The 57,671-nt window shown below is 72.3% G+C and carries 48 protein-coding genes (1 of these 48 running past the window's edge); 31 read left to right on the top strand and 17 right to left on the bottom strand.

Translation table 11 applies throughout. The annotated features are described in order from the left end of the window. The 9 genes from ACWEK3_RS31125 to ACWEK3_RS31085 all read left to right on the top strand — a co-directional run. Nucleotides 1-1,283, top strand: partial view of a HAMP domain-containing protein gene (locus tag ACWEK3_RS31125; protein WP_450539995.1) — the end only. 4,225 nt of this gene lie to the left of the window's left edge; the window shows 1,283 of its 5,508 coding nt (coding positions 4,226-5,508); its start codon lies beyond the left edge, outside the window; it ends in the stop codon at nt 1,281-1,283. Nucleotides 1,284-1,574: 291 nt separating this feature from the next. After that, on the top strand, nt 1,575-2,255 hold the full coding sequence (locus ACWEK3_RS31120; RefSeq protein ID WP_450539993.1) for a response regulator: 681 nt from the start codon (nt 1,575-1,577) through the stop codon (nt 2,253-2,255). A 176-nt stretch (nt 2,256-2,431) separates the two neighbouring features. Then, the gene (locus ACWEK3_RS31115) at nt 2,432-5,185 is read left to right on the top strand and encodes a DNA translocase FtsK (RefSeq protein ID WP_453251116.1); all 2,754 of its coding nucleotides are present in this window, start codon (nt 2,432-2,434) and stop codon (nt 5,183-5,185) included. 279 nt (nt 5,186-5,464) lie between these two features. Next, nucleotides 5,465-6,307 (top strand): helix-turn-helix domain-containing protein, encoded by an 843-nt coding sequence (locus ACWEK3_RS31110; protein ID WP_450539990.1) that lies wholly within the window; start codon nt 5,465-5,467, stop codon nt 6,305-6,307. 116 nt (nt 6,308-6,423) lie between these two features. Continuing rightward, a complete protein-coding gene (gene rimO, locus ACWEK3_RS31105) occupies nt 6,424-7,896 on the top strand; it encodes a 30S ribosomal protein S12 methylthiotransferase RimO (RefSeq protein WP_450539988.1) in 1,473 nt (490 codons plus the stop codon). Continuing rightward, nucleotides 7,893-8,729, top strand: coding sequence for a CDP-diacylglycerol--glycerol-3-phosphate 3-phosphatidyltransferase (gene pgsA, locus ACWEK3_RS31100; RefSeq protein WP_450539986.1), 837 nt, complete (start codon nt 7,893-7,895; stop codon nt 8,727-8,729). Before rimO ends, pgsA begins: the two co-directional genes overlap by 4 nt. Beyond that, the gene (locus ACWEK3_RS31095) at nt 8,726-9,271 is read left to right on the top strand and encodes a CinA family protein (RefSeq protein WP_450539985.1); all 546 of its coding nucleotides are present in this window, start codon (nt 8,726-8,728) and stop codon (nt 9,269-9,271) included. The genes pgsA and ACWEK3_RS31095 overlap by 4 nt, the downstream gene beginning before the upstream one ends. 109 nt (nt 9,272-9,380) lie before the next feature. Then, entirely contained in the window at nt 9,381-9,758 is a 378-nt protein-coding gene (locus ACWEK3_RS31090; RefSeq protein ID WP_450539982.1) for a helix-turn-helix domain-containing protein, read from the top strand. Between the two features lie 212 nt (nt 9,759-9,970). Next, on the top strand, nt 9,971-10,369 hold the full coding sequence (locus ACWEK3_RS31085; RefSeq protein ID WP_450539980.1) for a hypothetical protein: 399 nt from the start codon (nt 9,971-9,973) through the stop codon (nt 10,367-10,369). Nucleotides 10,370-10,402: 33 nt separating this feature from the next. Here ACWEK3_RS31085 and ACWEK3_RS31080 read toward each other — a convergent pair whose 3' ends face one another. Then, nucleotides 10,403-11,248: an Fpg/Nei family DNA glycosylase gene (locus ACWEK3_RS31080; protein ID WP_453251115.1), complete on the bottom strand. Its 846-nt coding sequence runs from the start codon at nt 11,246-11,248 to the stop codon at nt 10,403-10,405. A 53-nt stretch (nt 11,249-11,301) separates the two neighbouring features. Further along, entirely contained in the window at nt 11,302-16,248 is a 4,947-nt protein-coding gene (locus ACWEK3_RS31075) for an ATP-dependent helicase (protein ID WP_453251114.1), read from the bottom strand. 113 nt (nt 16,249-16,361) lie between these two features. Here ACWEK3_RS31075 and ACWEK3_RS31070 point away from each other — a divergent pair, with 113 nt between their 5' ends. The 3 genes from ACWEK3_RS31070 to ACWEK3_RS31060 are packed head-to-tail and all read left to right on the top strand — an operon-like array spanning nt 16,362 to nt 18,279. Beyond that, a complete protein-coding gene (locus tag ACWEK3_RS31070; protein ID WP_450539975.1) occupies nt 16,362-17,327 on the top strand; it encodes an AraC family transcriptional regulator in 966 nt (321 codons plus the stop codon). Continuing rightward, nucleotides 17,228-17,974, top strand: coding sequence for an AzlC family ABC transporter permease (locus tag ACWEK3_RS31065; protein ID WP_361415170.1), 747 nt, complete (start codon nt 17,228-17,230; stop codon nt 17,972-17,974). Before ACWEK3_RS31070 ends, ACWEK3_RS31065 begins: the two co-directional genes overlap by 100 nt. After that, entirely contained in the window at nt 17,971-18,279 is a 309-nt protein-coding gene (locus tag ACWEK3_RS31060) for an AzlD domain-containing protein (RefSeq protein WP_100570754.1), read from the top strand. The genes ACWEK3_RS31065 and ACWEK3_RS31060 overlap by 4 nt, the downstream gene beginning before the upstream one ends. A gap of 33 nt (nt 18,280-18,312) precedes the next feature. Here the strand turns inward: ACWEK3_RS31060 and ACWEK3_RS31055 are convergent, their stop codons facing one another. Further along, nucleotides 18,313-19,257: a hypothetical protein gene (locus ACWEK3_RS31055; RefSeq protein WP_453251113.1), complete on the bottom strand. Its 945-nt coding sequence runs from the start codon at nt 19,255-19,257 to the stop codon at nt 18,313-18,315. An 80-nt stretch (nt 19,258-19,337) separates the two neighbouring features. On the opposite strand from ACWEK3_RS31055, the gene ACWEK3_RS31050 reads away from it, so the two are divergent. From ACWEK3_RS31050 to recX, 4 genes are all read left to right on the top strand, one after another. Further along, entirely contained in the window at nt 19,338-19,532 is a 195-nt protein-coding gene (locus tag ACWEK3_RS31050; protein WP_225075952.1) for a DUF3046 domain-containing protein, read from the top strand. 60 nt (nt 19,533-19,592) lie between these two features. Next, a complete protein-coding gene (locus ACWEK3_RS31045) occupies nt 19,593-20,819 on the top strand; it encodes an AI-2E family transporter (protein WP_450539970.1) in 1,227 nt (408 codons plus the stop codon). A gap of 302 nt (nt 20,820-21,121) precedes the next feature. Further along, complete coding sequence (gene recA, locus ACWEK3_RS31040; protein WP_384433278.1) at nt 21,122-22,237, top strand: recombinase RecA; 1,116 nt, start codon at nt 21,122-21,124, stop codon at nt 22,235-22,237. Between the two features lie 3 nt (nt 22,238-22,240). After that, nucleotides 22,241-23,080 carry a recombination regulator RecX gene (gene recX / locus ACWEK3_RS31035; protein WP_450539968.1) on the top strand — a complete coding sequence of 280 codons (840 nt, stop codon included), beginning with the start codon at nt 22,241-22,243 and terminating at the stop codon, nt 23,078-23,080. Nucleotides 23,081-23,340: 260 nt separating this feature from the next. Here the strand turns inward: recX and ACWEK3_RS31030 are convergent, their stop codons facing one another. From ACWEK3_RS31030 to ACWEK3_RS30995, 8 genes are all read right to left on the bottom strand, one after another. Further along, entirely contained in the window at nt 23,341-23,754 is a 414-nt protein-coding gene (locus tag ACWEK3_RS31030) for a rhodanese-like domain-containing protein (RefSeq protein WP_453251112.1), read from the bottom strand. Next, nucleotides 23,751-24,326, bottom strand: coding sequence for a cysteine dioxygenase (locus ACWEK3_RS31025; RefSeq protein WP_453251111.1), 576 nt, complete (start codon nt 24,324-24,326; stop codon nt 23,751-23,753). The genes ACWEK3_RS31030 and ACWEK3_RS31025 overlap by 4 nt, the downstream gene beginning before the upstream one ends. Nucleotides 24,327-24,437: 111 nt before the next feature. Further along, on the bottom strand, nt 24,438-24,509 hold the full coding sequence (locus tag ACWEK3_RS31020; RefSeq protein WP_324838480.1) for a putative leader peptide: 72 nt from the start codon (nt 24,507-24,509) through the stop codon (nt 24,438-24,440). Between the two features lie 104 nt (nt 24,510-24,613). Then, complete coding sequence (locus tag ACWEK3_RS31015; RefSeq protein ID WP_453251110.1) at nt 24,614-26,215, bottom strand: FAD-dependent monooxygenase; 1,602 nt, start codon at nt 26,213-26,215, stop codon at nt 24,614-24,616. A gap of 176 nt (nt 26,216-26,391) precedes the next feature. Continuing rightward, complete coding sequence (locus tag ACWEK3_RS31010; protein WP_390874596.1) at nt 26,392-27,276, bottom strand: amino acid ABC transporter permease; 885 nt, start codon at nt 27,274-27,276, stop codon at nt 26,392-26,394. After that, a complete protein-coding gene (locus ACWEK3_RS31005; RefSeq protein ID WP_361415190.1) occupies nt 27,273-27,938 on the bottom strand; it encodes an amino acid ABC transporter permease in 666 nt (221 codons plus the stop codon). Before ACWEK3_RS31005 ends, ACWEK3_RS31010 begins: the two co-directional genes overlap by 4 nt. A gap of 75 nt (nt 27,939-28,013) precedes the next feature. Then, nucleotides 28,014-28,853: a glutamate ABC transporter substrate-binding protein gene (locus ACWEK3_RS31000; RefSeq protein WP_453251109.1), complete on the bottom strand. Its 840-nt coding sequence runs from the start codon at nt 28,851-28,853 to the stop codon at nt 28,014-28,016. Between the two features lie 98 nt (nt 28,854-28,951). Continuing rightward, the gene (locus ACWEK3_RS30995) at nt 28,952-29,728 is read right to left on the bottom strand and encodes an amino acid ABC transporter ATP-binding protein (protein WP_361415194.1); all 777 of its coding nucleotides are present in this window, start codon (nt 29,726-29,728) and stop codon (nt 28,952-28,954) included. A gap of 284 nt (nt 29,729-30,012) precedes the next feature. Between ACWEK3_RS30995 and ACWEK3_RS30990 the strand changes: the two genes are divergently transcribed. After that, entirely contained in the window at nt 30,013-30,699 is a 687-nt protein-coding gene (locus tag ACWEK3_RS30990; protein WP_361415196.1) for a response regulator transcription factor, read from the top strand. 9 nt (nt 30,700-30,708) lie between these two features. Next, nucleotides 30,709-32,124 (top strand): sensor histidine kinase, encoded by a 1,416-nt coding sequence (locus tag ACWEK3_RS30985; protein ID WP_450539955.1) that lies wholly within the window; start codon nt 30,709-30,711, stop codon nt 32,122-32,124. Here ACWEK3_RS30985 and ACWEK3_RS30980 read toward each other — a convergent pair. Then, on the bottom strand, nt 32,114-33,112 hold the full coding sequence (locus ACWEK3_RS30980; protein WP_450539953.1) for a TAXI family TRAP transporter solute-binding subunit: 999 nt from the start codon (nt 33,110-33,112) through the stop codon (nt 32,114-32,116). The genes ACWEK3_RS30985 and ACWEK3_RS30980 overlap by 11 nt on opposite strands. Before the next feature lie 95 nt (nt 33,113-33,207). Between ACWEK3_RS30980 and ACWEK3_RS30975 the strand changes: the two genes are divergently transcribed. Beyond that, nucleotides 33,208-33,612 carry a pyrophosphohydrolase domain-containing protein gene (locus tag ACWEK3_RS30975; protein WP_390727353.1) on the top strand — a complete coding sequence of 135 codons (405 nt, stop codon included), beginning with the start codon at nt 33,208-33,210 and terminating at the stop codon, nt 33,610-33,612. On the opposite strand, the gene ACWEK3_RS30970 is transcribed toward ACWEK3_RS30975, so the two are convergent. Next, on the bottom strand, nt 33,549-34,832 hold the full coding sequence (locus ACWEK3_RS30970) for a glycosyltransferase family 87 protein (RefSeq protein WP_453251108.1): 1,284 nt from the start codon (nt 34,830-34,832) through the stop codon (nt 33,549-33,551). The genes ACWEK3_RS30975 and ACWEK3_RS30970 overlap by 64 nt on opposite strands. A 203-nt stretch (nt 34,833-35,035) precedes the next feature. Here ACWEK3_RS30970 and miaB point away from each other — a divergent pair, with 203 nt between their 5' ends. Both miaB and ACWEK3_RS30960 read left to right on the top strand, forming a co-directional pair. Beyond that, complete coding sequence (gene miaB / locus ACWEK3_RS30965) at nt 35,036-36,565, top strand: tRNA (N6-isopentenyl adenosine(37)-C2)-methylthiotransferase MiaB (RefSeq protein WP_361415206.1); 1,530 nt, start codon at nt 35,036-35,038, stop codon at nt 36,563-36,565. 58 nt (nt 36,566-36,623) lie between these two features. Further along, nucleotides 36,624-37,337, top strand: coding sequence for a class III extradiol dioxygenase subunit B-like domain-containing protein (locus ACWEK3_RS30960; protein WP_453251107.1), 714 nt, complete (start codon nt 36,624-36,626; stop codon nt 37,335-37,337). Between the two features lie 67 nt (nt 37,338-37,404). On the opposite strand, the gene ACWEK3_RS30955 is transcribed toward ACWEK3_RS30960, so the two are convergent. Continuing rightward, nucleotides 37,405-37,737, bottom strand: a complete 333-nt coding sequence (locus tag ACWEK3_RS30955) for an antitoxin (protein ID WP_361415210.1) — start codon at nt 37,735-37,737, stop codon at nt 37,405-37,407. A 186-nt stretch (nt 37,738-37,923) separates the two neighbouring features. Between ACWEK3_RS30955 and miaA the strand changes: the two genes are divergently transcribed. The 6 genes from miaA (at nt 37,924) to hflX (ending at nt 46,310) form a co-directional block, all read left to right on the top strand. After that, entirely contained in the window at nt 37,924-38,862 is a 939-nt protein-coding gene (gene miaA / locus ACWEK3_RS30950; protein WP_450539947.1) for a tRNA (adenosine(37)-N6)-dimethylallyltransferase MiaA, read from the top strand. 108 nt (nt 38,863-38,970) lie between these two features. Continuing rightward, nucleotides 38,971-39,468, top strand: coding sequence for a hypothetical protein (locus ACWEK3_RS30945; protein ID WP_450539999.1), 498 nt, complete (start codon nt 38,971-38,973; stop codon nt 39,466-39,468). 144 nt (nt 39,469-39,612) lie between these two features. Continuing rightward, nucleotides 39,613-40,482, top strand: a complete 870-nt coding sequence (gene dapF, locus ACWEK3_RS30940) for a diaminopimelate epimerase (RefSeq protein WP_453251106.1) — start codon at nt 39,613-39,615, stop codon at nt 40,480-40,482. A gap of 298 nt (nt 40,483-40,780) precedes the next feature. Further along, nucleotides 40,781-43,006 (top strand): RelA/SpoT family protein, encoded by a 2,226-nt coding sequence (locus tag ACWEK3_RS30935; RefSeq protein WP_450539943.1) that lies wholly within the window; start codon nt 40,781-40,783, stop codon nt 43,004-43,006. Nucleotides 43,007-43,118: 112 nt separating this feature from the next. Further along, nucleotides 43,119-44,597, top strand: coding sequence for a M1 family metallopeptidase (locus tag ACWEK3_RS30930; RefSeq protein WP_450539941.1), 1,479 nt, complete (start codon nt 43,119-43,121; stop codon nt 44,595-44,597). Nucleotides 44,598-44,798: 201 nt separating this feature from the next. Continuing rightward, nucleotides 44,799-46,310, top strand: coding sequence for a GTPase HflX (hflX, locus tag ACWEK3_RS30925; protein WP_361415220.1), 1,512 nt, complete (start codon nt 44,799-44,801; stop codon nt 46,308-46,310). 75 nt (nt 46,311-46,385) lie between these two features. Here the strand turns inward: hflX and ACWEK3_RS30920 are convergent, their stop codons facing one another. From ACWEK3_RS30920 to ACWEK3_RS30910, 3 genes are all read right to left on the bottom strand, one after another. After that, a complete protein-coding gene (locus ACWEK3_RS30920; protein WP_450539938.1) occupies nt 46,386-47,603 on the bottom strand; it encodes a trypsin-like serine peptidase in 1,218 nt (405 codons plus the stop codon). A 204-nt stretch (nt 47,604-47,807) separates the two neighbouring features. Continuing rightward, nucleotides 47,808-49,046, bottom strand: coding sequence for a trypsin-like serine peptidase (locus tag ACWEK3_RS30915; protein WP_450539936.1), 1,239 nt, complete (start codon nt 49,044-49,046; stop codon nt 47,808-47,810). A gap of 217 nt (nt 49,047-49,263) precedes the next feature. Next, nucleotides 49,264-50,301, bottom strand: coding sequence for a MerR family transcriptional regulator (locus tag ACWEK3_RS30910; RefSeq protein WP_450539935.1), 1,038 nt, complete (start codon nt 50,299-50,301; stop codon nt 49,264-49,266). Between the two features lie 444 nt (nt 50,302-50,745). On the opposite strand from ACWEK3_RS30910, the gene ACWEK3_RS30905 reads away from it, so the two are divergent. The 4 genes from ACWEK3_RS30905 to ACWEK3_RS30890 all read left to right on the top strand — a co-directional run bounded on the left by ACWEK3_RS30905 (nt 50,746) and on the right by ACWEK3_RS30890 (nt 57,577). Next, entirely contained in the window at nt 50,746-52,344 is a 1,599-nt protein-coding gene (locus ACWEK3_RS30905; protein ID WP_453251105.1) for a diaminobutyrate--2-oxoglutarate transaminase family protein, read from the top strand. Between the two features lie 374 nt (nt 52,345-52,718). Further along, a complete protein-coding gene (locus ACWEK3_RS30900) occupies nt 52,719-54,647 on the top strand; it encodes an IucA/IucC family protein (RefSeq protein ID WP_450539931.1) in 1,929 nt (642 codons plus the stop codon). A 70-nt stretch (nt 54,648-54,717) separates the two neighbouring features. Continuing rightward, on the top strand, nt 54,718-55,458 hold the full coding sequence (locus tag ACWEK3_RS30895) for a GNAT family N-acetyltransferase (RefSeq protein ID WP_453251104.1): 741 nt from the start codon (nt 54,718-54,720) through the stop codon (nt 55,456-55,458). Nucleotides 55,459-55,603: 145 nt separating this feature from the next. Further along, nucleotides 55,604-57,577, top strand: a complete 1,974-nt coding sequence (locus tag ACWEK3_RS30890) for an ATP-dependent DNA helicase (protein ID WP_453251103.1) — start codon at nt 55,604-55,606, stop codon at nt 57,575-57,577. Nucleotides 57,578-57,671 lie beyond the last annotated feature (94 nt).

Here is a 57,671-nt window from a genome sequence, read left to right as displayed (position 1 = left end):
GCTCCGACCTGCTCCAGCTCATCAACGACATCCTGGACCTGTCGAAGGTCGAGGCGGGCAAGATGGACGTCTCCCCGACGCGCATCGCGCTCGTCCAGCTCATCGACTACGTGGAGGCCACCTTCCGCCCGCTGACCGCGGAGAAGGGCCTCGACCTGTCCGTACGGGTGTCGCCGGAGCTGCCCGCGACCCTGCACACCGACGAGCAGCGGCTGCTCCAGGTACTGCGCAACCTGCTGTCCAACGCGGTGAAGTTCACCGACTCCGGATCGGTGGAGCTGGTCATCCGTCCCGCCCGGGACGACGTTCCGCAGCCGATCCGCGAGCAGTTGCTGGAAGCCGGCTCGCTGGCCGACCCGGACGCGGGCCTGATCGCCTTCTCCGTCACCGACACCGGAATCGGCATCGCGGCCAGCAAGATGCGGGTGATCTTCGAGGCGTTCAAGCAGGCCGACGGCACCACCAGCCGCAAGTACGGCGGTACCGGACTCGGGTTGTCCATCTCGCGGGAGATCGCGCAACTGCTCGGCGGTGAGATCCACGCCCAGAGCGAGCCGGGCCGCGGCTCGACGTTCACCCTGTACCTGCCGCTGTACCCGGGGGAGCTGCCCCCGCAGGGCTACCAGCAGCCCGGCTCCGTGCTGGACGCCGGCGAACTGGTCGCCGCCCCCGAGCCGGATCCGTCCGGGCAGGCCGCCGCGCACGTCGAGACGCCGGCGGAGGTGAAGTCGTACCAGGAGACGCAGCACGGCCCCGCCGCGCTCTTCCGGCGCCGCCGCAAGGCCCTGCCCACCGCCGACCACAGGCCGGCGCGGCACGGGCGGCCGTTCCAGGACCAGTGGGTGGTGGCGTCGTCGGGCCCGGCGGAGCCGGAGACCGTCCCGCAGGGGCACCGTGACATCCGGTTCGGCGGCGAGAAGGTGCTCATCGTCGACGACGACATCCGCAACGTCTTCGCCCTGACCAGCGTCCTGGAGCAGCACGGCCTGTCCGTGCTGTACGCCGAGAACGGCCGTGAGGGCATCGAGGTGCTGGAGCAGCACGACGATGTGGCGGTCGTCCTGATGGACATCATGATGCCCGAGATGGACGGTTATGCGACGACCACGGCGATCCGGCGGATGCCGCAGTTCGCCGGGCTGCCGATCATCGCGCTGACCGCGAAGGCGATGAAGGGCGACCGGGAGAAGGCGATCGAGTCGGGCGCCTCCGACTACGTGACCAAGCCCGTGGACCCCGATCACTTGCTGAGCGTGATGGGGCAATGGATGAGCGGGGAGTGACGGCGGACCGGTGACCGGAACGTTCGGAGGGCGTGGGACGTTGTCGACTCGGAGGCCCGGAAGCCGTGTAGAAGTGCGGAATCCGGGGAACCTTCTGGTCTCCCGCGGCGTTTCCGCCAGGTGCACAGTGACATCACGGTGACAGGGTGTGGCGACGGGCGGGGTGCGGCTACGATGACCGGCACAAGGACGGGCGGCGCAAGGGAGTCGTCCCCTGGGGCGGCACCCGCCGGTGCCTCCCCGGTTCCTGCGGACAGGGGCGGCCCCAAGCCGGGGCGAGGAGGGCGGGCCATGGTGCAGAAGGCCAAGATCCTCCTGGTCGATGACCGGCCGGAGAATCTGCTGGCGCTGGAGGCCATCCTCTCTGCGCTCGATCAGACGCTGGTGCGGGCATCGTCCGGGGAGGAAGCGCTCAAAGCGCTGCTCACGGACGACTTCGCGGTCATTCTGCTGGACGTCCAGATGCCGGGCATGGATGGCTTCGAGACGGCCGCGCACATCAAGCGGCGGGAGAGGACCCGGGACATCCCGATCATCTTCCTCACCGCGATCAACCACGGCCCCCACCACACCTTCCGCGGCTACGCGGCGGGTGCGGTGGACTACATCTCCAAGCCGTTCGACCCTTGGGTGCTGCGCGCGAAGGTCTCGGTCTTCGTGGACCTGTACATGAAGAACTGCCAGCTGAAGGAGCAGGCGGCCCTGCTGCGGCTCCAGTTGGAGGGTGGCGGCAAAGGCGCGGTGGGCGACGGCAAGGAGTCGGTCGGTCTGCTCGCCGAACTCTCCGCCCGCCTCGCGGCCGTCGAGGAGCAGGCGGAGGCCCTGTCCAAGCAGTTGGACGACGAGTCCGCCGACGCGGCGGCGGTGGCCACGGCAGCCCACCTGGAGCGCAAGCTGACGGGTCTGCGACGCGCGCTGGACGCGCTGGAGCCGGGCACGGGGAGCACATCCTCGGTGCCTTCGCAGGGCTGAGTCCGAATCCGGAGCGCGGGCCCGGCCCGCGCGGCGAGCGGCGGGATCGGGCCATGCTCCCCGTGACGTACAGCTCTTGAGGGCGTGTCAGCGCGGCTCCTCTCCGGACCCGACACGAACGGGTGAAGCAACGGGCGCACGTGTCCACTGTCGTCTCCACCGGTAACCTCACACCCATGGCCTCACGTCCCTCCGCAGCCAAGAAGCAGCCCGCGAAGAAGGCCGCCGCTTCCGGGGCGGCTCCGGCGAGGAAGGCCGCCGCGAAGAAGTCCCCCGCCAGGAAGGCCCCCGCCAAAAAGGCCGCGGGCAAACCCGCGGCCCGGCCGGCGCCCAGTCCGACGGGGGGCGTGTACCGGGTGGTGCGCGCCCTCTGGCTCGGGCTCGCGCACGCCGTCGGCGCCGTCTTCCGCGGAGTGGGGCAGGGCGCCAAGAACCTCCACCCCGCGCACCGCAAGGACGGCATCGCCCTGCTGCTGCTCGCCGTCGCTCTGATCGTCGCCGCCGGTACCTGGGCCGATCTGCGCGGGCCCGTCGGCGACCTGGTCGAGATCCTGGTGACCGGTGCCTTCGGCCGGCTGGACCTGCTGGTGCCGATCCTGATCGCGGTCATCGCCGTCCGCTTCATCCGGCATCCCGAGAAGCCCGACGCCAACGGACGGATCGTCATCGGACTGTCCGCCCTGGTGATCGGCGTGCTGGGGCAGGTCCACATGGCCTGCGGCTCGCCCGCCCGCAGCGACGGCATGCAGGCGATAAGGGACGCCGGCGGGCTCATCGGCTGGGGCGCGGCGACCCCGCTGACCTACGCGGTGGGCGAGGTCCTCGCCGTACCGCTGCTCGTGCTGCTCACGGTCTTCGGCCTGCTGGTCGTCACCGCGACCCCGGTCAACGCCATCCCGCAGCGGCTGCGGCTGCTCGGGGTGCGGCTCGGCATCGTGCACGACCCGGAGGCCGACGAGTACAGCGACGACGACGCGCGCTACGAGGAGCAGTGGCGCGAGGCGCTGCCCGCGCGCTCCCGCAAGCGGCCGAGCGCCCCCCAGGACTACGACCCCGACGCGGCGGAGCAGGAGGCCCTCTCCAAGCGGCGTACCCGTCCCCGCCGCTCGGCGGTGCCGCAGCCGGACATGGAACGGCGGATGGACGCCGTGGACGTCGCCGCCGCTGCCGCCGCCGCACTCGACGGCGCGGTGCTGCACGGCATGCCGCCCTCGCCGATCGTCGCGGACCTCACCCAGGGTGTCGGTGCGGGCGACCGCGGGGAGAGCACCACCCCGACGCCCGTGCCCGCCGCGCGCCCCGGCCAGGACGGCCGGAGCGGGGGGTCCGCACAGGACCCGCCGGCCCAGCGTCCCGCCGGACAGAAGCAGTCCGGGGTCCCCGACCTCACGAAGACCCCGCCGCCCCAGCCCCGCGACCTGCCGGCGCGCGCCGAGCAGCTCCAGCTCTCCGGCGACATCACCTACTCCCTGCCCTCCCTGGACCTGCTGGAGCGGGGCGGTCCGGGCAAGGCGCGCAGCGCGGCCAACGACGCCATCGTCGACTCGCTCACCAACGTCTTCACCGAGTTCAAGGTCGACGCCCGGGTCACCGGGTTCACCCGCGGCCCGACGGTCACGCGCTACGAGGTCGAACTCGGGCCCGCCGTGAAGGTCGAGCGGATCACCGCGCTGACCAAGAACATCGCGTATGCCGTCGCCAGCCCGGACGTGCGGATCATCAGCCCGATCCCCGGCAAGTCCGCGGTCGGCATCGAGATCCCCAACACCGACCGGGAGATGGTGAACCTCGGGGACGTGCTGCGCCTCGCGGACGCCGCCGGGGACGACCACCCGATGCTCGTCGCGCTCGGCAAGGACGTCGAGGGCGGCTACGTGATGGCCAACATCGCGAAGATGCCGCACATCCTCGTCGCCGGCGCCACCGGCTCCGGCAAGTCCTCCTGCATCAACTGCCTGATCACCTCGGTCATGATGCGGGCGACCCCGGAGGACGTGCGCATGGTCCTCGTCGACCCCAAGCGCGTCGAACTGACCGCGTACGAGGGCATTCCGCACCTGATCACGCCGATCATCACCAACCCCAAGCGGGCCGCCGAGGCCCTGCAGTGGGTCGTGCGCGAGATGGATCTGCGCTACGACGACCTGGCGGCGTACGGGTTCCGGCACATCGACGACTTCAACGAGGCCGTGCGCAACGGCAAGGTCAAGGCGCCGGAGGGCAGCGAACGGGAGCTGAAGCCGTACCCGTACCTGCTGGTGATCGTGGACGAGCTCGCCGACCTGATGATGGTCGCGCCGCGCGACGTGGAGGACGCGATCGTCCGCATCACCCAGCTCGCGCGCGCCGCCGGCATCCACCTGGTGCTTGCCACCCAGCGCCCCTCGGTCGACGTGGTCACCGGTCTGATCAAGGCGAACGTGCCCTCGCGGCTCGCGTTCGCCACCTCCTCGCTGGCCGACTCACGCGTCATCCTCGACCAGCCCGGCGCGGAGAAGCTGATCGGCAAGGGCGACGGGCTGTTCCTGCCGATGGGCGCGAGCAAGCCGACCCGTCTTCAGGGCGCGTTCGTGACCGAGGCGGAGGTCCAGGAGGTCGTCCAGCACTGCAAGGACCAGATGGCGCCGGTCTTCCGGGACGACGTCGTCGTCGGCACCAAGCAGAAGAAGGAGATCGACGAGGACATCGGCGACGACCTCGACCTGCTGTGCCAGGCGGCCGAGCTGGTCGTCTCCACGCAGTTCGGCTCGACGTCCATGCTTCAGCGCAAGCTGCGCGTCGGCTTCGCCAAGGCGGGACGGCTGATGGACCTCATGGAGTCCCGCGGCGTCGTCGGACCCAGCGAGGGATCCAAGGCACGTGACGTTCTTGTGAAGCCCGACGAGCTGGACGGCGTGCTGGCCGTGATTCGCGGGGAGTCTGAGGGGTAGCAGGAAGACGCCGTCCGGCGGATGTGCTCGCCGCGGGTGGACGCGTGGACCGTGATCCACCCGTTAGCGAGCGACGAGCAACCGTTTCGCCTGGGCGTACGTCAAGTTGAGCGAGAGGACCGGTGCGGGTCCCGCCCTGGGCGCCACATCTGTCCCACCATCGGACTGTCCGGCCATTCCGATGGCGTACAAAGTCCTACCGCCGGGTCGCTTCACCCTTTGGCACATCTCTAGACTGAACCTCCAGCACAGGCGGCTACACGCTCGAAAGGCGCCCCCGTGTCCATCGGCAACTCCCCTGAAGACGAGCGTCCCTTCGAAGACGTTTCCGAGGAAGCCCGCCCCTCCGTCGGCCGTGCCCTGAAGGACGCGCGGTTGGCCGCCGGGCTGACCGTCGACGACGTCAGCAGCGCCACCCGGGTCCGCGTCGCCATCGTGCACGCCATCGAGGCCGACGACTTCGCGCCCTGCGGCGGCGACGTCTATGCCCGCGGCCACATCCGGAACCTGGCGAAGGCCGTGCGGCTCGACCCGGCCCCGCTGATCGCGCGCTTCGACGCCGAGCACGGCGGCCGCCCCGCCCCGACCCCGGCCGCCCCCCTGTTCGAGGCGGAACGCATCCGCCCGGAGCGGCGCGGGCCCAACTGGACCGCGGCCATGGTCGCGGCGATCGTCGTCGTGATCGGCTTCGTCGGCTTCACGGCCGTCAAGGGCGGCAGCGACGACACCGGCGCCAAGGGGCAGATCGGCGAGGGCTCCACGCCCACGGCCGGCACGTCGGCCTCGCCCACGCCGAAGAACACCAAGCCCGCCGACCCGGCGCCGGCGCCGTCCGACAGCGCCATCGCTGCCGCGCCGCAGGACAAGGTCACCGTGCAGGTCAGCGCCGACAACGGGCGCAGCTGGATCTCGGCCAAGGACCACAACGGCCGGATGCTCTTCGACGGGCTCCTGCAGAAGGGCGAGTCCAAGACCTTCCAGGACAGCTCCAAGATCAACCTGATCCTCGGCGACGCCGGCTCGGTCCAGCTGTACGTCAACGGCAAGAAGATCGAGGACCAGTTCCAGCCGGGCGCCGTGGAACGCCTCACGTACACCAAGGGCGACCCGCAGGTCGGGTAGCGGCGGGCGGGCGGCCCGTACACAAAGGGCCGAACAGACAGGCGAGTACGGGGTTGGCCAAGATCGGCCAACCCCGTCGACTTGGGCGGTCGGAGAGACAAAGTAGTCTTGAGCCCATGCCTGAACGCCGTACCGTCGCACTCGTCACTCTCGGCTGCGCCCGTAACGAGGTGGACTCGGAGGAGCTCGCAGGCCGTTTGGAGGCGGACGGCTGGCAGCTCGTGGAGGACGCCGCGGAAGCGGACGTCGCCGTGGTCAACACCTGTGGCTTCGTGGAGGCCGCCAAGAAGGACTCCGTCGACGCCCTCCTCGAGGCCAACGACCTCAAGGACCACGGCAGAACGCAGGCGGTGGTTGCGGTCGGCTGCATGGCCGAGCGGTACGGCAAGGAGCTCGCCGAGGCCCTCCCGGAGGCCGACGGCGTGCTCGGCTTCGACGACTACGCGGACATCTCCGACCGCCTCCAGACGATCCTGAGCGGCGGCATCCACGCCGCGCACACCCCGCGCGACCGCCGCAGGCTCCTGCCGATCAGCCCGGCCGAGCGGCAGGACGCCGGCACGGAGGTGGCCATTCCGGGGCACGGCCCCACGGACCTCCCGGAAGGTGTCGCCCCGGCCTCCGGCCCGCGCGCTCCGCTGCGCCGCCGCCTGGACGGCGCCCCGGTCGCCTCGGTCAAGCTCGCCTCCGGCTGCGACCGGCGCTGCTCCTTCTGCGCCATCCCGTCCTTCCGCGGCTCATTCATCTCCCGCCGCCCGAGCGATGTGCTGAACGAGACGCGGTGGCTGGCCGAGCAGGGCGTCAAGGAGATCATGCTGGTCTCCGAGAACAACACCTCCTACGGCAAGGACCTCGGCGACATCCGCCTCCTGGAGTCCCTGCTGCCCGAGCTCGCCGAGGTCGAGGGCATCGAGCGGGTGCGGGTGAGCTACCTCCAGCCGGCCGAGATGCGTCCCGGGCTGATCGACGTCCTGACCTCCACCCCGAAGGTCGTCCCCTACTTCGACCTGTCGTTCCAGCACTCCGCGCCCGGCGTGCTGCGCGCCATGCGCCGCTTCGGCGACACCGACCGCTTCCTGGAACTGCTCGACACCATTCGCTCCAAGGCCCCCGAGGCCGGCGTGCGGTCCAACTTCATCGTCGGCTTCCCCGGCGAGAGCGATGCCGACCTGGCCGAGCTCGAGCGGTTCCTGAACGGTGCGCGGCTGGACGCCATCGGCGTCTTCGGCTACTCCGACGAGGAGGGCACGGAGGCGGCGACGTACGACGGCAAGCTCGACGAGGACGTCGTCGCCGAGCGGCTGGCGCGTGTCTCCCGGCTGGCCGAGGAACTCGTCTCCCAGCGGGCCGAGGAGCGCGTCGGTCAGACGGTGAACGTGCTGGTCGAGTCCGTGGACGCCGAGGAGGGCGTCCGCGGCCGGGCGGCGCACCAGGCACCGGAGACGGACGGCCAGGTACTGCTCGTCGGCGGCGAGGGGCTGGACGTCGGTCGTATGGTCGAGGCGAAGGTGGTCGGTACGGAAGGTGTCGACCTGGTGGCCGAGCCGCTGGCGGGCGCGTTCGCGTGGAGCGAGGAGGCGGACAGATGACGGGAGTCCCGGCATCCGCCGCGGGTGGCTCCTCGGGCGCACAGGGGAGGGCCACGGGGGCGGCCTCGCGCCGCGCCGGTGCCGACGGGGCTTCGGGCGCTTCCCGCGCCTCCCAGGTCTCCCGTCCTGCCGCTTCCGCCGCTCCTGCCGGTTCCGGTGCGACGGACGCGACGGGTGAGACCGCGACGGCGCAGGGCTCCGGCAAGGGCCCGCGGGGCGGGAAGATCGCGGCCGCCGCCGTGAACCAGGCGAGTGTGTGGAACGTCGCCAATCTGCTGACCATGCTCCGGCTGCTGCTCGTGCCCTGCTTCGTGGCCCTGATGCTGGCCGAGGGCGGGTACGACCCGGCGTGGCGGGCGCTGGCCTGGGCGGCCTTCGCCATCGCCATGATCACCGACCTGTTCGACGGCCATCTGGCGCGGACGTACGACCTCGTCACCGACTTCGGGAAGATCGCCGATCCCATAGCCGACAAGGCGATCATGGGGGCGGCGCTGATCTGCCTCTCCGGGCTGGGCGATCTGCCCTGGTGGGTGACCGGGGTGATCCTCGGCCGGGAACTGGGGATCACGCTCCTGCGCTTCCTGGTCATCCGGTACGGCGTCATCCCCGCGAGCCGCGGCGGCAAGCTGAAGACGCTCACGCAGGGCGTGGCCGTCGGGATGTACGTACTGGCGCTGACGGGCTGGCTGGCCACGTTGAGGTTCTGGGTGATGGCCGCGGCGGTCGTGCTGACCGTGGTCACGGGCCTCGACTATGTGAGACAGGCCATCGTGCTGCGCAGGCGGGGAATCGCCGAGCAGCGTGCCGCGTTGGAGGAGTCGCAAGCGTGAGTTCGCCGGCCGTCGATGTAGTGAGACTACTCACGGTAAGGGGCGAGACGGTCGCCGTGGCCGAGTCGCTGACCGGTGGTCTGGTCGCGGCGGAGATCACCGCGGTGCCGGGGGCATCGAAGGTGTTCCGGGGCTCGGTCACCGCCTACGCCACCGAGCTCAAGCACCGGCTGCTCGGCGTCGACGCCACCCTGCTGGCCGAGCGGGGAGCGGTGGATCCGCAGGTCGCGGCCCAGATGGCGGCCGGGGTGCGGAAAGCCCTGGAAGCCGACTGGGGCATCGCGACCACCGGCGTCGCCGGCCCCGACCCCCAGGACGGGCAGCCGGTCGGGACGGTCTTCGTGGCCGTGGCCGGTCCGCGCGGGGCGGAAACCGGCGCCGAACGTGGCGGGAAAACGTCCGCACTGCGGTTGAACGGCGGCCGGGCGGAAATTCGTATGGAGAGTGTACGGAGCGTGCTCGCACTGCTTTTGGAGCAGATCGCGGGCGAACAGACCGGAAATGAGCGGGCACAGGATACGGAACGGAACGGGGGGTTTTGATGTTTGCAGCCCTGAGTGAACACGACATCGCTCCCCGCACGGCCGCGGCGCAAGGCGGTACGGTGGGGCGTGAAGGATGCGGCTACGCGGTCCGAGGAGGGAGCCACCGATGATTCTGCTCCGTCGCCTGCTGGGTGACGTGCTGCGTCGGCAGCGCCAGCGCCAGGGCCGTACTCTGCGCGAAGTCTCCTCGTCCGCCCGAGTCTCGCTCGGCTATCTATCCGAGGTGGAGCGGGGGCAGAAGGAGGCTTCCTCCGAGCTGCTCGCCGCCATCTGCGACGCGCTGGACGTACGGATGTCCGAGCTCATGCGGGAAGTGAGCGACGAGCTCGCCCTCGCCGAGCTGGCCCAGTCTGCTGCGGCCACCGAGCCCGTGCCCACGCCGGTGCGCCCGATGCTGGGTTCCGTGTCGGTGTCCGGTGTGCCACCGGAACGGGTGACCATCAAGGCGCCCGCCGCCGAGGCGGTGGACGTGGTCGCCGCGTGACCTGTCGCACGCGCGCGTGAACCTACGCACACGTGAGTGAGGCCCCGGCCGGGGCTTCTCCGGGGAGACCCGGAGGGGCGCGGCCGGGGCCTTCACCTTGTCCGGGGGTTTACGGCGGGTTTCGCCGCGCCCGTTTGCCGGTGCCGGACGGTGCCGCCATCGTGGAGGCCAGTGCGGCGGTCCGGCGTCGGCTGGAGGTGACGGTGGGTGCGATGGCGGGGCCGATAGTGCGCTGGGGGGCCGCTCTGGGGCTCGGCGCGGTGTGGTGGTGGGCGGTGCTGCGGCTGCTGCTGTCGGGCGAGGCGGGGGTGCTGGAGGGGGCCGTCGCGGCCGGGGGATGGGGTCTGAGCCTGCTGCCCGTGCACTGCGTGCCCAAGGAGGGCCGCAGGGTGAGGCCGACGCAAGAGCCGGACGTGGGGCCGGACGTGGAGGTGGACAAGGGGCCTGAGGCGCCGGCGCCCGCGCACCGCGGTGGGGCGTTGTTCCCCGCCTCCGGAGGGTGGCCGTACGGCGTTTTCGGTGGGCCGCCGTCCGCCGACGGGGGATGGCCGTTCGGCGCCGCGACGGCATCGCCGCCTCACCGCTCGGACGAGGAATCCGGGACGTCGTAAAGACGGGACGGGTCAAGCAGTGGCGCGGTGATATCAGCCGGTGGTGCGGTGATAGCGGTCTCGCCACTTCTGCGCGGTGCCCGGCGGCGGCGCGGGGCCTGCCTGGCAGCTCGGACACCAGAACGTGGGACGCTCCTGGGAGCCGTCGCCCTGGTCGGCCACCCGGACGGAGGTGCCGCAGCGCAGACAGGGGCGCGGCGACCGGCCGTACACGAACAGGTCCTGGCCTCGCAGCCCGGTGGTCCGGCGGACGACGCGGTCGCGGTTGGCCTCCAGGAGCCTCTTGGCCAGGGCGGGCAGCTTCGCGGCGCGGTCGGCGGGCAGGGTGCCCACCGGCAGCCACGGGGTCACTCCGAGCAGGAAGCACAGCTCGCTCTTGTAGACGTTGCCGATGCCGGCGAGATTGCGCTGGTCGAGCAGGGCCTCCCCGAGCGGGCGGCCCGGGTCGGCCAGGAGGTTGGCCAGGGCAAGGTCGGGGTCCCAGTCGGGGCCGAGGAGGTCCGGGCCGAGGTGGGCGACGGTGCGGTCCTCCTCCGAGGTGCGCAGCAGCTCCAGGACCTGGAGGCGGTAGCCGACGGCCGCGCGGTCGGCGGTGCCGAGGACGGCGCGGATCTGGTGGCCGGGGCCGCCCTTCCAGCGCTCGCCGGTGCCGTACACCTTCCAGGCGCCCTCCATCAGCAGGTGCGAGTGCAGTGTCAGGCCGCCCTCGAAACGGGTGAGCAGGTGCTTGCCGCGGGAGACGGCGTCCAGGACGGTCCGGCCGGTGAGGTCGACCGTGGCGTACTTCGGCACCCGGAAGTCGCTGCGGGTCAGCACCTTGCCCGCGAGGGCGTCGTGCAACCGCCTCGCGGTCTGCCAGACCGTGTCGCCTTCGGGCATGCGTCAAGGGTGACACGTACGGGTGCGCGTGGGGGTTTCTCCCGCTGCCCGGATCAGGCGCGCAGGCGCAGTCCGCGCGGGGTCGCTATGAAACCCGCTCCTTCCAGGAGGGCGCCGAGGGGGGAGGTCAGGGCCGAGGCCCCGTTGATCCGCTCCACCGTCACCGTGCCCAGCGAGCCCGCGCGGGCGGCCGCGGCGAGCGCCTCGGCGGCCGCCCGCAGACGCGGGTCGTCACCGGCCTCGCCGTCCGGGTCGGCCGGCCAGGCCAGCAGCGTCTTGCCGCCGCGCTCCATGTACAGCGCCAGTTCGCCGTCGACGAGCACCACCAGGGAGCCGGCCTTGCGGCCCGGCTTGTGTCCCGCGCCGGTCGGCGGCTCGGGCCAGGACAGGGCGGCGCCGTAGGCGTTCGCGGGGTCGGCGGCGGCGAGGACGACCCCTCGGGGCCCGGTGTCGGCGGTACGGGCACGGTGGTCACCGAAGCCGTTGCCGTACGGGAAGGCCGACCCGCCGCCCCTCGGGCCACCGCGACCCGGTGCGGCCAGGTCCCGGGGCGAGACGTAGTCACCGGGGGCCGGGCGGCCGGAGTCCAGCCAGTCGACGTCGCCGCCGAAGTCGCCGCCGAGGCCACCGTCGAAGTCACCGCCGAGTTCGGCGGCGGGGAAGCCGGAGTCGATGCCAGCGGGGCCCCGGGAGCCGTCGGGGGAGCCGAAGCCGTCGGGACCACCGCCCCCGGAGACCACGCCGGGCAGGCCCTCGCCCCGCTCACGGGCGTTCGCCACCGCGCGCAGCCGGTCCACCGCGCCGTCCATCGCGAACTGCGCGGCACCCAGGCCCTCCACCACATAGCCCCGCCGGGCCTGGCCGCTGTCCTCGAAGGCGGACAGGACCCGGTACACCGCCGAGAAGCCACCCTCGACGCCCTCCGCCCCCACCGCGCCCCGCGTGACCACGCCGTGCCGGTCGAGGAGCGTACGGGCCAGGGCGTGGGCGCGCACGGTGGGGTCGGGGTCGCGGACCGGCAGCAGTGACCAGCGGCCGGCGACGGTCGGCGGGCCGCTGCGGGACGCGGTGCGGGCGGCGGCCGTCAGCGATCCGTAACGCCCGCGCGGGACCGCGCGCTTGGCCCGGTGCGCGGTGGAACCCGCGGTGCGGCCCGAGCCCAGCAGGGAGCGCATCGGGGCGAGCGTGTCGTTGGTGAGCCGTCCGGACCACGCCAGGTCCCACAGCGCGTCGGCCAGTTGGGGATCCGTGGCCTCGGGGTGGGTGGTCGCGCGGACCTGGTCGGCGATCTGACGGAAGAACAGGCCGTATCCGCCGGAGAGCGAGTCCAGGACCGACTGGTGAAGCGCGGTCGGCTCCAGCGGGTGCGGGGGCGGCAGGAGCAGCGGGGCCGTGTCCGCCAGGAACAGGGAGACCCAGCCGTCCTTTCCGGGCAGCGCGCCCGCGCCCGCCCACACCACCTCGCCGGCCGCGGTGAGTTCGTCCAGCATCGACGGGGTGTAGTTCGCCACGCGGGACGGCAGGACCAGCTTCTCCAGCGCGGAGGCGGGCACGGACGCGCCCTGCAACTGCTCGACGGCGCGCACCAGTCCGTCGACGCCGCGCAGTCCGTGCCCCTTGCCGATGTGCTGCCACTGAGGCAGGAACTGCGCGAGCGCGGCCGGCGTCACCGGCTCCAGCTCGTGCCGCAGCGCGGCCAGCGAACGCCGGCGCAGCCGACGCAGCACGGTCGCGTCGCACCACTCCTGGCCGATGCCGGCCGGATGGAACTCGCCCTGTACGACACGGCCGCCCGCGGCGAGCCGCTGGAGCGCGCCCTCGGTGACCGCCACGCCCAGGCCGAAGCGGGCCGCGGCCGCCGCCGACGTGAACGGGCCGTGGGTGCGGGCGTAGCGCGCCAGGAGGTCGCCCAGGGGGTCCTTCACCGGCTCGGTGAACGCCTCCGGGACGCCCACCGGCAGCGCGGTGCCGAGCGCGTCGCGCAGCCGGCCCGCGTCCTCGATCGCGGCCCAGTGGTCGGCACCGGCGATCCGGACCCGGATGGCCCGGCGGGCCCCGGCCAGCTCCCGCGCCCAGCCGGGCTCGGCGCCCCGCTCGGCCAGCTCGGCCTCCGAGAGCGGACCGAGCAGCCGCAGTACGTCGGCGACGCCTTCGACGTCCTTCACACGGCGGTCCTCGGCCAGCCACTGCAGCTCGCGCTCCAGCTCCACCAGTACCTCGGCGTCGAGCAGTTCGCGCAGCTCCGCCTGGCCCAGCAGCTCGGCCAGCAGCCGCGAGTCCAGCGACAGCGCGGCGGCGCGGCGCTCGGCGAGCGGCGAGTCACCCTCGTACAGGAACTGGGCGACGTACCCGAACAGCAGCGAACGCGCGAAGGGGGACGGCTCCGGGGTGGTGACCTCGACCAGGCGCACCCTGCGCGACTCGACGTCGCCCATCAGCTCGACGAGGCCCGGCACGTCGAAGACGTCCTGGAGGCATTCGCGGACCGCCTCCAGCACGATCGGGAACGAGCCGAACTCGCTCGCCACCTGGAGCAGTTGGGCGGCGCGCTGGCGCTGCTGCCACAACGGGGTGCGCCTGCCCGGGTTGCGGCGCGGCAACAGCAGCGCGCGGGCGGCGCACTCGCGGAAGCGGGAGGCGAACAGGGCCGAGCCGCCGACCTGGTCGGTGACGATCCGGTCGACCTCGCCCTTGTCGAAGGTGACGTCCGCGGCCCCGACGGGCGCCTGCTCCGCGTCGTACTCCAGGCCGGCCTTCACCGGCTCCTGGTCGAGCAGGTCCAGGCCCATCAGATCGGCGTCGGGCAGGCGCAGCACGATGCCGTCGTCGGCGTGCATCACCTGCGCGTCCATGCCGTACCGCTCGGACAGGCGGGCGCCGAGCGCCAGCGCCCAGGGGGCGTGCACCTGGGCGCCGAAGGGGGAGTGCACCACGACCCGCCAGTCGCCCAGCTCGTCGCGGAAGCGCTCCACGACGATCGTCCGGTCGTCGGGGACGTGCCCGCAGGCCGCGCGCTGCTCCTCCAGGTACGACAGGACGTTGTCCGCGGCCCACGCGTCGAGGCCGGCGGCCAGCAGACGCAGCCGGGCGTCCTCCTCCGGCAGCGAGCCGACCTCGCGCAGGAACGCCCCCACCGCACGGCCCAGCTCCAGCGGGCGGCCCAGCTGGTCGCCCTTCCAGAACGGCAGCCGGCCCGGCACGCCCGGGGCGGGCGAGACCAGGACCCGGTCGCGCGTGATGTCCTCGATGCGCCAGGAGCTGGTGCCGAGCGTGAAGACGTCGCCGACCCGGGACTCGTAGACCATCTCCTCGTCCAGCTCGCCGACCCGGCCGCCGCCCTTCTTGGGGTCCGAGCCGGCGAGGAACACCCCGAACAGGCCGCGGTCGGGGATCGTGCCCCCGGAGGTGACGGCGAGGCGCTGCGCGCCGGGGCGGCCGGTGATCGTGCCCGCGACGCGGTCCCACACCACGCGCGGGCGCAGCTCCGCGAACGCGTCGGACGGGTAGCGCCCGGCGAGCATGTCCAGGACGGTCGTGAACGCCGACTCCGGCAGTGAGGCGAACGGCGCCGCCCGCCGGACCAGGGCGAGCAGGTCGTCCAGCTGCCAGGTGTCCATCGCCGTCATCGCCACGAGCTGCTGGGCGAGGACGTCCAGCGGGTTGGCGGGCACCTTGAGGGACTCGATGGAGCCGGAGCGCATCCGCTCGGTGACCACCGCGGCCTGGACCAGGTCGCCGCGGTACTTCGGGAAGACCACGCCGGTGGAGACCGCGCCGACCTGGTGTCCCGCGCGGCCCACCCGTTGCAGTCCGGAGGCCACGGACGGCGGGGACTCGACCTGGACGACGAGGTCCACGGCACCCATGTCGATGCCCAGCTCCAGGCTGGAGGTGGCGACCACCGCGGGGAGCCGGCCCGCCTTGAGGTCCTCCTCGACCAGGGCGCGCTGCTCCTTGGAGACCGAGCCGTGGTGCGCGCGGGCGATGACCGGCGGCGCGCCGTGCGCCGCGCCGGAGCCGCCCATCAGCTCGGCGGGGGAGTGGTGTTCGTCCAGGGACTCGCCGGTCGCCCGCTCGTAGGCGATCTCGTTGAGCCGGTTGCACAGGCGCTCGGCGAGCCGGCGGGAGTTGGCGAACACGATCGTCGAGCGGTGCGCCTGGACCAGGTCGGTGATCCGCTCCTCGACATGTGGCCAGATCGAGGGCCGCTCCGCCCGGTCGCCGCCGTCGGCGACCGGGGAACCGCCCAGCTCGCCCAGGTCCTCGACGGGGACGACCACCGACAGGTCGAACTCCTTGCCGGACTCCGGCTGGACGATCTCCACCTTGCGGCGGGGCGACAGATAGCGGGCGATCTCGTCGACCGGGCGGACCGTCGCGGACAGGCCGATACGGCGGGCGGGCCTCGGCAGCAGCTCGTCCAGGCGCTCCAGGGACAGCGCGAGGTGCGCGCCGCGCTTGGTGCCGGCCACCGCGTGCACCTCGTCCAGGATCACCGTCTCCACGCCGGTCAGCGCGTCCCGGGTGGCCGAGGTCAGCATCAGGAACAGCGACTCGGGTGTGGTGATCAGGATGTCCGGCGGGCGGGTGGACAGGGCGCGGCGCTCGGCCGCCGGGGTGTCGCCGGACCGGATGCCGACCTTCACCTCCGGTTCGGGCAGGCCGCGGCGGACGGACTCCTGGCGGATACCGGTCAGCGGGCTGCGCAGGTTGCGCTCCACGTCCACGGCGAGGGCCTTGAGCGGGGAGACGTACAGCACCCGGCAGCGCTTCTTCGGATCGGCCGGGGGCGGGGTGGAGGCGAGCTGGTCGAGCGCGGCGAGGAAGGCGGCGAGGGTCTTTCCGGAGCCGGTCGGGGCGACCACCAGCACGTCCGAGCCCTCGCCGATGGCCTGCCACGCCCCCGCCTGGGCGGCGGTGGGCGCGGAGAAGGCCCCCGTGAACCAGCCGCGGGTCGCGGGGGAGAAGCCGTCGAGGGCCCGGTGTGCGTCGCTGACCATGAATCCATCGTGCACCCGGCCACTGACAACGCCCTGCGACCTGGGCGTGCCCTCGGTCGCCCGAGGCGGCCCCGGCACTGGTGGAGCCGCGCCGACGACGGAGAATCGGGGGTATGGCGGCAGCGGGTGAGGAGCGGGCGCGGCACTGGCAGTACGACGAACTGCCCGGTGTCGATCTGCTGCGGGCCCGCTACGTCCGCAAGGAGTTCGTGCGGCACACCCACGAGCACTTCGTGATCGCCGCCGTCGTCGAGGGCGTGGAGGTGTTCCACCACGGGGGGTCCGACCAGTACGCGGGCCCGGGGATGCTGGCGCTGGTCAATCCCGACACCCCGCACACCGGACGGGCGGCGGTGCCCGAGGGGTGGCGGTACGGCGCGGTGTATCCGTCGCCGGAGCTGGTCGCCGAGATCGCCGCGGAGACCACGGGCATTCGCGGGACGCCGGGCTTCGTCCGTCCCGTGTTCGACGATCCGTACGCCGTCGGGCTGGTGCACCAGGTGCTGCGGGCCACGGACGAGGGCAACGCGCTGGCCGCCGACACCCTGCTGCGGGTCGCCGTGACGCGCCTGCTGCGGCTCAACGGCGGGACGCTGCCGCAGCGGGAGATACGGACGGCGGGCGCGAGGACCGCGGCACGCGCGCGTGCCGTCCTGGAGGAACGGATGGTTGAGCCGCCCAGCCTGGAGAGGCTTGCGGCCGACCTGGGCAGCAGCCCGTTCGCGCTGCTGCGGGCCTTCCGCAACGCCTACGGAATGCCGCCGCACACCTGGCTGACCGACGCCCGGGTGCGCCGGGCCAGACGACTGCTGGACGCGGGCACCGCGCCCTCCGAGGCCGCCGTCGCCGTCGGCTTCACCGACCAGTCGCACCTGAGCCGGCACTTCACCCGGATCGTGGGTGTGCCCCCGGGCGCCTACCAGCGCGAGCGCAAGAACGTACAAGACTCCGGGGCCCGGCTCTTCCTACCCTCGACGCCGTGGCAGAACAGACAGCTCTCGCAGACATACGCGCCGACGACGGAGGAAAGCCCGACGCCGCCGTCGTACGGGACGCCCTGGGGGTCGGGGTCGCCGTAGGACTGTCCGGGTTCGCCTTCGGGGTGACCTCGGCGGGCAGCGGCCTCACGCTCTGGCAGACGTGTGCGCTCAGCCTGCTGGTGTTCACCGGGGCCTCCCAGTTCGCGCTGGTGGGGGCGCTGGCCGCCGGAGGCAACCCGTACACGGCGGCCGCGGGCGCCTTCTTCCTGGGCGTGCGCAACGCCTTCTACGGGCTGCGCCTGTCGCAGCTGCTGGCCCTCCCGCGCGCGGTACGGCCGTTCGCGGCCCAATGGGTCATCGACGAGACCACCGCCGTGACGCTGGCCCAGCCCACGCGGCGCAGCGCGCGGATCGGCTTCACCGTCACCGGGGTCACCCTCTACGTGCTGTGGAACCTCACCACGCTGCTGGGCGCGCTGGGCGCCAAGGCCCTCGGCGACACCGACGCGTGGGGCCTGGACGCGGCCGGGCCGGCCGTGTTCCTGGCGCTGCTGGCGCCGATGCTGAAGACCGCCACCGAGCGGGCCGTCGCCGCTCTGGCCGTACTGCTCGGGCTCGGTCTGCTGCCCGTGCTGCCGGCCGGGGTGCCGGTCCTGGCGGCCGCGCTCGCCGCGCCGGCCGTGCTGTACCTGCGGGGCCGCCGCGGGAGCGGCGCCCGTGACGACGTACGAGAGGGAGATCGTTGAACATCTGGATCGCGGTGGCGGTGACCGCTGTCGGCTGCTACGCCGTCAAGCTGGCCGGGCTGCTCGTTCCGGCGGGTGCCCTGGAGCGGCCGCTGGTGAAGCGGCTCGCCGCGCTGCTGCCCGTCGCCCTGCTGGCCGCGCTCACCGCCCAGCAGACGTTCGCCGACGGGCACACGCTCGTGCTGGACGCGCGGGCGGCCGGGGTCGCGGCCGCGGCTGTGGCGCTGCTGCTGCGGGCGCCGTTCCTGGTGGTGGTCGGGGCGGCCGTGCTGGTGACGGCGGGGGTGCGGGCACTGACGGGGTGAGCCGGGTGAGCCGGGGCGCGTACCGGTGGTGGTTCAGCCGATGGGCCGGCCGTAGGCCCTGAGGGTGCGCAGCGCCTCGATCGTGACCATGGGACGTGCCTCCAGCGCGGTGCCCGGAGCCCACTGGAGCCACGTGACCGGCCAGCCGCCGTCCTCCTCCTGGCGGCCGGCCAGGTGGTCCAGGGACCGCTTCATCTCCTCGTCCGTGAACCACGCGCGCGCGAGGGAGCCGGGTGTCCGCGCGTAGTCGTGCGGGAAGTGGTGCTCCCCGGGGGCGTAGCCCGGTGCGACCGGGTAGGCCTCCGGCCGCTCCGGGTCCAGCAGCGCCAGGCGCCGGTCGCGCACCAGACGGCCGAGCCGGTCGGCGGCCGCACGCGCGCGGGTGCGGTCGGGTGCCGAGTCCAGGAAGGTGACGGCCGCCCCGATCTCGTACGGGTGGGAGGTCGCCAGGGACTCGACCCGCTGCCAGCAGAAGTCGGTCGCCCGGAACAGCCAGGCGTGCCACACCTCGTTGCGGTGCAGCAGGCCCACCACCGGTCCGGTTGCCAGGAGGTCGCTCGGCGGGTCGTCAACGATCGGCACGAAGGGGGCCGCCGGATAGCCGCGCTGGCCGGGATGGACCGCGGGCAGCGCGCCGTCGGGAGTGGAGACGGAGGTCAGGTAGCGGCACACGCGCTCCACTCGCTGCCCGCCGCAGCGGCCGACGGTGTCCAGCACACGCAGCGCGTGCGCGGTGTGCAGCGGCTGGCTGACGGGGCCGCGCAGATCGGGCTCCAGCGCGTGACCGTACCCGCCGTCCTCGTTGCGGTAGGCGTCCAGCGCGGTCTCCACCGGATCCGCGCCGCCGTTCAGGAAGTGGTACGCGAACAGCCGCTGCTCCAGCACGCGCGCGGTGAGCCACACGAAGTGCTCGGCGCGGAACAGCGGGGAGGACGCCGGGGGCGGCGGGGGAGAAGGGGGAGTTCCGGTCTCGGCCATGCGTCCGACCGTAGGGCGGAAAGCGGTCTCGCCCGGTGGCCCCGGAACGAGGTCACCCGCAGGGGCGGGATACTGGGATCATGCGGTTGACGGTCTTCTGGGAGCGGATGGCGGAGCACTTCGGCACGGGGTACGCCGAGACGTTCGCGCGCGACCACGTGATGTCGGAGCTCGGCGGGCGCACGGTGCACGAGGCGCTGGCGGCCGGCTGGGACGCGAAGGACGTGTGGCGCGTGGTGTGCCAGGTCATGAACGTTCCGCGGGAGAGGCACTGACCGGACCCGAGGATCGCGGGCCGGTGCCGGGCCGCCGGCGGCGTCGGCGAGACTTGCACCGTGGCACCCACTGACGAGACCGGGCAGACGGCCCCGCACGCATCCCCGTTCGCTACGACGCCGCCTCCCCGGTCTCCGCTACCGGCCGAGGGCGCAGCAGGGCCCGGCAGCCGCATGCCCCGCTGGCTGCCGCGGGCCATGGTGCTCGCGATCGGCCTCGTCGCCGCCTTCCAGCTCGGCAGCTGGGCCTTCCACCAGCTGACCGGCCTGCTCCTCAACGTCCTCATCGCGTTCTTCCTGGCCCTCGCCATCGAGCCCGCGGTCAGCCGCATGGCCGACCGCGGGATGCGGCGGGGGCTCGCGACCTTCCTGGTCTTCCTCGGTCTGGCGATCGCGTCCGCGGGCTTCGTGACGCTGCTCGGCTCGATGCTCGCCGGGCAGATCATCAAGATGGTCGAGGGCTTCCCGGAGTACCTCGACTCCGTCATCAACTGGGTCAACACCACGTTCCACACCGAGCTCAGACGGGTGGACGTGCAGGAGGGCCTGCTCCACTCCGACTGGCTGCGCAAGTACGCGCAGAACAGCGCCGCGGGCGTGCTCGACGTGTCCGCCCAGGTGCTCGGAGGCCTGTTCCGGCTGCTGACGATCGCGCTGTTCTCGTTCTACTTCGCCGCCGACGGTCCGCGGCTGCGCCGCACCATCTGCTCCCTGCTGCCGCCCGCCCGCCAGGCGGAGGTACTGCGCGCGTGGGAGATAGCGGTCGACAAGACCGGCGGCTATCTGTACTCGCGCGGCCTGATGGCGCTCGTCTCGGGGATCGCCCACTACGTCCTGCTCCAGGCCCTGGGAGTGCCGTACGCGCTCGTGCTCGGTGTCTGGGTGGGCCTGGTCTCGCAGTTCATCCCCACCATAGGGACCTACCTCGCGGGCGCCCTGCCGATGCTGATCGCCTTCACGGTCGACCCCTGGTACGCGCTGTGGGTGCTGGTCTTCGTGGTGGTCTACCAGCAGTTCGAGAACTACATGCTGCAACCCAAGCTGACCGCGCGGACCGTGGACATCCACCCCGCGGTCGCCTTCGGCTCGGTCATCGCCGGCACCGCCCTGCTCGGCGCCGTGGGCGCGCTGATCGCCATTCCCGCGGTCGCCACCCTCCAGGCCTTCCTGGGCGCCTATGTGAAGCGGTACGCCGTCACGGACGACCCCCGCGTCCACGGCCACCGCGGACGCGGTCCGGTGCCGGGCCTGCTCGACCGCGCGCGCCGGCTGTGGCGTGCCCGGTAGGACGTACTCGGCAGGACGTACGTGGCAGGACGTGATCGGCAGGGCGTTGCGGCGCCCTGCCGATTGTGCGTCCCCGCGAAGGACGGGCGTGCTCCGGCGCTGCCGGTGCGCTTGACACGAAAATCGAACATCCATTCTTATGGGGGCTCCGGCGAGGCTCAACGGAAGGGATTTCGCCCCGGTTCGTGGGGAGAAGTGCCTGAGTTATCCACAGGCCGGACGTGCGTCGGGGCGCATTGTCAGTGGCAGGCGTTAGCGTCTTTGACGTGAAGCGATCGACTCAAGCAAACCGGGTGGAACCCATGGCAGGAACCGACCGCGAGAAGGCGCTCGACGCCGCGCTCGCACAGATTGAACGACAATTCGGCAAGGGCGCGGTCATGCGCATGGGCGAGCGGTCGAAGGAGCCGATCGAGGTCATCCCGACCGGGTCGACCGCGCTCGACGTGGCCCTCGGCGTCGGTGGCCTGCCGCGCGGCCGAGTCGTGGAGATCTACGGACCGGAGTCCTCCGGTAAGACGACCCTGACCCTGCACGCGGTGGCGAACGCGCAGAAGGCGGGCGGCCAGGTCGCGTTCGTGGACGCGGAGCACGCCCTCGACCCCGAGTACGCGAGGAAGCTCGGCGTCGACATCGACAACCTGATCCTCTCCCAGCCGGACAACGGCGAGCAGGCCCTGGAGATCGTGGACATGCTGGTCCGCTCCGGCGCCCTCGACCTCATCGTCATCGACTCCGTCGCCGCGCTCGTCCCGCGCGCGGAGATCGAGGGCGAGATGGGCGACAGCCACGTGGGTCTCCAGGCCCGGCTGATGAGCCAGGCCCTGCGCAAGATCACCAGCGCGCTCAACCAGTCCAAGACCACCGCGATCTTCATCAACCAGCTCCGCGAGAAGATCGGCGTGATGTTCGGCTCCCCGGAGACCACGACCGGTGGCCGGGCCCTGAAGTTCTACGCCTCGGTGCGCATCGACATCCGCCGTATCGAGACCCTGAAGGACGGCACGGAGGCGGTCGGCAACCGGACCCGCTGCAAGGTCGTGAAGAACAAGGTCGCGCCGCCCTTCAAGCAGGCCGAGTTCGACATCCTCTACGGCCAGGGCATCAGCCGCGAGGGCGGTCTGATCGACATGGGCGTGGAGCACGGCTTCGTCCGCAAGGCCGGCGCCTGGTACACGTACGAGGGCGACCAGCTCGGCCAGGGCAAGGAGAACGCGCGCAACTTCCTCAAGGACAACCCCGACCTGGCCAACGAGATCGAGAAGAAGATCAAGGAGAAGCTGGGCGTCGGCGTACGGCCGGAGGAGCCGGCCGCGGAGCCGGGCACGGACGCCGCGGTCACCACCGCTGCGGACGAGGCGGCCAAGACGGCACCCGCCAAGGCCACCAAGCCCAAGGCCGCCTCGGCCAAGAGCTGACCCGTGACACGGCGAACCGACTGGGCCGAGTACGAGCACGAGCACGCGTACGAGCACGCCGCCTTCGGTGCCCCACGGGGGAGGGGCACCGGGGACGCGCTCGGCTCGGGCACGGACGGAGACGGCGTGCACGGGGATGCCGAGCCGGACGGCGGTGTGCCTTGGGACGACGACGGACAGCGGCGCGCGGGTGGCCCACCCGTGGGTGGTGCGCGCCGGGGCGGCTCGCGTGACGGCGGGTCGCACGGTGGACGCGGACGCCGTCGGCGCGGCTTCGGCGAGGCGTCCGCCGAGGACGGGGGCACCTTCTCCTCGCCGAGGGCTGAGCAGGGGGAGCCTCCGGGGGACCCGGTGGAGCGGGCGCGCGCCATCTGCCTGCGCCTGCTCACCGGGACCCCGCGCACCCGCAAGCAGCTCGCGGACGCCCTGCGCAAGCGGGAGATCCCGGACGAGGCGGCGGACGAGGTCCTGTCCAGGTTCGAGGAGGTCGGGCTGATCGACGACAGCGCGTTCGCGGACGCCTGGGTGGAGTCCCGGCACCACGGGCGCGGACTGGCCCGGCGCGCGCTCGCCCGGGAACTGCGGACCAAGGGCGTCGACGCGGCACTGATCGACGAGGCGGTCAGCCGGCTCGACGCCGATCAGGAGGAGGCCACCGCGCGCGAGCTCGTCGCCCGCAAACTGCGCTCCACCCGTGGCCTCGACCGAGACAAACGGCTGCGCCGTCTCGCCGGGATGCTCGCCCGCAAGGGCTACTCCGAGGGCCTGGCCCTGCGCGTAGTTCGACAGGCGCTGGAGGAGGAGGGCGAGGACACGGACTTCCTGGCCGACGAGGGGTACTGAGCCGGCGCCCGCCGGGCGGCCGGCGCCGGGAACACGAACAACGGGGTGCGCAGGCTCAGCGTGCGATTACGGGAGGGGCCGACGGCGCGGGCCGACAGCCTCGGCCGGTCCCCTCGTCCCCTGCTCGGCAGGCGGCCCGTCCGTGCCTGTTCCCGCACCCTCCCGAAGACCGCTGGTCGTCGTCCGGCTCCTCGCGGCCGGTCTGCTGCTCGGCGGCTGCGGCCTGCGGCCCGGCGCCACGAACACCCACGACGGCCCGCTCACCCTCGGCCGTCCCACGGCGTCACCGGCAGTCCGGCCGAGCGCCATGCCTGGAAACCGCCGACCAGGTCGGTCGCCCGGAGCAGCCCCAGCTGGTGCAGGGAAGCGGCCGCGAGACTCGACGCGTAGCCCTCGTTGCAGACGACGACCACGCGCAGATCGTGGCCGGCGGCCTCGGGGACACGGTGGCTGCCCAGCGGGTCCAGCCGCCACTCCAGCTCGTTGCGCTCCACGACGAGGGCGCCCGGTATCAGGCCGTCCCTCGAACGCAGCGCGGCGTAGCGGATGTCCACCAGGAGGGCGCCGCCGGCGCGGGCGGCCGCGTACGCCTCGCGCGCCTCGACGCGCTCGTAGCCCTGGCGGACCCGCTCCAGCAACTCGTCGATTCCGACGGGTGGTTGGGGCGTGCTCACTGCCAGTCCTCCGGGCGCTCGACCTGTTCCAGGCGCAGTGTGTGCCCGGTGCGGCTGTAGCGGCGGATGCGGGGCAGCGGCGGATGGTAGGCGTGCACCGAGACGGCGTGCCGGTCGGTGGACTCGTTCAGCACCTCGTGCACGTGGTGGCGGCCGAAGGATCGGCCCCGCCCCGCCCGGAGCCGCCGTTCGCGGTCCACCCCCTCGGTGAGTTCGAGGGTCTTCCAGCCGTCGGTGGGCAGCCGGGCCGCGAGCGAGTTCTCCTTCAACTCGCCCGCCGCGGTGACGAAGGCGCCCACCGAGTCGGCGTGGTCGTGCCAGCCCGTGCCGGTGCCGGGCGGCCAGCCGATCAGCCAGGCCTCACTGCCGCCGGGCCCCTCCAGGCGCACCCAGGTGCGGCCCTCCGGGTCGAGCGGAAGCGTGGCGATCAGCCCGGCGTCGGCGGCGGCGCGCCGTACGAAGTCGAGGAGTTCCGCCTGTGTCGGCGCCTGCACGGAGGGCGCGGACCCGGCAGGTGAGGAGGCGTCAGGGGAGAGGTCGGGAGCCGGGGGTCCGAGGGGCGAGACAGACACGTACACCGTCCTGAAGAGCGTTCGCGAAAGGCGCGCGGCGGCACAGGGCACGGACGAAGGACGTACGGGAGTGTGCGAGTGAGGCGGCGCGCCGGGGGAGGGAAGGCGAGTTCAACAGGCCGGACGACACACGCAGCCCGCATAGCGGACGAGGTCCATGTGGACCCTCCGCCACAGGCGCACATCGGTGTCGGTCACGTTCCGGAGTAGACCACGGCGGTACGGACCGGTCAACTCGTCGTCACCCCGTGGACCGCACGGCACGTACGGTCCACAGGGCTCCGCGGTCAGCGCGCGCCCGCCTCGGCACGGTCCTCGGTGCGTCCGGCGCCGCCCAGCGCCGTCTCCGCCGCGGTGTACAGGTCGGCCGGGCGCACCCCGCTCAGCGCGGTGACCAGGTGCCCGTCGGGCCGGACCAGGAGGACGGTGTGGGGAGCGGCGCCCGGGTAGCTCTCGGCGACCAGCAGCTCGGCGGGGTGCGGCAGCGCGGTCACCGCGGCGGCCAGCCGGGGCATGATGCCGGCGCTCACCCAGTGCCGGCGCTCCCACACGCCCGTACCCGGCGCGATCAGCACCACGAGCAGCGCCCCCCGGCCCAGCCGTTCGCGCAGCGGCACGAAGGAGCCGTCCTCCGCGGTCACCAGCACGTCGGCGACCGGGGCGCCGGCCGGTGTGTCCACGAGGACCTCCCCGTCGAGGGGCGGGGGAGTGAGCGGCGAGTCCGCGTACGCCCCCGGCGCGCCCAGCGCCCCGCGCCCCAGATGACCGTCCATCAGCAGGGCGTCGTGTCCACGGCCGGACCCGGGCACCAGGGACCGCAGTCCGCCGCCCCCGCGCAGCACCGGCAGTAGCTGGTCGGCGGCGCGCAGCCGGGCGGCGACGATCGCGCGCCGCTCGGTCTGGTAGCTGTCCAGCAGCCCCTCGTGCGGCCCGTGATGCCAGGCCGGCGCCAGCTTCCAGGCGAGGTTGTCGGCGTCCCGCAGGCCCTCGTCGAGACCCTGGGTGCCGAGCGCGCCCAGCAGGTGGGCCGCGTCCCCGGCGAGGAAGATCCGGCCGGCGCGCCAGCGGCGGGCCACCCGGTGGTGGACCGTGTGGACTCCGGTGTCCAGGAGTTCGTACGACGGGGAGGTTTCGCCGGTCCAGCCGATGAGGGTCTCCCGGATGCGGGCGAGCAGCAGTTCGGGTGTGACCAGGTCCTCGCCTGGCGGCAGCAGCCAGTCCAGCCGCCACACGTCGTCCGGGAGCGGACGGGCGGCGATCTCCCCGGCGAAGGGGCCGGTCGTCCGCCACGGCGGCAGCCGGTGGAGGAACGCTTCGCCGGGCCGGGGCAGTTCGGTGCGTACCGCGGCGACGGCGTGCCGCTCGACGGCCGTACGGCCGGGGAAGCGGATGTCCTGGAGCTTGCGCACGGTCGAACGCGGGCCGTCGCAGCCGACCAGGTAACTGCCGCGCCACCATGTGCCGCCCGGGCCGCGGGTGTGGACGGTGACCCCCGTGGTCTCCTGCTCCATGTTGTCGAGGCGGCTGTCCACGGCGAGTTCGACCAGCGGTTCGCGGGCGACGGCGGCGCGCAGGGCGCCGGTCAGCACGTGCTGGGCGATGTGCAGCGGCGCGGGGTCGTCATCGTCGAAGGCGATGTCGCGCATCACCTGTTTGCGCCGCAACGACCGCCATCCGGCCCAACGGAGCCCGGCCCCGCCGAGCGGCGCGCCGGCCAGGCGCTCCACGAGCGCGGCGGTGTCCTCGCGCAGGACGACCGTGCGCGCGGCGCGCGGCGCGTCCGCGCCGGGTCCCTCGTCGAGCACGACGGAGGGCACCTCCTGACGCGCCAGCGCCAGGGCGAGCGTGAGCCCGACGGGCCCCGCTCCGACAACGATCACCGGGTCCACGGCGCGGCGCCCCCTGCCCGCAGTGGTGTCCTGACGGACAGGTGTGAAGCAGAAGCCGGAGCAGGGTGCACGATCACAGAACGTATGCAACCCATTGCCGCTGCTTGCGTCAAGTGACGGAGGCGGTGGTGATCACTCCACTGCCCCCATGTCACTTCTGTCCCGGTGAGCGGCCGTCAGGCGGAGGTTCCCGTCGACTCGGCGCCGCCCACCGCCGCGGCCGAGAGCACCGCGCCCGTCGACTTCTTTCCGCGCCGCAGCCGCCGCTCCAGCCAGCTCGCGAAGGTGGTGAGGCTGAAGTTGATGGCCACGAAGATCAGCGCCACGATCGTGAAGCTGGCGATGGTGTTCGCACCGTAGTAGGAGCTCATGGCGGACACGGCGGACAGCAGGTCCGGGAAGGTGAGGACGGCGCCGCCGAGCGCGGTGTCCTTCACGATGACCACGAGCTGGCTGACGATCGCCGGCAGCATCGCGGTGACCGCCTGCGGCAGCAGGACCGACGTCATGGTCTGGGTCTTGCGCAGGCCGATCGCCTGCGCGGCCTCCGTCTGGCCCTTGGGCAGGGAGAGGATGCCCGCGCGGACGATCTCCGCGAGCACCGAGGCGTTGTAGAGCACCAGACCGGTGCAGACGGCGTACAGCGGCCGGTCGTCCGAGCTGATGTTGCTGTAAGCGGCGAACAGCGCCGTACCGAAGATCATCAGGATCAGCACCGGAATGGCGCGGAAGAACTCCACGACCACCGCGGCCGGGATCCTGATCCAGGCGTGGTCGGAGAGCCGCGCGATGCCGAAGACCGCGCCGAGGGGCAGCGCGATGAGCATCGACAGGGCCGCCGCGATCAGCGTGTTCTTCAGCCCGGGCAGGATGTACGTGGTCCACGCCTCGGAGCCGGAGAAGAACGGCTTCCACTTCTCCCAGTCCAGTTGGCCCTTGTCGCTCAGGCTCTGCAGGGCCCACCACACCAGCGCCGCGGCGGCAAGCACGAACAGGACGGTGTAGAGGATGTTGCGCCGCTTGGCCCTGGGCCCCTGGGCGTCGTACAGCACGGAGGTCATCGCTTCACCGCCACCTTCTTGCCCACCCAGCCGAGGATCAGACCGGTCGGCAGCGTCAGGCACACGAAGCCGAACGCGAAGACCGCGGAGATCAGCAGGAGTTGTGCCTCGTTCTCGATCATCTTCTTCATCAGCAGGGCCGCTTCGGCCACGCCGATCGCCGCCGCCACCGTGGTGTTCTTGGTGAGCGCGATCAGCACGTTGGTGAGCGGGCCGACCACCGAGCGGAACGCCTGCGGCAGCACGACCAGGGTCAGCACCTGGGTGAAGCTCAGTCCGAGGGCGCGGGCCGCCTCCGCCTGGCCGACCGGCACCGTGTTGATGCCGGAGCGGATCGCCTCACAGACGAACGCCGCGGTGTAGGCGATCAGACCCAGCACGGCGAGCCGGAAGTTGATGGTGTCGAAGTCCTGCGCACCGAGATTGATGTTGAGCGTCTGGCTCAGGCCCAGCGAGGTGAACAGGATGATCACCGTCAGCGGGATGTTCCGCACGACGTTGACGTAGGCGGTGCCGAAACCGCGCATGAGCGGCACCGGGCCGACGCGCATGGCAGCCAGCAGAGTGCCCCAGACCAGGGAGCCGACGGCCGAGAGGAGGGTGAGCTGCACGGTCACCCAGAAGGCTCCCAGCAGGTCGTAGCCTTGAAGAAAGTCGAACACGATCTCCCGCGCTTCCGCGTGTGGTGGGCCCCGGTGCGCCGCCCTGCGCGGGCGGCGCACCCGACGGGCGCTGACTCAGCTCTTGATGTCGCCGATCTTCGGCGCGGGCTCGTTCTTGTAGTTCGCCGGACCGAGGTTGGCGTCGACGGCCTTCTGCCACGAACCGTCGGAGACCATGTCCTCAAGGGCCTTGTTGATCTTGTCCTTGAGGTCGCTGCCCTTCTTGACGCCGATGCCGTAGTTCTCGTTGGTCATCTTGAGGCCGCCCAGCTTGAACTTGCCCTTGAACTGCTCCTGGGAGGCGTAGCCGGCGAGGATCGAGTCGTCCGTCGTCAGCGCGTCGATCGCCTTGTTCTGAAGGCCGCTCAGACAGGCCGAGTACGTCGGGTACTGCTGGAGGTCCGCCTTGCGCGCCAGCTTGTCCTTGACGTTCTGGGCCGAGGTCGAGCCGGTCACCGAGCACAGCTTCTTGCTGTTCAGGTCGGCCGGCGACTTGATCGAGTCGTCGTCGGCGCGGACCAGGACGTCCTGGTGGGCCAGCAGGTAGGGGCCGGCGAAGTCGACCTTCTGCTCACGCTCCGGGGTGATCGAGTACGTGGCGGTGATGAAGTCCACGTCACCGCGCTGGAGCATGGTCTCGCGGTCGCCGCTCTTGGACTCCTTCCACTCGATCTGGTTCTCGTCGTAACCGAGCTTCTTGGCGACGTACTTGGCCACGTCGACATCGAAGCCGGAGTAGCCCTGCGGGGTCTTCTGGCCGAGGCCCGGCTGGTCGAACTTGATGCCGACGGTGATCTTCTTGCCGCCACCGCCCGACGACCCCTCGTCCTTCTTGTCGTTCGAGCCGCACGCCGTCGCCGAGAGGGCGAGGGCGAGGACGACGGCCGAGGCGGCGGTGACCTTGCGGAGCTTCATGTGAACTTCCTTCGGTGTTGAGGAGATGCGGAGCCGTCGGCACGGCGACGGCACGATCACGGGCCGGTGGCGCACGGCGCCACCGGCGGGCCGTCGCGTCAGTGGTGCAGGATCTTCGAAAGGAAGTCCCTGGCCCGGTCGCTGCGCGGGTTGCTGAAGAACTGGTCGGGCGCAGCCTGTTCGATGATCCGGCCGTCGGCCATGAAGACCACCCGGTTTGCAGCCGATCGGGCGAAGCCCATCTCGTGGGTGACGACGACCATCGTCATGCCGTCCCGGGCGAGTTGCTGCATGACCTCCAGCACCTCGTTGATCATCTCCGGGTCGAGCGCGGAGGTCGGCTCGTCGAACAGCATGACCTTCGGGTCCATGGCCAGCGCGCGCGCGATGGCCACACGCTGCTGCTGGCCGCCGGAGAGCTGCGCGGGGTACTTGTCGGCCTGCGCGCCCACTCCGACCCGGTCGAGCAGTTCGCGGGCCCGCTCCTCGGCCTTCTTCTTGTCCGTGCGGCGGACCTTGACCTGGCCGAGCATCACGTTCTCGAGCACGGTCTTGTGCGCGAAGAGGTTGAAGGACTGGAAGACCATGCCGACGTCGGCGCGCAGCCGGGCCAGTTCCTTGCCCTCCTGGGGCAGCGGCTTGCCGTCGATCGTGATGGTGCCCGAATCGATGGTCTCCAGGCGGTTGATGGTGCGGCACAGGGTGGACTTCCCGGACCCGGAGGGCCCGATGACCACGACGACCTCGCCGCGGGTGATCGTCAACTCGATGTCCTGGAGTACGTGCAACGCGCCGAAGTGCTTGTTGACGCTCTTCAGGACGACCAGATCGGCGGTCGAGGCCACGTCTTCCTTGGCCATCGATACTTCGGTCATCGCTTTCAGGCTCCGTCCTCCTCGGTTTCGGGGGACAGTAACGACCGATGCGACCAGCGTCATTACATCTGAGGGAGATCTGAGCATCACGATCCGGTAGCGGCCGCACACATGTCGTAGCGTGACCGGGCGGGGCACGTACCGGCTGGATAACGACACACGGTGCGCAACCGGATCCCTCTTGACGCCGTCCTCGTCCATCGGCGTCACTGCCATGGTGCACGCGCCCGTGCACGACGTTTACACGCCGTGACCGTATGACACATGAACCGGAGGGGGCCGGAATGCGACTGCTCCTCGTCGAGGACGACAACCACGTCGCCGCCGCCCTGTCCGCGGTCCTGGCGCGGCACGGGTTCGACGTCACGCACGCCCGCAGCGGCGAGGAGGCCCTCCAGGCACTCGTCCCCGAGAGCGCCTGCTTCGGCGTGGTCCTGCTCGACCTGGGCCTGCCCGACCAGGACGGCTACGAGGTCTGCGCCAGGATCCGCAAGCGCACCAGCATCCCCGTGATCATGGTCACCGCCCGCTCCGACGTCCGTTCCCGCATCCACGGCCTCAACCTCGGCGCCGACGACTACGTGGTGAAGCCCTACGACACCGGCGAACTGCTCGCCCGTATCCACGCCGTCAGCCGCCGCACCGCCCACGAGGACGCGAACGCCGGCAGCGAGAGCACGCTGCGCCTCGGCGCCGTGCACATCGAACTGCCCACCCGTCAGGTCAGCGTGGACGGCGCGGTCGTCCAGCTCACCCGCAAGGAGTTCGACCTGCTCGCGCTGCTCGCCCAGCGCCCCGGGGTGGTCTTCCGGCGGGAGCAGATCATCAGCGAGGTGTGGCAGACCAGTTGGGAGGGCACCGGGCGGACCCTGGAGGTGCACGTCGCCTCCCTGCGCTCCAAGCTGCGCACGCCGGCGCTCATCGAGACCGTACGCGGCGTCGGTTACCGCCTCGTCGCCCCGGCCGCCTAGCGGGGACGGGTGAGCTCACGTCTGCTGCCGCTGCTCATCGTCCTGATGGCGGCCGTCCTGCTCGCCCTCGGCGTCCCGCTCGCCGTCAGCGTCGCCGGTGCCGAGCAGCAGAAGGCGGTCGTGGACCGCATCGACGACACCGCTCGCTTCGCAGCCCTGGCCCAGTTCGTCACGGACGGGGCCAGCGGCTCCCGGCGCACGGTCCCGGACGAGCGGTTGGAGACCCTCCGCCGCGAACTCGGCAGCTACCACGGGGTCTACGGCATCCGGGCCGGCGTCTTCTACCGGACCGGCGTCCCGATGGCCAACGCCCCGGACGACTGGTCGCTGCCCGCGTTCGGCGAGGTCCGCGACGCCTTCGAGGAGGCGCTGCTGAGCCGGCGCAGCCACGACCCGGAACAGGTCTGGCCCTGGCAGCGCCACCGGCTCGTCGTCGCCTCCCCGGTGATCCGGGACGGTGACGTCGTCGCGGTCGTCGTCACCGACTCGCCGACCGGGCAGATGCGCTCGCGGACCCTGTACGGCTGGCTGCTCATCGGCACCGGCGAGATCGCCGCGATGCTGCTCGCCGTCGGCGCGGCGCTGCGGCTGACCGGCTGGGTGCTCAGACCCGTGCGGATCCTCGACGCCACCACCCACGACATCGCCACCGGGCGGCTGAAGTCCCGGGTGGCGGCCGCCGGCGGGCCGCCCGAACTGCAGCGGCTCGCCCGGTCGTTCAACGAGATGGCGGACAACGTCGAGGACGTGCTGGAGCAGCAGCGGGCCTTCGTCGCCGACGCCTCGCACCAGTTGCGCAATCCGCTCTCCGCGCTGCTGCTGCGCATTGAGCTGCTCGCGCTCGAACTGCCCGAGGACAACGAGGAGATCGCCTCCGTGCGCACCGAGGGCAAGCGCCTCGCCCAGGTCCTGGACGACCTGCTCGACCTGGCGCTCGCCGAGCACGCGGAGCCGGATCTGAAGCTCATCGACATCGGGGAGCTGGCCGCCGAGCGGGTGGCGGCCTGGGCGCCGGCCGCCGAGGCCAAGGGGGTGCGGCTGGCCGGCGACTGCCCGGCCACCACGGGCTGGGCCGACCCCGTGGCACTGTCCTCCGCGCTGGACGCGGTGATCGACAACGCGGTGAAGTTCACGCCGGGCGGCGAGAGCGTCGAGGTGACGGTCTCCTTCCACCGCGACACGTCGACGATCGTGGTCGCCGACCACGGTCCCGGCCTCACCGACGAGGAGATCGCCCGCGTCGGCGACCGCTTCTGGCGCAGCGGGCGCCACCAGAACATCAACGGCTCAGGACTCGGCCTGTCCATCTCCCGCGCGCTGCTCGCGGCGGGCGGCGGCTCGATCTCCTACGCCCGGCACCGGGAGGAGGAGCCGCGCGGACTGCGGGTGACGGTGGCCGTGCCGAGGTCGGTGCCTACGGCTTGACCGAGCGGTAGTAGCGCCGCGCGCCCTCGTGCAGGGCCAGTGGGTCGGTGTAGATCGCGGTGCGCAGGTCGACCAACTGGGCGGAGTGGACGTGGGCGCCGATGCCGTCGCGGCTCTTGATGACGGTGCGGGTCACCCACTCCGTCAGCCTCGGGTCCATGTCCTTGCGCGTCATCAGCACGTTGGACACGGCGATCGTCGGGACGGTCTGGCCCTTCTGGACGGACGGGTACGCCGACTCCGGCATGTTGGTGGCGCGGTAGTAGCGTGTGGCGCCGCCCTCGGCGTGCAGCCGGGCGACCAGCTCGGCCTCGATCGGCACGAAACGGAACGCGAACTTCTCGGCCAGCCGCCGCAGACCGTCCGTCGGCAGTCCGCCCGACCAGAAGAACGCGTCGAGCTCACCCCGCCGCAGCCGGTCCGGAGCGGTGCCGATGCCGTCGCCCATCGGGCGGATGTCCGTCTCCGGGTCGATCCCGGCCGTCCTGAGCACCCGCTCGGCTATCAGCCGGACACCGGACTCCGGCGGCCCGACCGACACCCGCTTGCCGCGTAGGTCCGACACGGAGTGGATGCGCGAGTCGCTGGGGACGACGAGCTGCACGTAGTCGTCGTAGAGGCGGGCCACACCGCGCAGCCGCGCGGCACCCGGGCCGTGGTTCACCTCGTACGTCTCCACCGCGTCCGCGGCGGCGATGGTGAAGTCGGCCCGGCCGGTCGCCACCCGCGCGACGTTCTCCTGCGAGCCGTCGCTGGTCAGCAGCCGCACCTCCAGATCGGGCATGTCCTTGGCGAACGCGGTGCGCAGCCGCACGCCGTACTCCTGGTAGACCCCGCGCAGGGTTCCCGTGCTGAAGGTGATCGTCCCGCTCGGCGGGGCGTCGCCCAGGGGCAGTAGCCACCACAGCAGCAGCCCGAGGACCACGACCCCGGCGGCCGTGCCCTGGAGGCCGCGGCGTCGTCCGATGCGGGGGAACGGCTTTGGCATGCGCGCGATCCTGCCAGCGGGACGCCCTGCTGACCAGGGGCGGGCGGCCCGGCGGGCGGCCGGTGCAGTCCGAGCCTGCGGCTAACCTCGCGGGTATGAGTGCCTCGCCCGCCGATCTGGTCCGTGAGTTCCACCGTGCCTTCGGGCTCGACGCCCGCCCCACGCCCACCCGGGTGCCGCCGGAGCTCGCCGCGCACCGCGGGGAACTGCTCGCGGAGGAGGCGGCCGAGGTCGCTGAGGTCTCGGTCGGTGGCCCGCTCGACCGGCTCGCGCACGAGCTGGCGGACGTCGTGTACGTGGCGTACGGCACCGCCCTGGTGCACGGCATCGACCTCGACGAGGTGATCGCCGAGATCCACCGCGCCAACATGACCAAGCTCGGCCCGGACGGCCGGGTCGCCCGCCGCGCCGACGGCAAGGTGCTCAAGGGGGAGCACTACGTGGCGCCCGACGTGTCGGCCGTGCTGCGCCGGCAGGGCTGGGTCCCCGACGGCGCCTGACGCGGGCTGCGTACGTCCGAGCCGGCGGCCCACCGCGGTGAGGACCGGGCGCACCGCACGGCGAGCACCAGTGCGAGCCCGGACAGCGTGGCCGCGTCCTTGAACGCCCTGCGGGTCGAGGCGTCCAGGTACGGGAAGGCGAACTGGGGCACCTGCGGGACGAGCGCGACCCAGAACCACGGCGAACGCGTCACCGAGTCCGCTTCCAGCGCCCCGGCGACCAGCAGCGGCACCACGACGACCAGGTAGTGGTCGTAGGACGGCCGGGACACCAGGTAGGAGGCCAGCATCAGCAGTGCGGCCGTGTCCGCGAGCCGCGCCGGACCGGGATCGGCGCGCCGCCAGCGCAGCCGGGCGCAGAGCACACCGGCCGCCGCAGCGGCCATGCCCAGCACCTCGGCCGGAACGGGCGGCAGCCCCAGCCGGGGCAGCACCGCTGGCAGGGAGGAGTCGAACGGCCGCATCAGACCGTCCCCGCCCTTGAGCAGGAAGGGCAGCGTGCGAGTGAAGAAGCCGCCCGGGTCCGGCATGATCAGGGCCGCGCCCAACGACAGGGCCAGGGGCACCGCCACCATCCAGGCCAGCGCCCGCCACCGCCGGGCCAGCACCAGCAGGACGACCACGGGCAGCAGCAGCGGCTTCACCGCCACCGAGAGGCCCAGGACCACCCCGGCCAGGTCCCAGCGGCCCCGGTCGGCCAGCAGCAGCGCCAGCGGCAACGCCAGGGCGCTGACCGCCGTCCAGTTCCCCAGGTTCACCAGGTGGCCGACCGGCGCCCAGCACAGCACCAGCCCCAGCAGCCCCAGCACCGCGAACCGGCTGCACGCCGGCACCCGGAACAGGCGCACCGCACACCACCAGCCGCCCGCGATCAGCGCCACGCAGACCAGCGGCGCTGCGATGCCCACCACGGCCGTCGGCAGCGCGGCCTGCCCGGCGGCGAACAGCACGGCACTGGGCAGGTACAGGAAGCGCCGGTCGGCGTACGGAGCGCCGCCGCCCAGCCAGATCTGCCCGGCATGGACGACGAAGGCGTTGTCCATGCCTCCCCCGGTGAACACGACGGCCACCCGCGCGGCGCGGGCGCACAGGACGACGGCGAGGAGGGCGACCGGGACGGGACCGGCCGGCCGCAGCAGCCATGCGCGCACCACCGTGGTCGGGGGCACTTCCGGCGCGGGTGCCCGCAGGGCGTCACGAAGCTCCGTCACGCGTGTCATTTTGGGCCAGTTGCCCCCATGCGGGAGGAAGTGACCGGTCGTGTCGCCGTCACGAGGGCGCAAAGCCCTCCGGCCGGGCCGTCGCACCCGTGGATCCGTGCGGTGCACGGCTTTGCCCGGCCTGGAAGTCCGTGATGCCCCGGCCTGGAGGGCGTGACGCTCCGCCGTCCCGGGGCCGTCCGGGAACCACCTACCCTTGATGCATGACCAGCAGCAGCGACCGGAGCCCCGCAGTGGACGTTCAAGGACCCAAGAGCTACGAAATCCGCACCTATGGGTGCCAGATGAACGTCCACGACTCCGAGCGGCTGGCCGGCCTGCTCGAGGACGCCGGTTACGTGCGGGCGCCGGAGGGGGCGGACGGCGACGCGGACGTCGTCGTCTTCAACACCTGCGCCGTCCGGGAGAACGCCGACAACCGGCTGTACGGCAACCTGGGCCACCTGGCGCCGCAGAAGGCGAAGCGGCCCGGGATGCAGATCGCGGTCGGCGGCTGCCTGGCGCAGAAGGACCGGGACACCATCGTGAAGAAGGCGCCCTGGGTGGACGTCGTCTTCGGTACGCACAACATCGGCAAGCTGCCGGTCCTGCTGGAGCGCGCCCGCGTGCAGCAGGAGGCGCAGGTGGAGATCGCCGAGTCCCTGGAGGCGTTCCCCTCCACGCTGCCGACGCGGCGCGAGAGCGCGTACGCGGCCTGGGTCTCGATCTCCGTCGGCTGCAACAACACCTGCACCTTCTGCATCGTCCCCGCGCTGCGCGGCAAGGAGAAGGACCGCCGCCCCGGCGACATCCTCGCCGAGGTGGAGGCCCTGGTCGCCGAGGGCGTCTCCGAGATCACGCTGCTCGGCCAGAACGTCAACGCCTACGGCTCCGACATCGGCGACCGCGAGGCGTTCAGCAAGCTGCTGCGGGCCTGCGGGAACATCGACGGCCTGGAGCGGGTCCGCTTCACCTCGCCGCACCCGCGCGACTTCACCGACGACGTGATCGCCGCGATGGCCGAGACCCCGAACGCCATGCCGCAGCTGCACATGCCGCTGCAGTCCGGCTCCGACACGGTGCTGAAGGCGATGCGCCGCTCCTACCGGCAGGAGCGCTACCTCGGGATCATCGAGAAGGTCCGCGCCGCCATCCCGCACGCCGCGATCACCACCGACATCATCGTGGGCTTCCCCGGCGAGACCGAGGAGGACTTCGAGCAGACACTGCACGTCGTGCGCGAGGCGCGCTTCGCGCAGGCGTTCACCTTCCAGTACTCCAAGCGTCCCGGCACCCCGGCCGCCGAGATGGAGGACCAGATCCCCAAGGAGGTCGTCCAGGCGCGCTACGAGCGGCTGGTCGCGCTCCAGGAGGAGATCTCCTGGGAGGAGAACAAGAAGCAGGTCGGCCGCACGCTGGAGCTCATGGTCGCCGAGGGCGAGGGCCGTAAGGACGGCGCCACCCACCGCCTCTCCGGCCGCGCCCCCGACAACCGCCTGGTCCACTTCACCAAGCCCGAGCAGGACGTGCGCCCCGGCGACGTGGTCACGGTCGAGATCACCTACGCCGCCCCGCACCACCTCCTCGCCGAGGGCCCGGTGCTCGGTGTGCGCCGCACGCGCGCGGGTGACGCGTGGGAGAAGCGCAACGCGGCCGAGGCCGCCCAGCCGGCCGGGGTCATGCTCGGCCTGCCGAAGGTGGGCGTTCCCGAGCCGCTGCCGGTCGCCGCGAACAGCGGCTGCGGCTGCGACTGACCCGTCGAGCGAGCGGCCGCCCGACGACCGGCCGTCCGGCGGCGTTACCCTGCGGATCATGCTTGTCGCCGCCGCCGTCTGCCCCTGCCCGCCCCTCCTCGTGCCCGAGGTGGCCGCGGGAGCCGCACCCGAGTTGGACTCCGCCCGGGCCGCCTGCGCGGACGCGCTGGGCGTGCTCGCCGTTGCCCGGCCCGACCTGCTGGTGGTCGTCGGACCCGCGGAGGCCTCCGGGCGCGGCGTCTGTCCGGAGGGCACCCGGGGCTCGTTCCGCGGCTTCGGCGTGGACCTGGAGGTACGGCTCGGCCGGGACACGGGTACTGGGGCCGGGCGCGAGCTGCCGCCCTCGCTGGCCGTCGCCGCCTGGCTGCTGGAGCACACCGGCTGGTCCGGCATCCCCGTCGAGGGGCTCGGTGTGGGGGAGTCGTCGGCACCCGAGCGGTGCGCGGCGGCCGGCCGGGACCTCGCCGCGCGGGCCGGCCGTGTGGCGCTGCTGGTGATGGGGGACGCCAGCGCGCGGCGCACGCTCAAGGCGCCGGGCTATCTCGACGAACGGGCCGAACCCTTCGACGCGGGCGTCGCCCGGGCACTGGAGGAGGCCGACACACCGGTTCTCCTGGCGCTCGATGTGAAGACGGCGCACGAACTGAAGGCGTCGGGCCGGGCCCCCTGGCAGGTGCTGGCCGGCGCGGCCGAGGGCGCCGGCCTCTCCGGCACGCTGCTGTACGACGACGCGCCGTACGGAGTGGGGTACCTGGTCGCGGCCTGGTCGTGAACGAAACGCGGCGGACACGGCGGACGGCCGGGACGCATCGCGCCTCCCGGCCGTCCATCGACGCCCCTCAGGACGTGGGCGGCGGTCCCTCCGGAGGCGTCGGAGCGGAAGCGCCGCCCGGCGCCGTGCCGGTGCCCTGGTCCGGGCTCGTGCCCGCCTCCGGGGCCGTACGGGTCTCCGGGCTCGTCCCGCCCTTGTGGGCGAGCCGGTCCATGGCGTCCTTGGCCTTGCCCGTACCCGCGTGGATCCTGTCGCTGTACTTGCCCTTGGTCTTCTCGTCGACCACCTTCGCGGCCTTGTCGAGGCTCTGCCCGATCGTGCCCCCGTGGCGCTGGGCGAGGTCCGACACCTTCTCCTTCGCCGGGCCGATCCTGGCCTTCATGTTGTCCAGCAGACCCATGGTTCACCTTCCCTGACGGGGCGGATTCCTTTCCCCGGCGGTCGAGTTCCCCTCCGGCCCTTCGACCACCGAAGGAGTCGCGCAAAAACTCCCATACTCACTCGATACCCTACTCGTCCTACCCCGTCACCCGCCGTCACACGACTCGTGCGAGGCACCTCCTGCGGGGTTTGGGAGACTGGTGCGGTGAGCAGCGCACCCCCCGCCCCCCGCGTCATCGCCGTCGTCGGCCCCACTGCGGCCGGAAAGTCCGATCTGGGCGTCTTTCTGGCCCAGCGCCTCGGCGGCGAGGTCGTCAACGCCGACTCCATGCAGCTCTACCGAGGGATGGACATCGGCACCGCGAAGCTGACGCCCGAGGAGCGCGGTGGGATACCGCACCACCTGCTCGACATCTGGGACGTGACGGTCACGGCGTCCGTCGCCGAGTACCAGCGGCTCGCCCGGGAGCGGATCGACGCGCTGCTCGCCGAAGGGCGCTGGCCGGTCCTGGTCGGCGGCTCCGGCCTGTACGTCCGCGGGGCCGTGGACAACCTGGAGTTCCCCGGCACCGATCCCGAGGTGCGCGCCCGGCTGGAGGACGAGCTCACACTGCGCGGCTCCGGCGCGCTGCACGCCCGCCTCGCCGCCGCCGACCCCGAGGCCGCTCGGGCGATCCTGCCCAGCAACGGCCGCCGGATCGTCCGGGCCCTCGAGGTGATCGAGATCACCGGCCGCCCCTTCACCGCGAACCTCCCGGGTCACGACTCGGTCTACGACACCGTCCAGATCGGCGTCGACGTCGCCCGACCCGAACTCGACGAACGCATCGCGCGCCGGGTCGACCGCATGTGGGAGGCGGGGCTCGTGGACGAGGTGCGCGCGCTGGAGGCGCGGGGCCTGCGCGAGGGGCGTACGGCATCGCGTGCGCTCGGCTACCAGCAGGTGCTCGCCTCGCTCGCGGGGGAGTGCACGCTCGAGGAGGCGCGCGCGGAGACCGTACGCGCCACGAAACGCTTCGCGCGGCGCCAGGACTCGTGGTTCCGGCGGGACCCCCGTGTGCACTGGCTGAGCGGGGCTGCGGCGGATCTCACAGAACTTCCGCATCTCGCCTTGGCGTTGGTCGAACGACCGGTTACAGCCTGATCACGTCATGGCATCGGGACGCCCAGGCCGTCATCCAGGCCTCCGGCGCCGTGCCATCATCAAGCTCGGATCGACCGAGTGAAGTCCTAGTTGGGAGGGCGCGTGGCGATGGAGGCCGGCCCTCGCGACACCGCACAAGACACCGACCGCATCACCGTGGAGCGCGGCGGCGCGGAACCGGACGACGGCCCGTTGAGCCCCGACGGGCCCGACGAGACGCAGGGCGGCGTGACCGCGGACGGCCCCGGGCCCGAGGAGATGTTCGCCGGGCCCGAGGTGGAGGTCGAGCTGCGCCCGCAGCGTCGGCTGCGCATCTGGCAGCTGGCCCCGATCGTGGGCCTGGCCGTCGTGGGCTCCCTGATGTTCGCCTTCCCGCTGGCCTTCGACGGCGACAACGGCGCCGTGATCGCCATGCTGGGGCTGCTGATCTGCTCCTGCTCGGCGGGCTGGGGCATGATGGCCGCCCGCCGCGTCGGCCACACCTGGCCGGGCCTGCCGCCGCGCGGTTCCGGGCGGCGCCTGGACTGGCGGGTGATCGGCGCGTACGCCCTCGTCGTCACCGTGGTCGTGGTGCTCGCCGTCTGGCGGGTCGCCCGGCTGCGCTAGGCCGCGCACCGGCCCCCGGCTTCGCCAGCCACGCGCCCGGACCGCGGCTCCGCCAGGACCCGGGCACCGCCCGTACCGCGGACCGGCCCCGCGGCCGCTGGACATGATCACCGAGTCGCCGGAGCGACCCCGTACGATCGAGCCATGAGCACGCGCATCCCCTTCCTCAAGGGCCACGGCACGGAGAATGACTTCGTGATCCTCCCGGACCCGGAGAACGCCGTCGAGCTGTCCCCGGCCGCCGTCGCCGCCCTGTGCGACCGCCGCGCGGGCATCGGCGGGGACGGGGTGCTGCACGTCGTGCGCTCCGCCGCGCACCCCGAGGCCCGCGGCATGGCGGCCGAGGCGGAGTGGTTCATGGACTACCGCAACGCCGACGGCTCCGTCGCGGAGATGTGCGGCAACGGCGTGCGGGTGTTCGCGCGCTACCTCCAGCACGCCGGACACACGACGGAGGGTGACCTTGCGATCGCCACGCGCGGGGGCGTGAAGACGGTGCACATCGCCAAGGACGGTGACATCACCGTCGGCATGGGCAGGGCGAGGCTCCCCGAGGGGGACGTCATCGTGAGCGTCGGCGGGCGCAGCTGGCCCGCGCGCAACGTGAACATGGGCAACCCGCACGCGGTCGCCTTCGTCGACGACCTCGCCGACGCCGGCGACCTGTTCTCCCCGCCGCCCTTCAGTCCGGCCTCCGCCTACCCGGACGGCGTGAACGTCGAGTTCGTCGTCGACCGCGGTCCCCGCCACGTCGCCCTGCGCGTGCACGAGCGCGGCTCGGGCGAGACCCGCTCGTGCGGCACGGGCGCGTGTGCCGTCGCCGTGGCGGCCGCCCGGCGCGACGGCGCCGACCCGACGGCCACCGGGACCCCGGCGACGTACACGGTGGACCTCCCCGGCGGAACGCTGGTGATCACCGAGCGGCCGGACGGCGAGATCGAGATGACCGGCTCCGCCGTGATCGTCGCCGAGGGCGAGATCGACGCGAAGTGGCTGGAAGCAGCGGCCGGCTGACGGTCGGTCGGCTGGGTATCGCAGCCCGGACGGCCCAAGGGAAGGTCATATGTATGCCCGGAGGCGGCTGCGGGCGGCGAATCCACGGCTGACCGCCTGTCAGGTGACTGAAAGCCGTAAACCTCCTGGCCATCGCTCGAATGGGTGATCCGTTTCACGCTCACCGAGAGACGGCCGGTCGGGCGTGCTGGGCTCGGTAGCATCAATCACCGGCCCGGACGGGGGATCCGTAGCCAACCCCTGTGCCGCGTACGCCCTGGGGCGCCCCGTCCGCCGGTCCACGCAGCCGGAGGTGCGCATGAGTGCGGATGCCACGAATCCTGCGGCCCCGGGCCCGGTGGCTCCCGTGGGGCCACGGCGCAGGGCCCGCCCGCGGATCGACCTGCGCCGGCTCGGCCGTGCCGCACTGCTCGGCCCGGCCGCCCGCGACCGGCTGCCGGACGCCATCGGCCACGTGGCCGAGGCCCATCGTGCGCACTTCCCGGAAGCGGACCTCGAACCGCTGCGCCGCGCCTACGTCCTGGCCGAGTCCTCGCACCGCGGCCAGATGCGCAAGAGTGGCGAGCCCTACATCACGCATCCGCTCGCCGTGACCCTCATCCTCGCCGAACTCGGCGCCGAGACGACGACGTTGACCGCGTCCTTGCTGCACGACACCGTCGAGGACACCGACGTGACACTGGACCAGGTCGGCGAGCAGTTCGGCGAGGAGGTCCGCTACCTCGTCGACGGCGTCACCAAGCTGGAGAAGGTCGACTACGGCGCGGCCGCCGAGCCCGAGACCTTCCGCAAGATGCTGGTCGCCACCGGCAGCGACGTCCGGGTGATGTCGATCAAACTCGCCGACCGGCTGCACAACATGCGCACCCTCGGCGTGATGCGCCCGGAGAAGCAGGCCCGTATCGCCAAGGTGACCCGGGACGTCCTCATCCCGCTCGCCGAACGGCTCGGCGTGCAGGCGCTCAAGACCGAGCTGGAGGACCTCGTCTTCGCGATCCTGCACCCCGACGAGTACGCGCACACGCGGGAGTTGATCGCGGAGAACGCGGGCCGCCCGGGTGACCCGCTCACCGAGGTCGCCGAGCAGGTGCGCGGAGTGCTGCGCGAGGCGGACGTTCCCGCCGAAGTGCTCGTCAGACCACGGCACTTCGTCTCCGTGCACCGGGTCTCCCGCAAGCGCGGCCGACTGCGCGGCTGCGACTTCGGACGGCTGCTGGTGCTGGTGAACGAGGACGCCGACTGCTACGCCGTCCTCGGTGAACTGCACACCTGCATGACGCCCGTCGTCTCGGAGTTCAAGGACTTCATCGCCGTACCCAAGTTCAACCTGTACCAGTCGCTGCACACCGCCGTGGCCCGTGAGGACGGACAGGTCGTCGAAGTCCTCATCCGCACCCATCAGATGCACAAGGTCGCCGAGGCCGGGGTCGTCGCACTCGGCAACCCCTACGCCCCTCCCGCGGAGGAGCACTCCGCGAGCGACGGCGAGCGCGCCGACCCCACCCGCCCCGGTTGGCTCTCCCGCCTCCTCGAATGGCAGCGGGCCGCGCCGGACCCCGACACCTTCTGGTCCACCCTGCGCGAAGACCTCGCCCAGGACCGCGAGATCACCGTCTTCCGGCCCGACGGGGGCACCCTGGGCCTGCCCGACGGCGCCACATGCGTGGACGCCGCGTACGCCCAGTACGGCGAGGACGCGCACGCGTGCATCGGCGCCCGCGTCAACGGCCGCCTGGCGACGCTGAGCACCGTCCTGAAGGACGGCGACACCGTCCAGCTCCTGATGGGCCAGGACCCGGCCTCCGAACCGTCCGAGGAATGGCTGGACCACGCCCACACCCCGGCCGCCCGCATCGCCATCCAACGTCGTCTGGCCACCCGTCAGCCCGCCGCGGACCGGGCCCAGGACGCCGGCGGGGACGCCGCACCGGCCGCGGGCGGCCCCGCGCGCGCCGGCTCCACCGCGGCCGAGCGGGCCGGTGCGGATTCCGGCACGTCGCCGGTTCCGACGCCCGCCGGAGCGGCCTTGCCGGCCGGGCCCGACGTGCCGGCCGCCTTCGGGCCGGACACGGCGAGCGTCGTGGTCGTCGGCCGGCCCGATGCGGCCGCACGGCTCGCGGGCTGCTGCACGCCCGTGCCGCCCGACGAGATCACCGGCTTCGCCGTGCGCGGGGGAATGGTGACCGTGCACCGCGTGGAGTGCGCCGCGGTCGCGCGGATGAGGAACGCGGGGCGCGCGGAGTTCGGCGTGCGCTGGGGGGAGACCGCCGCGTGCCGTGTCACGCTGCTCGCGGAATCGTTCGGCCGCCCCCACCTGCTGGCCGACCTCACCGAGGCCATCGCCCTCGAGGGCGTCGAGATCGTCTCCGCGACCGTGGCCCCGCCGGCCCAGCAGCGCGTCCGCCACACGTACACCCTCCAACTCCCCGACGCGGCCGGGCTCCCGGCCCTGATGCGCGCGATGCGCAACGTCCCGGGCGTCTACGACGTGAGCCGCACCCAGCCTCAGCCACCAGGGGTGTGAGCGGTCGGCTCCCGCACTTCTGCGGCCCTCGGTGTGCTCCCGTGGGGCTCTTTCGGGTGGGTTGGACGCGCGTCGGCGCTGTGGGGCGGGTGGCCGCTGGTAGCGGTGGTCCATGCCGCTCAGCCTTGGATCACGTGTCCCGCGTCGCCTGAAGGCGACACTCCTCGCGTCCGCCGTCTCCGTCTGTCTCGTCGCCGCGAGCGCTCCGGCCGAGCCGCTGGGCGTGGGTGACCGGCTCTTCCCGTACCTGGGCAACCCCGGGTACGACGTGTCGTCGTACGACCTGTCGTTCACCTATGGCGGTGACAACGGCAAGCCGCTCCAGGCCGTCACCACGATCGACGCGTGGGCCACCGAGAACCTGGAGCGCGTGAACCTCGACTTCGCGCACGGCACGGTCGACGCCGTCGAGGTCGACGGCCTGCCGGCCGAGTTCACCACCGCGGGCGAGGATCTCGTGGTCACCCCGAAGATCCCGCTGCCGCAAGGAAGTTGGATGCGCATCACCGTGCACCACACCAGCGACCCCGTGCCCGAGAAGGGCCGCGACGGCGGCTGGGTCCGCACCGCGGACGGTCTCGCCATGGCCAACCAGGCCGACGCGGCCCACCTGGTGTTCCCGTGCAACGACCATCCCTCCGACAAGGCGATGTTCACCTTCCACGTCACCGCGCCCGACGGGTACACGGCCGTCGCCAACGGCCTTCCGGCCGGCGTCACCCGGACCGGCGGGACGACGACCTGGACGTACCGCACCCAGCACCCCATGGCCACCGAGCTGGCTCAGGTGTCCATCGGCCGCTCCACCGTGGTGCACCGCACCGGCCCGCACGGCCTCCCCCTGCGCGACGTCGTCCCCGCCGAGGACCGCGAGGCGCTCGAACCGTGGCTGGCCAGGACCCCCGACCAGATCGCCTGGATGGAGAGCAAGGTCGGGACGTACCCCTTCGAGACGTACGGCGTGCTCATGGCCTCCGTCGCCACCGGCTTCGAACTCGAGACGCAGACCCTGTCCCTCTTCGAGAAGAAGCTGTTCACCGAACCCGCCCTCCCTCGGTGGTATGTCGAGTCGATCATGGTGCACGAGCTGTCCCACCAGTGGTTCGGCGACAGTGTCAGCCCCCGCACCTGGTCCGACGTGTGGCTCAACGAGGGCCACGCCACCTTGTACGAGGCCCTGTACGCCGACGAGAAGGCGAACAGGCCGCTGGAGACCCGTATGAAGGCCGCCTACGGCGCCTCGGACCGCTGGCGCGAGGCCGGCGGGCCGCCCGCGCTGCCCAAGCCGCCGAAGCCCGGCCAGAAGATCGGGGTCTTCCGCGCGAACGTCTACGACGGCGCCGCGCTCGTCCTGTACGCGCTGCGCCAGGAGATCGGCAAGCCGGACTTCGAGCGCCTGGAGCGCGCCTGGGTGCTGGCCCACCGGGACGGCACGGCCACCACGGCCGACTTCGAGCGCCTGGCCTCGGGCATCGCCGGACGTGACCTGAGCGGCTTCTTCCAGGCCTGGCTGTACGGCGAGAAGACCCCGCCGATGCCCGGCCACCCCGACTGGAAGCCCGCCCCGCCGCCTCGGACGGCGAAGAAGTGAGTGGACGTGAACGGAGGTGAATGGACGTGGCGGGACGCGAATGGAGGAACCCGATGGTGGCACCCGGAGGAATAACGCAGTGACGAGACGGGCCGTACCGTGCGACCATCTTCAGACCGGCGCCGCACGGGGCCACGGGAATCTCCCGGGGCGCTCGTACGTTGTGACCGGTGAAGGACTCTCCCACCACGTAAGGACCAAATGACCTCCTCTTCTTCCTCTTCCCAGTCGTTCGAGGCGTCCCAGGACGGCAAACGTCTCGCGCACTCCTACCCCGAAGGTCTCCGGGCCGATGCCCTGATGGAAGAGGACGTCACCTGGAGCCACGAATTCGACGGAGAGCGGGACGGCGATCAGTTCGACCGTTCCGAGCGGGCGGCGCTGCGCCGTGTCGCTGGTTTGTCCACCGAGCTCGAGGACGTCACCGAGGTCGAGTACCGCCAGCTCCGCCTGGAGCGGGTCGTGCTCGTCGGCGTATGGACCTCGGGGACCGCGCGGGACGCGGAGAACTCCCTGGCCGAGCTGGCCGCCCTCGCGGAGACCGCGGGCGCGGTCGTGCTCGACGGCGTCATGCAGCGCCGTGACAAGCCCGACGCGGCCACCTACATCGGTTCCGGCAAGGCGAACGAGCTGCGTGACATCGTCGTGGAGACCGGCGCGGACACCGTCATCTGCGACGGTGAGCTCAGCCCTGGCCAGCTGATCCACCTCGAGGACGTCGTCAAGGTCAAGGTCATCGACCGTACGGCCCTGATCCTGGACATCTTCGCCCAGCACGCCAAGTCCCGAGAGGGCAAGGCGCAGGTCGCGCTCGCCCAGATGCAGTACATGCTGCCGAGGCTGCGCGGCTGGGGTCAGTCGCTGTCCCGGCAGATGGGCGGCGGCAGCGGCGGCGGCCTCGCCACACGCGGTCCCGGTGAGACCAAGATCGAGACGGACCGTCGGCGGATCCGCGAGAAGATGGCGAAGATGCGCCGGGAGATCGCGGAGATGAAGACCGGCCGCGAGATCAAGCGCCAGGAGCGGCGCCGCAACAAGGTGCCTTCCGTCGCCATCGCCGGCTACACCAACGCAGGCAAGTCCTCCCTGCTCAACCGGCTCACCGGCGCGGGTGTCCTGGTCGAGAACGCCCTGTTCGCGACCCTGGACCCGACCGTGCGGAGGGCCGAGACCCCGAGCGGGCGGCTCTACACGCTGGCGGACACCGTCGGCTTCGTCCGGCACCTGCCGCACCACCTGGTCGAGGCCTTCCGCTCCACCATGGAGGAGGTCGGCGACTCCGACCTCATCCTGCACGTGGTGGACGGCTCCCACCCCGACCCGGAGGAGCAGCTGGCCGCGGTGCGCGAGGTGATCAGGGACGTCGGCGCCACCGACGTACCCGAGATCGTCGTGGTCAACAAGGCGGACGCGGCGGACCCGCTGGTGCTCCAGCGGCTGCTGCGGATCGAGAAGCGCTCGATCGTCGTCTCGGCCCGCACCGGGCAGGGCATCACCGAGCTGCTCGCGCTGATCGACAGCGAGCTGCCCCGGCCGTCCGTCGAGATCGAGGCGCTGGTGCCGTACACCCACGGCAAGCTGATCGCCCGTGCCCACACCGAGGGCGAGGTGATCTCCGAGGAGCACACCGCGGAGGGCACCCTGCTCAAGGCCCGGGTGCACGAGGAGCTCGCGGCGGAACTGGCGCCGTACGCGCCCGCCCCCGCGCTCTGACCACTACCGCACGGCCCGAGGGTCCGCCCCCTGTCGAAGGGGGCGGACCCTCGGCGTCGTCACGAGGTCACCGGGTCACCGGCCGCCGTAGGTCCTGCTCATGGTCTGGTACAGCGCCTCCGCGCCCTGCCCCAGCTGCGGACCCGCCAGCCAGGTGTGGTCCGCCGGGCCGATCGAGGTGTTGGACACCAGCTTCGTCCTGCCGTCCACCACACGGAACCAGCCACCGCCGGAGGAGCCGCCGGTCATGGTGCAGCCGATGCGGTACATCGTCGGGAGCGACGGGCTGAGCGACAGCCGGCCCGGCCGGTCGACGCAGCGGAACATGTTCAGACCGCTGTACGGAGGCGCGGCCGGGTAGCCCCAGGCGCCCATCGTGGCGACCTGCGCCGCCGGCGGCGCGGAGAAGTCCACGTCCAGCGCCGCCCCGACGGTCTCCTCCAGCGAGCGGGAACCGGACTCCGGCTTCACGTGCAGCACGGCGTAGTCGTATGCCGCGCCCGCGCCGCCCGTTTCCGCACCGCCCTGGATCCACTGGTTGGAGGTGGACGCCCAGTCCGCCCACCAGGCGCCGTACGGGGCGACCTCGGAGGCCTTCGCGTTGCTCAGCTGCGCCGAGGACTTGCCGAGGTCGTTGTAGGCCGGGACGAACGCGATGTTGCGGTACCAGCCGCCGTCCTGGCCTGCGTGCACGCAGTGGCCGGCGGTCCACACCAGGTTGGACTTGCCCGGGTGGTTGACGTCCTTGACGACCGTGCCCGAGCAGACCATCGAGCCCTGGGGCGAGTCGAAGAAGACCTTGCCGACCGCGGCGGCGTTCTCGTGGTACGGCGTCTTCTCCGCCTGCGCCCGGACCGGCCGCGGCGCCGGGTCGCTGACGCCCTGGTCGGCGACGGCGTCCTGGGTGGAGACCGTCTTGTCGGCCTCCTGGGCGGACTTCATCCGTTCGGGCTGCCACAGGCCCTTGATCACCGGGTTGACGAAGTCCTTGGCCTCACTGAGCCACTTGTCCTTGTCCCAGTCCTTCCAGCCGCCGCGCTGCCACTTGTCGACATCGAACCCGTGCTCCTTGAGCTTGTCCGCGATGTCGGCCGGAATCCTGACCTTGCCGTCGTCGCTGCCGCTGTCCGCGGACTGCGAGGCGGCGGCGTCCGGCGTGCCGGCGGCGTCGGCCTTGCCCGAGCCGTCGCAGGCGGTGGCGGTGAGCGCCAGCGCCGCGACGAGCCCGGTGGCGGTCAGGACGGTGCGCCGGCGCGCGCGCCGGGGCGTGGCGGAACCAGGTATGAAGTGCATGGTGCGATGAACCCCCCGTTGATTGGTGTGAAATGCCGTGCGCCCGGCCCGAGCGCCGAGCGCCCTTGGCGTCATGCGCTTGTCATCCGGGCGCTTCCGTGCGGAGCCGTCCGGAGCGGCACCCCACTATGCCCGGGGAGTCGAGTGCGAACGGCGGCGGGACGGTGAAGGTTCCCGTGAGACACCCCGCCGCCTTCGGCCTGCCTACTGTCCTGCGAACTTGCCCCTGACCGCGTCGTACACGTCCTTGGCCGCCGGGCCCAGCCGCGGACCCGCCAGCCAGCCGGCCGTGACCGGACCGATCGAGGTGTTGGAGACGAGAGCGGGCTTGCCGTCCGATCCGGTCGCGACCCAGCCGCCGCCGGAGGAGCCGCCGGTCATGGTGCAGCCGATGCGGTACATCGTCGGGTCGGAGGCGTTCAGCGACAGCCGGCCCGGCTTGTCCTGGCACTGGTACAGCCGCTGACCGTCGTACGGCGGCCCGGCCGGGTAGCCGGTCGCGGTCAGGCTCCGCACCCGTGGCACGGCCGGGGCGGAGAAGTCCACGGGCAGCGCCGCGCCGACGGTCTCCTCCAGCGACTTGCCGGAGCCGCCCTGCTCGGGCGTCACATGGATGACGGCGAAGTCGTAGGCGGCACCCTGCCCTCCGGTCGGACCGCCCTGTTCGATCCACTGCTCCGAGGTCTGCGCCCAGTCCCCCCACCACACGCCGAACGGTGCGACCTCGTCCTTGCCGGCGTTCTGCAGTTCGGCGGTGCTGCGGCCCGCGTCGTTGTACGACGGCACGAAGGCGATGTTGCGGTACCAGCCGCCCTTCTTACCGGCGTGCACGCAGTGGCCGGCCGTCCACACGAGGTTGGACTTGCCCGGGTGGGCCGGGTCCTGAACGACCGTCGCCGAGCAGACCATCGTGCCCTCGGGGGAGTCGAAGAACACCTTCCCCGCCGTCGCCGCGTTCGCGTGGTACGCCGGCGGGACGGCACGTGCCCTCACCTGGGCCGGGGTCGGGTCGGTGACACCCTGGTCGCCGGAGAGGTCGTTGTCGTCGACGCCCTTGTCCGGGCCCTTGGCGCGGCGCATCCGGTCGGGATCCCACAGGCCCTTGATGATCGGGTTGACGAAGTCCTTCGCCTCGCGGAGCCAGTCGTCCTGGTTCCAGTCCTTCCAGGCGCCGTTCTTCCACTTGTCGATGTCGATCCCGTGTTCCTTGAGCTTCTTCCTCAGGTCGTCCGGGATCTTGATCTTTCCGTCGGCGGTTGCGCCCGTGTCGTCGGCGGTCGCGACGGCGGTGGGCCGGTCGTCGGCCTTGCTGTCGCCCGAGTCGCAGCCGGTGGCGAAGAGCGCGAGCACCGAGGCCAGGGCCACGGAGGCCAGCACGGGTGAGGTTGTGCGGCGGGCGCCCCCTCCTCGACGAGCGTTGAAGAACGGGCGTATGGGTCGCATGCTCTGACTCCCCCTGCTGTGAACGGACTTGCTCCTTGCCATCGCGCTCTCACCTTGAAATCAGGCCCAGTTCGCCCTGGTCTCACGGTGTGCGCGAACGGCACCACACACTATGCGGTCGGCGTGGGGGACCGCCGACGGAACGGCAACGGTTTCGCTACGGGCAGTGGTTTCGCCACAGGCTGTCTGGTCTGGCAGTTCGTCCGAGTCCGGGCCCTCAGCGCAGCCGTGGGGCGTGCGCCACGGCACCGTCGTCACCGCAGAGGCGGGTCAGCGTCTCGACCGCGTCCCGCAGGCCCGCGCAGCGCGGGAAGCCCCCGCAGGTCCGCCGCTCCCAGCCCGGACCGGCGGGCAGGACGGCAGGCCGCCTGCGCGCACCCGGCGCCCCCCATTCCAGAGCCGCGACGTGCCGCGCCAGCGGCACCGACGCGGTGGAGCGGGCCTGCGACCACAGGACCACGGCGGTCGGACCAGTGCGCCGCACGCAGGCGATCAGCGCCTCCACCGGCACCGCGGCGCCCAGCATCCGGGTCGGCACCCCGCGCTCGCCCAGCGCCGCGTTCAGCGCCTCCAGGGGGAGGGAGTGCTGCTCACCAGGCGCGCAGGCCAGCACCACCGGCGGAGCGTCCACCCGGGCCGCGGCGCGCGGCAGCAGCAGCGGCGTGCTGCGCAGTGTGCTCGACACCTGCCAGGACAGCAGGTGCTCCACCTCCACGTACCGGTCGCCGGACGACTCCCACTTGCGGCCCACCGCGCGCAGGGTCGGCACCATCACCTCCTCCCACGCCACCGTCAGCCCGTACCGCCCGACCGCCTCCAGCAGCCGGCTCTCCAGCTCCGGCGAGTCCAGGCGCACCGCGGCACGGGCCAGGCCCCGGCACTCCTGCCGCACGTCGCCCAGCGGCAGCCCGCCGCCGGCGCCCCCGCGGCGGGGCGGCTCCTCCGCCCCGGACGACGGCGCGGGCCGGTCTGAGGCCACGGCTCCGGCCGGTTCGGCTTGCCCGGCCGGGCCGCGCCCGAGGCGGGTCACCCGGGCGGCTTCGGCGGGCGGCGTGCCCGCCGCCGTCAGCCGGCACATCTCCTCCACCATCGCGACGTCCTGGGGGCTCCAGCGGCGGTGCCGTCCCCGCTCCCGCACGGCGGGCCCCAGACCGTAGCGGCGGTCCCAGGAGCGCAGGGTGGTCGGGGAGACGCCCAGGCGGCGGGCCAGAGCCCCCGTGGTCAGCCCCGCGACGGGCGGTGTTTCGTCGCTCATGTCCCCGCACCTCGCTCGGCCGACTGCCCCTGCGATCTTCATTGTCCGATGCGGGACCGGTGCGAGTTGCCTCCCGCCGCACGGTGATTTGCCTGCCGCCGCACGGTGATTTGCCTCCCGGCGTCTGATGTTTTGCCTCCTGCCCCCTGGCGTTTTGCCTGCCCCTCCCTGCCGTCGCACGCCGGCCTTGTGCGGCCGCGGGCCGTGAGGGGTCTCGTGGTCTCGCCAGGTCCGGCCGAGGACGCCGACGAGCAACGCTCCACGACCGCAAGGATCTTGAGCGCACCCGTAACCGTGCGGACCGGACGGGGTTGTAGCGGTGAGGGTCCTGATGTCTGCGTCCGGGACCCCGTGCCGTGGGCGGCGAATCGCCCTGGCGGCGTGAGGCCGGCGCCTTGCATCAGTGGCAGGCCGTCGCTCTGGGACAGCGGGAGGACAAGGACCGTGACCGTGACGGAGTCTGCGCCCGGAGGCTGCGCGTCGGCGGGGGCGCGCACCTCGTTCGAGGGGATCCTGCGGCGGCAGTCGGCGCGCGAGTCGGCGGCGCGCACCTATGCGCGTGCCCTTCCGATCGTGCCCGTCCGGGCCCGCGGGCTCACCATCGAGGGCGCGGACGGCCGCCGCTACCTGGACTGCCTCTCGGGCGCGGGCGCCCTCGCCCTCGGCCACAACCACCCCGTCGTGCTCGAAGCCATCCGTGAGGTCCTCGACTCGGGCGCGCCCCTGCACGCCCTCGATCTCGCCACACCCGTCAAGGACGCCTTCGTCACCGAGCTGTTCCACACTCTGCCGCCCGGACTCACCGACCGCGCGCGTGTGCAGTTCTGCGGCCCGGCCGGCACGGACGCGGTCGAGGCCGCCTTCAAACTCGTCCGGGCCGCCACCGGCCGCACCGGAATCCTGGCCTTCTCCGGCGCCTACCACGGGATGACCGAGGGAGCGCTCGCCGCCTCGGGCCACGCCACCGACGTACGGGTCGCGCGCCTGCCCTACCCGCAGGACTACCGCTGCCCCTTCGGCGTCGGCGGCGCGCGCGGGGCCGAACTCTCCGCTCGCTGGACCGAGTCTGTCCTGGACGACCCGAAGTCGGGTGTACCGCTGCCCGCCGGGATGATCCTCGAACCCGTCCAAGGCGAGGGCGGGGTGCTTCCCGCCCCGGACGACTGGATGCGGCGCATGCGCCGCATCACCGAGGACCGGTCCGTGCCACTGATCGCCGACGAGATCCAGACGGGGGTGGGCCGCACGGGCGCCTTCTGGGCGGTGGAGCACAGCGGCGTGACGCCGGATGTGATGGTGCTGTCCAAGGCCATCGGCGGCAGCCTTCCGCTGGCGGTCGTGGTCTACCGCGACGACCTCGACGTGTGGGAACCCGGCGCCCACGCGGGAACGTTCCGCGGCAACCAGCTCGCCATGGCCGCGGGCACGGCCACCCTGGCCCACGTCCGGGAGAACCGCCTCGCCGAACGCGCGGCATCCCTCGGCTGCCACATGCTGACCCAACTCCGTGACCTGGCCGGTCACTTCCCCTGCGTCGGCGAGGTACGGGGACGCGGGCTGATGATCGGCCTCGAACTGGTGAACCCGGAGGGGGACCCTGAGAGGGACAGCGGAGCCGGCGTCGGCTCGGACCTGACCTGCCCCAGGGGCTCCGGTGCCGGGGCCGGGGGCGTCGGCGGGGGTGGCGGTGTCGGCGGGGGTGGCGGTGTCGGCGGGGGTGGCGGTGTCGATCACAACCCGGGTGCCGGGCCGACGTTGCCCCGCGTCCCGGAGCCCCGTCCCGCCGCACCCGAACTCGCCGCCGCCGTCCAACGGGAGTGCCTGCGGCGGGGCTTGATCGTCGAACTCGGCGGCCGCCACGCGAGCGTCGTACGGCTCCTCCCTCCGCTGACGATCACCGACGAGCAGGCCGCCGCGGTCCTCGGCCGCCTGGCCGACGCGGTCGAGGCGGCGGCCCGGAGCCACACCGGCCGAGACGGTCAGGAGTGCGGGACCCCTCGGAGACCGCCGCGACCCGCCGGCCGTTCGGAAGGCACGGGGTAGCGCGCCCCGCGGCCGCGTTGGTCGGCGGGCGCCCCGGGGCAAGCAGGTCCGAGCCGGCACCGGCCCCGCTCGGCCGACCCGGACCGCGATACCGGTGCCGGAGCCGGACGGTTGAGCCGATCGGCTCAACCGGCCCCGCCGCCCCCCCGCCCCGCCGAACTCTGAAGCCTGGGGCGCGGACGGACCGCCAGGGGCGACCGTCCTGTCCCCTCCCAGCCGCCCCGTCGGCACTTCCGAAACACCCAGATCCTCACCCCCTCCGAGCCAGCCCTTACCGACTGGTCCGGTGTCGCACCACCGTCGCACCCACCCCCGCCCGGCCGGCCCGCCATCTGCTGGACGCGTCGACCCGAACATCACCCCGAGGAGCCGTCTTGAACCTCACCTCCACCTCCCACGGCCGCTCCCACACCCACGACCCGGCCGAGAAGGTTCCCCGTCAGCCGAGAAGGACATCGGCCGCGCTGCGGCCCGACGGGACGGCCACCGACCTCCTCGAGCACCCCGACCCGCACACCGCCGCCCAGGCCGCGGCCGTGGAGAACCTTCTGCGCTGCTGGGTGCGCGAGACCGACACGGCGGCTCCCTGCTACGGAACCCTCCGCATCCCCCTCCGGGCCAGCGGGACGGCCCTGCTCGTCCCGGTTCACCACTGGTCCCCGACGGGCTGGCACCGCTTCGGCCTTCCTTACCTGGCCGACGCCCCGGAGGACGCCCCGCCGGCCGACGCCGTCACGGTCGCCACCCTGCTGGTGCGGGAGGCACGCACCAGGAACCGCGCACCCATGGCCTCGCAGGCGCCCACAGCCACCGCCCCGTCACCGAACCGGACATCGGCCGAGCCCTCCGACACCGCCGCCCTCGACCTCGTCGCCCGTGTCGCCGACTCCGTTCGTGGCACCACCCTCTTCCTGCGCGACCGCCGGCACCGTCCCACCGACGGAACCGACCGCTTCCTCTCCGCCGAGCAGGCCCTCCTGCTCGGACACCCGCTGCACCCGACCTCCAAGAGCCGCGAGGGGCTGTCGGAAGCCGAAGTCCGCCACTACTCGCCCGAATTGCGAGGCTCCTTCCCGTTGCATTGGATGGCGGTCGCCCGCTCCGTACTCGCCACCGACTCGGCCTGGACCGAATGCGGCCGGACCGTACCCGCCGATCTGCTCACCGCCCGGCTCGCCGGAGCGGGGCTGCCCCTGCCCGACGGATACGCCGCCCTGCCACTGCACCCGTGGCAGTTGCGCGAGGTGCGCCACCGTGCGGGCACGGCGGCTCTGATCGACGCGGGACTGTTGCGCGACCTGGGTTCCCACGGGCCGTACTGGTACCCCACCTCCTCCGTACGCACCGTGCACCGCACCGGCGCGGCCGCCATGCTCAAGCTGTCACTGGGCCTGCACATCACCAACTCCCGTCGTGAGAACCTCCGCAAGGAACTGCACCGGGGTGTAGAGGTCCACCGACTGCTGCGCAGCGGGCTCTCCCAGCAGTGGCGCGCGGCGCACCCCGGCTTCGACATCGTCCGCGACCCGGCCTGGCTGGGCGTGGACGATCAGGACGGGGCACCCGTGCCGGGCCTGGACGTGATGATCCGGCACAACCCGTTCAACCCGTCGGACGACGTCTCCTGCGTCGCCGGACTCGTGGCCCCCCGGCCCTGCCCCCGGGCCGGCGCCCCCCTCACCCTCCGGTCCCGCCTGGCCGAGGTCGTCACCAGCCTCGCCGTCCGCACCGGCCGCCCGTCGAGAGCCGTGGCCACCGAGTGGTTCCTGCGCTACCTCGAGCAGGTGGTCCGCCCCGTGCTGTGGCTGGACGGCGAGGCCGGAGTCGCCCTGGAGGCCCACCAGCAGAACACGCTGCTCCTGCTGGACGACGAAGGCTGGCCCGCGGGCGGTCGCTACCGCGACAACCAGGGCTACTACTTCCGCGTCTCCCGGCACGCGGAACTCGACGCCCGGCTGCCCGGTATCGGCGAGCACAGCGACACCTTCGTCTCCGACGACGTCACCGACGAACGCTTCGCCTACTACCTCGCCGTCAACAACGTGTTCGGTCTCATCGGCGCCTTCGGCTCCCAACGGCTCGCCGACGAGCGGCTGTTGCTGGCCGCCTTCCGCCGCTTCCTCGCCGACGCGGCCTGCGGCCCCGCCCGTACGCGCTCCACCCTGCCCTCCCGCCTGCTCGACTCCCCCGTCCTGCGCTGCAAGGCCAACCTGCTGACCCGGCTGTACGGCCTCGACGAACTCGTCGGCCCGGTCGACACCCAGTCCGTCTACGTCACCATCGCCAACCCCCTGTACCTCTGACCCGCACCCCGACTCCGGTCTTCCGTAATCCCCCGTCTTCCGCAAACCCGTCTTCCGAGAGGAGCGCGCCATGCCTCCCACCGATGCCGGCGCCGACACCGGTCAAGCGCCGGCAACCGTTCCGCACCGCCGTCCGACCGAGGCGGGCGCCGATGGTGAGGACACGCTCGACCTGCGTCTGCCGGACGACTTCGTCGCGCTCTTCCGGGAGGCGACCGGGACGGACGCCCCGACCACGGCCGACCTGCTCGACGGCGTGGGTGACTGGGGCCCCACCCTCACACCCGCCGGTGCCTTCCAGCTGGTCCCCGTCCGAATGGAGCGGGATCTGCCGCTGATCAGCCGCTGGATGAACGACCCCGCCGTCGCGGAGTTCTGGCAGCTGGCCGGGCCGCGGCGCGTGACCGAGGCCCATCTGCTCGCGCAACTCGACGGCGACGGTCGCAGCGTCCCCTGTATCGGCCTGCTCGAAGGCACTCCGATGAGCTATTGGGAGATCTATCGGGCCGACCTCGATCCGCTGGCCCGGCACTACCCGGCCCGGCCGCACGACACCGGTATCCATCTCCTCATCGGCGGCGTCGCCGACCGTGGGCGGGGGCTTGGCGGCACCCTGCTCAGAGCCGTGGCCGACCTGGTACTCGACCAACGCATCGCCTGTGCCCGCGTCCTTGCGGAACCCGACTTTCGCAACGCACCCTCCCTGGCCGCTTTTCTGAGCGCCGGTTTCCGGTTCGCCGCCGAGATCGAACTGCCCGCCAAGCGGGCCGCCCTCATGATCCGCGACCGGTCCCTGCGTGATCTGCTGTGACAGTGCGCCACAGTGTCATCACTTCTGGTACACCCCTCGGGCCGATCCGGTTCCCACCCCGCCGGATCCGCACGAGAGATACCCAGCCACCGGTCCACGCCTTGATCGCCCGATTGTCAGTCCCGAGCCGTAGGGTGGTCGCGCTATGACGAAGCCCTCCCTCCCCGAACTCCTGCATGCCGCCGTCACCGCCGTCGGCGGTAAGGAGCGCCCCGGCCAGGTGACCATGGCCCAAGCCGTCGCGGACGCGATCGACGACGGCTCGCATCTGCTGGTCCAGGCCGGCACCGGCACCGGAAAGTCCCTCGGCTATCTCGTGCCCGCTCTCGCCCACGGGGAGAGAGTGGTCGTGGCCACCGCCACCCTCGCCCTCCAGCGCCAGCTGGTCGAGCGGGACCTGCCGCGCACGGTCGACGCCCTGCACCCGCTGCTGCGCCGCCGCCCGGAGTTCGCCATGCTCAAGGGCCGATCGAACTATCTGTGCCTGCACCGCCTGCACGAGGGCATGCCGCAGGACGAGGAAGAGGGACTGTTCGACCAGTTCGAGGCGGCCGCGCCCACCAGCAAGCTGGGCCAGGATCTGCTGCGACTGCGCGACTGGGCCGACGAGACCGAGTCCGGCGACCGCGACGATCTGGCGCCCGGAGTGTCCGATCGGGCCTGGGCACAGGTGTCGGTCTCGTCGCGGGAGTGCCTGGGCGCCTCCAAGTGCGCCTACGGCGCCGAATGCTTCGCCGAGATGGCCCGTGAGCACGCCAAACTCGCCGAGGTCGTCGTCACCAACCACGCACTGCTCGCGATCGACGCCATCGAGGGCGCGCCGGTCCTCCCGCAGCACGAGGTGCTCATCGTCGACGAGGCACACGAACTCGTCTCCCGGGTCACGGGCGTCGCCACCGGTGAGCTCACTCCCGGCCAGGTCAACCGGGCGGTGCGCCGTGCCGCCAAGCTGGTGAACGAGAAGGCCGCCGATCAGTTGCAGACCGCGGCCGAGGGCTTCGAGCGCCTGATGGAGCTGGCCCTGCCCGGCCGCCTGGAGGAGATCCCCGAGGACCTCGGCTATGTGCTGCTGGCACTGCGGGACGCCGCGCGCAACGTCATCTCCGCGCTCGGCGCGACCCGGGACAGGTCGGTCCAGGACGAGGACGCTGTCCGCAAACAGGCACTGGCCTCGGTGGAGAACGTGCACGACGTGGCGGAGCGCATCACCAACGGTTCCGAGTGGGACGTCGTCTGGTACGAGCGCCACGACCGCTTCGGCGCCTCCCTGCGCGTCGCCCCCATGTCCGTCTCGGGCCTGCTGCGGGAGAAGCTCTTCGCGGACCGCTCCGTCGTCCTGACCTCCGCGACCCTCAAACTCGGCGGCGACTTCAACGGCGTCGGCGCCTCCCTCGGCCTCGCGCCGGAGGGCACCGAGGGCGACGACGTTCCGCAGTGGAAGGGCGTCGACGTCGGCTCGCCGTTCGACTACCCCAAGCAGGGCATCCTGTACATCGCCAAGCACCTGTCGCGTCCCGCGCGGGACGGCGACCGGGGGGACATGCTGGACGAGCTGACGGAGCTGATCCAGGCGGCGGGCGGACGCACGCTCGGCCTGTTCTCCTCCATGCGCGCGGCCCAGCTGGCCGCGGAGGAGCTGCGCAGCCGTATCCCCGAGTTCCCGATCCTGCTCCAGGGCGAAGAGACGCTGGGCGAACTGATCAAGAACTTCGCGGCGGACCCGAAGACGTGTCTCTTCGGCACGTTGTCGCTCTGGCAGGGCGTGGACGTTCCCGGGCCCAGCTGCCAGCTGGTCGTGATGGACAAGATCCCGTTCCCGCGCCCCGACGACCCGGTGATGAGCGCCCGCCAGAAGGCCGTGGAGGACGCCGGCGGCAACGGCTTCATGGCGGTGGCCGCCACTCACGCGGCGCTCCTCATGGCCCAGGGCGCGGGACGTCTCGTACGGGCCTCGGGGGACCGGGGTGTGGTCGCCGTACTGGATCCCCGTCTGGCGACGGCCCGGTACGGCAGCTATCTGAAGGCATCGCTGCCCGACTTCTGGAACACCACGGACCGCAACCAGGTGCGCAAGTCACTGGCGGCCATCAACGCGATGGCCCAGCAGGAGGCGAAGTGATCGCGGGGGTAGCCTGACCGGCGCCGGTCACCCGCGGATCGAGGCCATGGGCCGCGTCGGCGGCATGGACGTGCTGCACCGGGCGGAGCGGCGC

It is taken from the genome of Streptomyces sp. NPDC004721 (assembly GCF_053601495.1).
Note: the sequence above shows the minus strand (reverse complement) of the source record. Positions and strands in the feature narration are given on the sequence as shown.

What these genes read in the sequence shown, in the direction of transcription:
- ACWEK3_RS31120 (WP_450539993.1), top strand. Translation starts at nt 1,575, where the DNA reads ATGGTGCAGAAGGCCAAGATCCTCCTGGTCGATGACCGGCCGGAGAAT.
- ACWEK3_RS31085 (WP_450539980.1), top strand. Translation starts at nt 9,971, where the DNA reads ATGGCGGGGCCGATAGTGCGCTGGGGGGCCGCTCTGGGGCTCGGCGCG.
- ACWEK3_RS30970 (WP_453251108.1), bottom strand. Translation starts at nt 34,832, where the DNA reads ATGACACGCGTGACGGAGCTTCGTGACGCCCTGCGGGCACCCGCGCCG.
- ACWEK3_RS30960 (WP_453251107.1), top strand. Translation starts at nt 36,624, where the DNA reads ATGCTTGTCGCCGCCGCCGTCTGCCCCTGCCCGCCCCTCCTCGTGCCC.
- ACWEK3_RS30915 (WP_450539936.1), bottom strand. Translation starts at nt 49,046, where the DNA reads ATGCGACCCATACGCCCGTTCTTCAACGCTCGTCGAGGAGGGGGCGCC.
- ACWEK3_RS31010 (WP_390874596.1), bottom strand. Translation starts at nt 27,276, where the DNA reads ATGACCTCCGTGCTGTACGACGCCCAGGGGCCCAGGGCCAAGCGGCGC.
- ACWEK3_RS31075 (WP_453251114.1), bottom strand. Translation starts at nt 16,248, where the DNA reads ATGGTCAGCGACGCACACCGGGCCCTCGACGGCTTCTCCCCCGCGACC.
- ACWEK3_RS31080 (WP_453251115.1), bottom strand. Translation starts at nt 11,248, where the DNA reads ATGCCCGAAGGCGACACGGTCTGGCAGACCGCGAGGCGGTTGCACGAC.
- ACWEK3_RS30935 (WP_450539943.1), top strand. Translation starts at nt 40,781, where the DNA reads ATGAGTGCGGATGCCACGAATCCTGCGGCCCCGGGCCCGGTGGCTCCC.
- ACWEK3_RS30955 (WP_361415210.1), bottom strand. Translation starts at nt 37,737, where the DNA reads ATGGGTCTGCTGGACAACATGAAGGCCAGGATCGGCCCGGCGAAGGAG.
- dapF (WP_453251106.1), top strand. Translation starts at nt 39,613, where the DNA reads ATGAGCACGCGCATCCCCTTCCTCAAGGGCCACGGCACGGAGAATGAC.
- rimO (WP_450539988.1), top strand. Translation starts at nt 6,424, where the DNA reads ATGCCTGAACGCCGTACCGTCGCACTCGTCACTCTCGGCTGCGCCCGT.
- ACWEK3_RS30890 (WP_453251103.1), top strand. Translation starts at nt 55,604, where the DNA reads ATGACGAAGCCCTCCCTCCCCGAACTCCTGCATGCCGCCGTCACCGCC.
- ACWEK3_RS31090 (WP_450539982.1), top strand. Translation starts at nt 9,381, where the DNA reads ATGATTCTGCTCCGTCGCCTGCTGGGTGACGTGCTGCGTCGGCAGCGC.
- ACWEK3_RS30995 (WP_361415194.1), bottom strand. Translation starts at nt 29,728, where the DNA reads ATGACCGAAGTATCGATGGCCAAGGAAGACGTGGCCTCGACCGCCGAT.
- ACWEK3_RS30990 (WP_361415196.1), top strand. Translation starts at nt 30,013, where the DNA reads ATGCGACTGCTCCTCGTCGAGGACGACAACCACGTCGCCGCCGCCCTG.
- ACWEK3_RS30945 (WP_450539999.1), top strand. Translation starts at nt 38,971, where the DNA reads ATGGAGGCCGGCCCTCGCGACACCGCACAAGACACCGACCGCATCACC.
- miaB (WP_361415206.1), top strand. Translation starts at nt 35,036, where the DNA reads ATGACCAGCAGCAGCGACCGGAGCCCCGCAGTGGACGTTCAAGGACCC.
- ACWEK3_RS30975 (WP_390727353.1), top strand. Translation starts at nt 33,208, where the DNA reads ATGAGTGCCTCGCCCGCCGATCTGGTCCGTGAGTTCCACCGTGCCTTC.
- hflX (WP_361415220.1), top strand. Translation starts at nt 44,799, where the DNA reads ATGACCTCCTCTTCTTCCTCTTCCCAGTCGTTCGAGGCGTCCCAGGAC.
- ACWEK3_RS30910 (WP_450539935.1), bottom strand. Translation starts at nt 50,301, where the DNA reads ATGAGCGACGAAACACCGCCCGTCGCGGGGCTGACCACGGGGGCTCTG.
- ACWEK3_RS30895 (WP_453251104.1), top strand. Translation starts at nt 54,718, where the DNA reads ATGCCTCCCACCGATGCCGGCGCCGACACCGGTCAAGCGCCGGCAACC.
- ACWEK3_RS31070 (WP_450539975.1), top strand. Translation starts at nt 16,362, where the DNA reads ATGGCGGCAGCGGGTGAGGAGCGGGCGCGGCACTGGCAGTACGACGAA.
- ACWEK3_RS30980 (WP_450539953.1), bottom strand. Translation starts at nt 33,112, where the DNA reads ATGCCAAAGCCGTTCCCCCGCATCGGACGACGCCGCGGCCTCCAGGGC.
- ACWEK3_RS31000 (WP_453251109.1), bottom strand. Translation starts at nt 28,853, where the DNA reads ATGAAGCTCCGCAAGGTCACCGCCGCCTCGGCCGTCGTCCTCGCCCTC.
- ACWEK3_RS31050 (WP_225075952.1), top strand. Translation starts at nt 19,338, where the DNA reads ATGCGGTTGACGGTCTTCTGGGAGCGGATGGCGGAGCACTTCGGCACG.
- ACWEK3_RS31055 (WP_453251113.1), bottom strand. Translation starts at nt 19,257, where the DNA reads ATGGCCGAGACCGGAACTCCCCCTTCTCCCCCGCCGCCCCCGGCGTCC.
- ACWEK3_RS30920 (WP_450539938.1), bottom strand. Translation starts at nt 47,603, where the DNA reads ATGCACTTCATACCTGGTTCCGCCACGCCCCGGCGCGCGCGCCGGCGC.
- ACWEK3_RS31115 (WP_453251116.1), top strand. Translation starts at nt 2,432, where the DNA reads ATGGCCTCACGTCCCTCCGCAGCCAAGAAGCAGCCCGCGAAGAAGGCC.
- ACWEK3_RS30930 (WP_450539941.1), top strand. Translation starts at nt 43,119, where the DNA reads ATGCCGCTCAGCCTTGGATCACGTGTCCCGCGTCGCCTGAAGGCGACA.
- pgsA (WP_450539986.1), top strand. Translation starts at nt 7,893, where the DNA reads ATGACGGGAGTCCCGGCATCCGCCGCGGGTGGCTCCTCGGGCGCACAG.
- recA (WP_384433278.1), top strand. Translation starts at nt 21,122, where the DNA reads ATGGCAGGAACCGACCGCGAGAAGGCGCTCGACGCCGCGCTCGCACAG.